Origin of the sequence: Cryomorpha ignava, assembly GCF_010686655.1 — a bacterium.
Classification (GTDB): Bacteria; Bacteroidota; Bacteroidia; order Flavobacteriales_D; family Cryomorphaceae; genus Cryomorpha; species Cryomorpha ignava.
In genome coordinates, this window is sequence record NZ_JAAGVY010000020.1 from 1 (window position 1) to 57,671 (window position 57,671).

The following is a 57,671-nucleotide window of genomic DNA, read 5'->3' on the forward strand; positions in this document are numbered from 1 at the left end:
AGCAGTAAGTTCACTTTGTAGTTCACCTTGTAGTGGGTTAAGTGGACCTGGTCCTTCTACATTATCAATACATCCTGAAGCCATATCACCATTAATAAAGGTGAACGGATCGCCACTAAGCATGGCTGGATAGGTATTAACAGGAGCTCCTCCAACGTTTGGAACTTCTACAAACGCATTTTGCGCTGCACTGGATGTTACCAGATTTCCAGAAGTTGCACCCGCTGCCATACCATTTACACCATCCGGTATGCTTCCAAGAGCGGTAGCAGTTCCGAATTCGATTTTATACAACGTATTTTGTGAACGGTTTGCAAGATACAGCACACCATCTACCCATACAAGATCACCACCAAATACCGGCGCAGCTGCGTAGTAAGATGGATTACCAGAAAGGTCTATGGTTGAGATTATATTTGAACCGGCATCACCAACATAGATTAAACCGTTTCTAAATGCTACTGCAGTAATCTGCGAACCAATAACACCCCCACCGGCAATTGGAGTAGCAACAGGGTCGAATGTTGGAGGAACTACATTATAACCAATGAATTCACTTCCATTTTTGTTTACAAAGTATATCTTGTCATTAACAGCATCATACGTGATGTGCGCTTCAAAGTCAACATTTGTAAGATATGTTAATTCTGCGTTTCCACCTATGAAATCAACTTTGTAAAGGTCTGAACCGACAACGTCTGGTCCGTGGTTTACATAGAAGGTAGCGTAGTTTTGACATACATCGATAAGTTCACCTGTATTACATCCTGACGCCATGTCACCATCACGTAGTGTGTAAGACTCACCATTTAACTCGAGTGTGTAAGAACTCATGTATTGACCATTGTTTCCAAGAGCAGTATCATACAACCCAAGGCTCGTTTGCCCTTGTGCAGAAACCAATAGTTGATCATTGGCGGTAATAGCCATACCTGTAACTTTCACAGGAACGGGTCCGAGATAAACGTCACTAGGAATTGCAACTACGTTTTTATACAAACCATTACCACTACGAGTAGCAAGGTAAAGCGTCCCATCAGATTTAAATGCAAGGTCACCACCTGTAACAGGCGAATAGCTGTCATATGTTGATACTAAGCTCGGAGCAACCACATCAAAAGAGAATATTGCATTTTGATTCTGGCTACCAAACAATAGTTTACCATTTGGATTACCTAATGCTTCTGGAGCAAATACAGCAGCAGTAATCTCACCGAAATCTTCACCAGGCAGACCAATCTGTACTGTTGGTCCCCAAACAGGCAGACCAGTTGTAGTAAGTGTACGGTATGATTGTGTGTGCTTGCTAACAGCATAGATCAAGTTATCTTCTGCGTTAAAGGCAATGTGAACTTCTATGTCACTTGTTGCAATGTATTCCATTGTAGCTACACCACCGCTAAGAGTTACTCCGTAGATATCAGAGATACCATCGGCAGCAGCATGATCTGCAAGGTAGTACGTGTAGTTTTCACAATCTGGTGCTGGAACACACTCACAGTTATTGTTGAGTATACCAATAGCTCCCGGAAGTTCACAGGCACCGCCTATGTTTGCTTCAAGGTCTGGACAATCGAATTCAACAGGAGTACCCATACATTGACAAAATGTGGTAACCATATCGTTTTCAGTCATATCATCACCATCATCACAAGCATCACCGAAGTTAGCTTCAAGATCTGGACAATCGAGCTCACCACATGCTTCAACAATAAGTTCAATGTTGACTGTAGTTGACTCTACCGGATCGCCATTATCCATAGCAACTAGTTGCAGCTGATACGTGCCAGCGGTGGCTCCAAATAATGATATAACTCCGCTTGTTGACTCTCCATTGATAGTAGTAGAAGAAATTACGCTACCGGTATTTTCAGAATCATTGAGACTAACCGTTACTTCCTGACCCGCCTCCGGACCTGTGAATGTAAAGTTAATCGTGCTTGAATCGCCCTCACAAATTGTAACTGATGTAGAAGTAATATTCAATAATAAAGGAGGAATGTTTGAGGTACTATCTGAGTTTACGTTAAAAACAAAGCACTCATTATCTAGCCAATCTACACCACCATCGAGGTCGTATGCACCGGCAAAATTATCTCCCGCCTGGTTAAAACGACCAATTTGAAAAAAGTTAGTACCATCGCCACTATTAACACCTACGGTAGCAGACGTTCCTCCGAAACCTCCGACACCTCCGGAAGCACTTCCGGTAGTCCATTGCATATCACCATAATAGAAAGCAACGTTGTTGCCTACGCCAATTACGGGGTCATTCCCATCGGTAATGATAACCTGAAAAGTATTCAATTTATCATCTTGGTTTGGAAAGTAGCCCACGCCGGGATAATTTACATAAAGTGCACTTGGAGTTACATCATACCATACCACGTCAGATCCTAATCCGCGTGTATCTACATCGCCCCAAAAAGGAGCAACCATAGGGGTAGAAATCGGGAATCCACTGGCGGTAAAACTGGAGAGCGGGCCATTAAATGTAATGTTACCATTATTATTTATGTAAACCGATGTGTACTCAGTACCATACATATTAAAAGTAAATGGCAATTCTATTTCCAAAGATGACCCATCATCGTTTCGTGGTATAAAAGAATAAGTCGCCGTATCATGAGGAATATAACAATCAGTATCTCGATTTCCTGCCACGTGTTTTGACAAAGGGCTTATCGGGCTTTGTACTCCGTTAGCCGGAATAGATTGTATCTGGAATTGATCCAGTTGTCCGGCTAACTTGGCTGTTTGGTAAGCTTCCGTGCCCGGTTGTAGTTGCCCAGGCTGATCAGATTGCTGTGCCACAGCCAGGCTAAATGAACCCAAAAAAAGGCTCATACTTAGAATAAAAAGTTTATTTGATTTCATAAGAATAAGGATTTAGTTATTTGATTAGTCATTTGGTTATAAAAGTACTGCGGTGATAAGGGTATTTAAATAGCGAATTCTCGCTATTTTTACGCTTAACTCCACATATTCTACGACCAAAATAGAATATCAGCCGATATTTCAATTTTCGGCATATTATTTTCACCAAAAAAAACAGAGGTAAGAATGTAGTCAATCTTATTAATAGGCTGTGATTTGGATATAAACCCCAACAGAAAACCCGAGAACTCTGGAATCTAAAGAAAAATCAAAATTGGCAAAAGAAAGGCGATCAATTATTCAGAACAATCATCGGGGCCAGACATCAATAAACTCAGGCACCGCGAGGAGTGCCATAGCTGCCAGAATGAAAATAACCATGAGTTTCCAAACCCATTTCATCCAAACATTGTATGGAATTTTGCCTATGGCGAGTACACCCATGGTAACTCCACTGGTGGGAATAATTAAATTGAGTAATCCATCGCCAAACTGGAAAGCCAGGACGGCGGTTTGTCGGTCTATACTGAGCAAATCGGCCAGAGGAGTCATAATGGGCATAGTAATGGCCGCCTGACCGGATCCCGACGGAATAAAAACATTGATAAATCCTTGAACCACAAACATGATTTGCACACTGATATAATTTGGGAAATCTCCTACTGCATTTGACATGGCATAAAGTACTGTGTCGATAATTTTTCCATCTTCAGCTACGACCAAGACACCACGTGAAAGGCCGATAATTAAAGCCGCAACCAACATATCTTTTGCTCCTATTGTAAAAGCAGAAACGGTTTCCGACGCTTTCATGCGCGTAATTACAGCAGCTATCAAGCCAAGAGCGAGAAAAAGCGCCGAAATTTCATCGATATACCATCCCCAAAAATTAGATCCGTACATAAGCAAGCCAATTGCTATTGCAAAGAGTACGAGTACCACTTTGCGGGCTACATTAAAAGGAACATCTTTCATCGCTTGCGGATCTGAATCAGAATCTGGTTCTGTTTTGAAACCGAATTCAGGATTCTTTTCCAACTTAAAAACGTATGCCATAACAAATGCTATGGCAATAATTGTAAAAATAGCCCATACTACCCAGCGATAACCAGCGCCACTACCTACAGGCAATTCGCTTATTCCCTGCGCTATACCGACTGTAAACGGATTGATTACTGCACCGGCAAAACCCGCCCCGGCACCAATAAATGGAATGGCTATTCCGACAATATTATCGTAGCCCATACTTCGAGCAAGCGGTATGGTGATGAGTATAAAAACCAAATTTTCTTCCGACATTCCAAACGTGCAGCCCGCGAGCGAGAAAAACACCATGAGCAAAGGAATGATCAAATGGCGCATCCCGGGATTGCTTCGCGCATATTTTAAAACAGAGCCAAGACCGGCATCGAGCGACCCTGTAGCCGATAATATTGAAAAAGCTCCTCCTACCAAAAGCACAAATGCGATAATGTGCGCGGCACCTACAAATCCCTTTATAGGAGCAGTGAGCAAACTGCCGAGCCCTTGGGGATTAGATTTTACTGATTCGTATGTACCGGCTACAACTATAGTTTTGTCGTCAACAATTTCGCGAGCGTATTCGCCGGCAGGAATAATCCAGGTAAGCGCGATAAAAAGCAATAAAACCACTGATATGATTACCAGCGCGTCAGGAGATTTTTTAAGCACTTATCGCGTTTTGAGAAATGGTGAAGAAATAGTTTTATGATCTGAATTAAGCATTAAAGTATAAGCACCGCTATTGAGTTTTGACAAATCTATTGATTGAAAATCAATATTGGTCGAGCGGCCACTCATAACAACACGACCGGCGATGTCAACGATCTGCCATTTTCCAGAAAAGGACTCCAAAAACTCAACCTTTAATTCTGTTGAAGCCGGATTTGGATAAAGTCGGAATAATTGGTTTTCTTCTTTCGATAAGCCCAGAATGCAATCTGGGGCAGACTCATTATAGGTTCTGGTAAGCGTTCCATTTTCTGCATACCAATTTTCCCATGTTCCTCCAGACCCGCTTATCCAATCGTTGAGATCAAAAAAGTTTTCACCGGATTCGGTGGCCGGTACGCGATAAACTTTTACCGCTCCAGAATTTCTATTCCAGGTGAGCGGCTGGTTAGATTCAATGATTTCGGGCGCCTGCACTACTTCGCAGTTTGACTGTAAAAAGTAAGCAAACTCATCGCTATACTCCGGATATTCGCCATAAGCGTGCGCCAAGCCATCTGCACCTATTGCTATAGCTACATGCTCATTTGATGCAACACCGTGGGCATATTCCAGATTGTGATCGTTAATTAGTCGCGCCATAAAGGTCAATAACCTCCCGTACCTATCGCGCTCATTAAAATGTGTATCCGTAATTGCATTTTCAAGAAATGGTGCATCTACAAAATCATTCCAGCCAAGGGTTAGATAGTTATCAAAAGGATTAGCAAGCGCTTCATCAGAATCAATCGACCCGTTTTGGGCAGAAAAATATCCTTGAGCCATTACAGCCATTCCCGCAGATGTACCTCCCACGACGCCACCTCTTACATTGAGTAAATTATTGATTGCTTCTTCAACGGGAGTGTCGCGCCAATAATTTACATAATATGACTGGTCGCCACCGGCCATAAAGATTGCTTCTGCGCCATTTAATCTTTCAATTACATAAGGATCATTTGCGGCAGCAGCAGAATTAAACCTTATTGTCTCTACAGAGTTGAGGCTAACGCCGAGTTGATTATACATATAATTATTGTATCCGTCAGATTGTGAGGTTCTGAGAACCACAACATCGCCTCCATTGGCTTTTTCTAAAAACCAGACCATTGCAGGGTCGCTTTCTATACCTCCACCCATAAGACAAATGCCAAAATCTGGCTGCACTTCCAAATCTTGAGCACTCCCGGATAACCAGCTTGTATAAGATTGGGCGAATGAGAAATGTGCAATACCAATAGCGAATAGAGTGGTGAAAATCGTTTTCATACTTAATACCTAAAATCATTATTTCACTTGCGTCGAAGCGAATTCAGACAGCCAAGGTAAAAGATATGGAGTAATTTGAAGCTATTCTTTGATTTGAACCTGCCTTTTTTAACGTTTCATTGGTCGTCCGCCGGGAGAATCTTCCTTTTTCAGTCCAAAAGTAAGGTTGATGCCGACATGAACCCGTACATCTTGTGGATTTTCGAAATATACAAATGATGACTCATCCTGTGGATTGTCATTATCCACCACGACAATTTTTGCAAATCTGGTGAAACGTAGGTTTTCTGCGAGGCAGTAAATTTGAAACGGCCCGGCATTAAGTGATAATCCTGCGCCGAGCGACGGTGAAAAGTGCGCTCGCTTTGTAAAATGTACATCTGCCTGAATGGCCTTCCAGAATTTTTGGTTGTAACCAATACTAAAGCTAAAAGGCACTTCACTATCCAAAATACCGTGATATACACTAAGCCATGCTTTTCCAACAAACTTTTCATTGCTTAGCACCTCATAGCTTGCACCATACCGGAGATATCCATTTAAAGAAGTTGTAAATTGTTCTTCGGTTCTTGTAAAGTTGTAAGCGTCTTCGAGATCATCGAGAAGTGTATCAAGTCGTGCTTGAAAGGCATCGTTAAAATCTGAACCTTCAACAAAGATAAAATCTGTAAGGTCTATACCATTGTATGCAAAGCTCGCATCGTTTGTGCCGTAATTGGCCACATCTGTTTTCCATTTTATAAATCCCAGATCATTTGCAGAAAACTCTACTTGTAATTTTTCAATCGGCCGGTAAACCACGCCAATATCTCCACCAAAACCAGTGTTTTTTAATCCGAGCAAATAAGTTTTTATATCGTCGTGAATATCTTCATCTCCCCCAGATGCTGAGCCATAAATTCCAGAGGTATTTACTATAAAACTTCCCGAAGTTTGCATATTGTATGTTTCCGGATCTGTTCTTAGCTTAAGCGTAGATTGCTCGGTTTCTATTCGCTCCATACCATAAAGATATTTCGCCGTAAGGCCAAAAGACCATTTTTTATTCAACTCATAATTATAGCCTATTCCATACTCGCGAAAGTGAATAGCATCTATACCAAGACCACTCATATTTACAGTATTATCTTCAAATTTATGATCGCCCACATTTCCATAAACTCCGAGGTAGAATATATCTTTGGGAATCGTTAGGCCTATTTGCACCCGTTCGGCTGCACGCGCATGTACATAGTGTTTTCCAAATCTGAAACCGACGTGTATCAGCTCAAACCCCAGATTTTGTCCGGTGTAGGCAAATTCATCAATGCTGCCAAGTATTTTTTCGGCATCGAGGGTTACCTTTCCGTTGGCGTCTGCCACCAAATTATCACCAGGCTTAAACCAATTATTGCCATGATCAAAATAGACCTGGCTCAATCCCGGTAGTCCGATATTTATACGCCCTGCAGGCCTGAGAGCCGGATTGGCATAAACGGATTGGGGCAAAAAATCAAATACACCAACCTGCCCGCTCTGCTGCGAATACAATCCCGAAACTGAAAAAAGCATGACAAAAAACAAAATCGAAATCGCTCTAATCATCGCTGCTTAAGTTTAGGGTAGCCTTAGCTCCGAGTTTAACATCAAAGGCATCGTTAGAAAAGAGCCTGATAGGATGATTTCCATTTCCGGCAGAGTTTCCAAATACAGTAATAATCATTTGAGTGGCATTTTCTAATCCCAGAATTTTCGATTTTGGAATGCGCACATCTGTAATCGTTTTTGTAGTTCCTATAGCGCGTCCATATTCCGGATCGCCTTCAGCTACAACAAGATTTACGGGTGCTGCCGAAAAAACAAGCTGAGGACTTTCAAAAAGTGCATCTATTGGATTAAAGAGCGAATCGGTAAAGACGATTTGCACTCCGGCATCAAAAGGAAATCCGTTTTCTACGATGAGCCTAATGTCCAGCGCTTCTATTTCGCTAATGTTCTCAGTATCTTCCATCAGATTGCCCAAATCTAGCGCGGTGGTATCAACAAGCAGAAAGTTGGCTATTGAACCAAAAAGCGGCACTTGAACCTCAAAGTTCATTTTCAGCTCATCTTCATTGGTTATAAATACATTATCAATACTTTCGGGGTTAATGATCAGACCAAAATCGCCAATGAGTTTATTGGGGCCAAAATACATCAGGTCCGTTACCGTTGGAGTCATTAATTCGTTGTCAATAATGAGTGTAGAAAGTGCGGGAACTCCCATTTGCTGCGAAGCTGCAATGGGCGGAAGCTGATTGATGTTTGCTCCGTCAATAACCATTGTCTCTCCGTTAACATTTTTGCCTGTAAGCTCGTCAATAAAAAGCCCCATTCCAAGACCAAAATCATTTTCGAAATTGAAATTTATACGCGGATCTTCTATTCGTACATTAGCCACATTTGGGTCGTCAAAAAGTGATATCTCTACGGTTTCATCTTCAAAATCTATTCGGCGCGGGGCAATAAACCCACCAGCCCTTTTAATGGAAAAATCAAGCATTCCCAGCTCAATAAATACGGGTTCTGAATTGCCAAGTCCCTCGCTAGAGAGTGTTACCTCGTACTGAATTCTCAATCCATTTGAAATATCATCTGAATTGTGAAACAAAAACCTAATGTTTTCGAGACTTACCTCGTTTGCAATGTTAATGGGTGGTGTATTATCTGTAAAGTCGATTGAAATTGCTTCTGTATTATCGGCATTAAAAATCTTTATAAAACCACTAATGGGAAATGTACCTTCTGAAAATACATTGAGAAATAAGCCGCCGGATGCGAACCTAACAGAGTCGAGCCGGTCTCCTTCATTCGTTTGAAACGCATAGATCTCATCGCTCTGAACTGTAAACGACCCCAGGTCGATTAGTTCATCAAACTCCACTGATGTAAGTTGTATTGTGTCTTTATAGTCGAAACCCTTTGCGTTAAGAAGATCTGCCGCACTCAATGGGTTAATCGTATCGCGATATATCAACGAAATACTACCATTTTCACTCACATCTATTAGTCCGTCTTCGTTGTAATTCTCAATAAGCCGCTCGGCGAGAATAGTCACATTTGCAATAGGAACGCCAAACTGTGGCTGTATTCCATAGTCAAATTCTGTAATTTTAATTTCTTCTTTCACGCACGAAAATAGCCCGGCAAGAAGCAATGAAATTATTAATAGTCGTGTAAGGGACAACATAAATATGTTTTGTAAAGCAAGGTATATTGCAAATTAGTTACGCAGTATCACGCGATTAGGTTGCCTAAAAATATTCTTTTTCATCAATATATCGTATCAACATTCAATTGGTGAACCATTTTTAAGATTTCTTTTTACTGTGTCTGCCTAATCTTTACTTTTCACTTTTTGAATACACCCATGACGAAAAACCCATTCATACTTATATTATTCTTGTTTTGCCATGTGGCATTATTCGGGCAAACCACCGTTCCAGACCTTGGTATAAAAAACAAGCAGGCGGTTTATACTTTATTTAAGAACGCTATTGTACACGCGCAGCCAGGGAAGAGCGATACCCTCAGTTTTTTAATCTATAAAAATGAGATTATTCGGATAGGAGAATTTTCGGAAATAGAAATTCCTGCAAATACAGTTATTCAAGATTGGGAAGGTTTTCACATTTATCCTTCATTTATTGAATTCAATAGTCGTTACGGGCTTCCGCCAATGCAGAATAAGGAAAAAAACAACACGGGTGCGGGTTACTGGAATGAGGCTATTCACCCCGAAGTTAATGCGGCTGATGCCTTTAGCCCCGATGAAAAAATGGCAGCAACGATGCGCCAAATGGGATTTGGATATAGTGTAAGTCAGATAAAAAACGGCATCATGCGGGGCACTTCCCTTCTTGCGCAAACGGGCGACGGATCGGCGCAAGACAATGTAGTAAAATCAGAGGTGGCCATGAATCTCTCTTTCCAAAAAGGAAAATCTAAGGATGAATATCCCAAAAGCCTGATGGGAACTGTTGCGCTATTTAGGCAAACTTATGCCGACTTGGAATGGTATGAGAAATCTTTTGGCGAAGAGGCCAATTTTAGCCTGGAGGCTATGCTGAAATCTGCTTATCTGCCGGCTGTATTTGAAGTGGGCGAAAAGTTTGATATTCCGCGATTGGGCAGAGTGGCCAATGAGTTTAATAAGCGCTTTATACTCATAGGCAGCGGCGACACTTACCAGCTGTACGGATCTGATTTTGACTGGGTAGATGCCATAGTAGCACCACTCAACTTTCCAAATGGGTACGATATGAGCGATCCGGATTTGAGCAGGTTTGTAGATCAAAAAGAACTGCTTCACTGGGAGCGCGCACCATTTAATCCATTTTTCATTCAGCAAAATAATATTCCACTCATCCTTTCGGGAAATGGAATTGAGAAACCGGCAGACTTTTTCGAGAATCTACTTCTTTGCATCAAAAAAGGATTGGACAGAGATTCGGCATTTGCGGCGCTCACCACAACGCCGGCAAGCCTTATAGGAATGGAGAACCGAATTGGAAAAATCGAAACAGGTTTTCTGGCCAATTTTTTCATTACAAAAGGTGATATTTTTTCTGAAAAAGATGCCTTACCCATTGCGCACTGGGTAAACGGAAAGGAGTACATAATTGAAAACCGTGAAAAACATAAACTCGAAGCAGTGTATACGCTTAATGTAAACGATGTATATTTTGAGCTTCAGGTAAAAGGAGAAGAAAAGTACAGCGCCAAGGTGCTTTATATCGCCTCTGAAGATACCACTGAAATGAAAGCAAAACTGGTGCTTCAGTCAAATGAAGTAAGCCTGCAATTTAATGATGATGAAAAAGGATATTACCGCCTGGCGGGAACTATTTTGAGCGACAATAGAATTTGGAATGGCCAAGGATATGATCCTTCCGGAAAGCTAGTGAACTGGAACGCCATTCGCCGAAAGGCAAAAAAGGAAACTGCAAAAAACGACACCACACTGGCAGTGGTTACAGATTCTATTCCACTCCCACCTTCCAGATATTTTCCGCTGGTCGCTTTTGGATTTGACTCTATTCCCAAAGCCGAAACCTTGCTGATAAAAAACGCCACAATCTGGACAAATGACAGCGTTGGTGTTCTAAAAAATGGCGAAATGATGGTTGCTTTTGGGAAGATAGTCGCTGTGGGCAAAAACATTAATCCAGCTGATTTTTTAAGTAAGAAAAATAAGGATAGCTATAGCGTAATTGATGCAGGCGGTAAACACGTAACTGCGGGTATTATTGATGAGCATAGCCATATTGCTATTTCGCGAGGAGTAAATGAGGGCACTCAGGCAAGCACGGCCGAAGTGCGCATAAGCGATGCACTAAATCCTGAAGATATTAATATATACCGTCAACTGGCAGGCGGAGTTACTACCTCGCAGCTGCTGCATGGATCGGCAAACCCGATAGGCGGCCAATCGGCATTGATAAAGCTGCGCTGGGGACAACCCTACGAAGAGATGCTATTTGAAGATGCGCCTTCATTTATAAAATTTGCGCTTGGCGAAAACGTGAAGCAATCAAACTGGGGGTCACAAAACACCACCCGATACCCACAAACACGGATGGGTGTGGAACAATTTTTTTACGAATACTTTTACAGAGCAAAAGAGTACGGACAACTAAAAGAAATAGCTGCTGCCCGAAAACCGGAGAAAAAAAGCAGAAAGAAAAAAGCCCAGGAAGACGATCCAGAACCGTTTAGAACTGATTTTGAACTGGAAGCGCTACTGGAAATTCTAAACGGAGAGCGCTTTATTACCTGCCATTCTTATGTGCAAAGCGAAATAAATATGCTGATGCATGTGGCTGATAGTATGGGATTTAAAGTTAATACATTTACCCACATTTTGGAAGGCTATAAAGTGGCAGATAAAATGAAAGCTCATGGTGCCGCCGCCTCTACCTTTAGCGATTGGTGGGCTTACAAATATGAGGTGAAAGATGCCATTCCTTACAATGCAAGCATATTGAATGAAGTGGGTGTGATAACTGCCATAAATTCTGACGATGCTGAAATGGCGCGAAGGCTAAATCAGGAAGCCGCAAAAAGCATAAAGTATGGCGGAATGACCGAAGAAGATGCACTGAAAATGGTGACGCTAAACCCTGCCAAAATGCTTCATATCGACGAGCGAGTTGGAAGCCTTACTCCTGGAAAAGATGCTGATTTTGTGATCTGGTCTGGCCATCCGCTATCTGTTTATTCAAAAGCTGAAAAAACATTTATTGATGGCATAAAATACTTTGATCGATCTGAACTTACAAATTTGGAAATGCGCGACTTAAAAGAACGAGCGCGCATAGCCGCTCTCATGGAAAAAGCTAAAGGCAAAGGCGAAGATGTAAAGAAACCCAGCCGCAAAATGGAGCGCTATTATCACTGTGATACCGAGAATTAAGTTTTGCCAAATTAGACATCCCACAAAATGAAAAATATAAAATTTATAATTTCCTTTTTAATTTTGATAATGGCTTCGCTTTTGAGCCATGGTCAAAAGAATGAAACCAGCTTTTTATTAACCGAATTGCACATTTTTACCGGTACCGGAACCATCATTGAAAATGGTGCGGTTGGGGTTAAAAATGGACTGATAGATTATGTTGGGGCAACAAATTCTGCCGTAACAAAAAACTATCTGGAGGTGATTTCAAAGAGCGGGATGAATCTCTATCCCGGTTTTATTGCCATGAATACCACAATTGGTCTCACCGAAATTGATGCTGTACGTGCCACCCGCGATTTTAGAGAAACCGGTGATATGAATCCCAATGTAAGAGCCATTTCTGCCTATAATGCTGAAAGCGAAATAGGAGAAACCATTCTTGCAAACGGTATCCTATTTGCCCAAATTGCACCCAGAGGCGGCACCATAAAAGGAAGCTCATCTGTAATAAAACTACAAGGAGATAACTGGGAAGATGCAGCCTATAAAAGCGATGAAGGCATCGTAATGGACTGGCCTAAAATGTTTAAAATAAAAGGCGATGATGATGACCCACAGGGATATGAGCCCGATGAAAACTACGTAAAGAACCTCGCTGCAATCGAAGCGTTTTTCGTTAAATCGGAAGCTTATTCTAAAAACACAATCCCCGTAGAGCGTGACCTGAGAATGGAGGCTATGCGAGGCATTTTTGACGGAAGCAAACGTCTGTATATTTCTGCCGATTTTATTAAGGAAATACGGGAAATTGTAGCCTTTAAGCGGAAGTACAATATCAAAAAACTCTCCATAATAGGTGGATACGACTCATGGATGGCGGCTGATTTGCTAAACGAAAACGAGATAAGTATTTTGCTCCAGCGCGTGAATAGTTTGCCCCAACTGGCCGAAGATGCCTTGGATGCTTCATATACATTACCTACAAAACTGGCAGCCGCCGGTGTAAAATTCTGCTTTACCATGGATGGAAGTATGGAAACCATGCAAAACCGAAATTTGACCTTTAATATAGGAACCGCTATTGGCTACGGGCTAAACCCAAATACCGCTCTAACGGCTGCTACTCTGCACCCAGCAGAAATACTGGGAATAGGTGAAAGAACTGGAAGTATTGAAACTGGAAAAGAGGCCAACTTCGTATTAACAACCGGAGATATATTTGATATGAGAACAGCAAAAATTGCCGGTCTCTATTTAAACGGACGCCTTATAAATCTTGAAACACGTCAGGAAAGACTCTATAAGAAATACAGCCAACGCTATACAGAATAGCGAACAATTTTAAACAAAATAAGTATAATATTGTCATAATAAATAATTCCTTAACCCAAATTTATAATTAGTTACAGAATAATCATTTAGAAAATGGCAAAGCAGAAAGTAGAAGAAAAATGGGTTTTAATGACTGAACTGAATGGAGAGCCTTTACTCCACCATTTTAAGTTGAGCAACTTAGGCAATGTGGTTAAAATTAAAAAAGGAATCGGAGCCGAAACGCCTTTTTCACCCAAAAACATCGGTGGATATAAGTACATTTCGTTTACCACACGAAATGGATCAAGAGAGACCATTTATCTACACCGATTGGTAGCAGAGTTCTTCGTTCCCGCCGATGATGAGAACGATGTGTTTGTTTTACACAAGGATTACGATCGCGAAAACAACCATTTTTCAAATTTGGAATGGGTTACAAGCCAAGAATTTTACAAACACCGCGCAGCAAAAGCAGGTAGAAAACCCAAAACTGCTAAAACAGATACGTATGAGGAAAACTTACCCGAGCAAGCGGAGCGTAAAAAAGCAAAACTTCGCCGCTATGTAGCCGAGTTTTCAGGAATATAATAGTTAGTATCCCAATTTTTCTCTTGTTCTTTCCAGAAGCTCACGTGCTATCACGCGGGCTTTTTCAGCGCCGGCAAGAAGTTTTTCTTCAATTATTTCAGGATTTTGCATTAATGAATTAAAGGCTTCGCGCTCTTTTGCAAACCGCTGTACAATAACATCAAAAAGCTCCTGCTTAGCTGCTCCGTAGCCATATCCACCCTTGATATATTTCTCACGCATATCAGCCGTTTGATCTGGCGCAGCAATTAATTTGTAAATATTAAACACATTGCAGCTATCAGGATCTTTTGATTCATCTACCCCCTTACTGTCTGTAATAATCTTCATTATCGTTTTGCGCAAAGGCTTATCTGCTTCAAAAATATTGATGAAGTTGCCGTATGATTTACTCATTTTTTGACCATCAGTACCTGGAACATACATCGTATTTTCCTGCACCTGCGCCTCTGGAATTACAAAGGTTTCGCCCATCTGGTGGTTGAAAGCGCTGGCGATATCGCGGGTCATTTCAAGGTGTTGGAGTTGGTCTTTTCCCACGGGCACAAAATTGGCGCTGTAAAGCAAAATGTCCGATGCCATTAATACGGGATACGTAAAAAGTCCGGCATTAACATCAGAAAGCCGGTCGCTTTTATCTTTAAAGCTATGCGCATTTGCAAGCATTGGATAGGGCGTAAAACAGCTCAGGTACCAGGTTAATTCAGTAACTTCAGGAATATCGCTTTGGCGGTAAAAGGTGTGCTTATCAGTATCAAAACCAAAAGCCAGCCAAGCGGCAGCTACACCCAAAACATTTTTTCTAATTATTGCAGGGTCTTTTATGGCTGTAAGCGCATGCATATTCGCAATAAATAAAAACGCCTCATTGTTGCCTTCATCAGACATTTTTATAGCCGGGATAATTGCGCCTAAAATATTGCCCAAATGTGGAGTGCCAGTACTTTGAATTCCTGTAAGAATGCGTGCCATTGTATGGATTTAGAGTGCGCGAAGTTAGGGAATTCTGATGGAGTTAGTTACCAACTGTTAGCACCGGGAATTTTTACAACGGTAGTATCAGCGATAATATAATCAGGTAAACTTCCATCATCTCTTATCGCAATTTTATAATGTTTACTCTTCACTTCATCAATTTCAGATTGAGTAGGTATGCGTCCATAAGCTGTATAATCGGTGTAAAACATAAATGCAATATTTCCATTCACGCCAACGTCAGCATTGAAAACAATATAGTTTTGATTTCCCAACAGGTTTTTTGCAGCATTATAGAATTCGATTTGAGCTAACTCCCTTTCCCGTCCAAAATTATCAAGTGGTTTTTTCATAGAGTGATTCTTTTCAATTTTGCTCAAATTAAGACACATAAACCCAAATCCAATTACAGCACATATTCTCAAAATTGAAACTATTCGTGCCTTTTTGGTAAGTGCATCAAGCCATGTAAACAAGCTGTTAATCAGCGTTCCAAAGCCGAGATAAATAATTGGTGAAACCAAAATTGTAAATGAGGTCATTTTGGTCGCCGCCAAAGAATAAAATCCATAAACTATGAGTGTAAAAGAGATAAAAGCAATCCGATGAGTCGCCTCTTTTGTTTTTATCAATAGAAGAATTAATCCACCTACAATCAAAAAAGGTATTAAATCGCCGGAACCATAAATATCATAAATCGCTCTGAAATGAAACCAGATGTCACCGCCGTGACTTTCTACAACATTAAAGAAATGATCTGTATTGAGATTCATTTCAAACGCTGCTTCAACCGGATATTTATAGTGAACGAATATTTGCCAGGGCAGAAATACGGCAAGAGAAATTACCGCGCTTTTTAAGATTGGTTTATACGCATTCGGCGAAAGCCAATTACTTCTATTACTTACCCCAATGGTGAAAAACCAAACGGCATAAATTATTAAACCCACAAGCCATTTTATCAATACAGCGCCACCCGAAAAGATTCCAATCAAAATCAGACAAACACCTTTTTTAGACCGCTGGTATTCAAACCAAGCCCAAAAACTGGCTGTTACATAAAATAGAAAAGCGACATCGTTGTGATCTGTCGTAAACCTTCCGGCTACATGTTCCAGCTGGTAGTATGCCAATCCAAAAAAGAGCGCGCCATAAAATCCAGTTCTTCTGTTTATGGAGAGCTCACCAATTCTATAAATCGCGACTGAAGTAAGCGCATGCAATAAAATACTCGGAATTCTTACCGCAAGCTCATTGGCACCAAACAACTTTATGCTTAATGCCATTTGCCACAAAAATAAGGGTTGCTTGTGAAGCCAAATATAATTCTTTGTCCAGTCGGCAAAATAATACGGCAAAACAGGATCTCTGTATAAAACCGGTTTTAAAGGATTTACGGCCAAATTCTTTGCGACGAGTGCATGGTATTGTTCATCCCATAATACCAGAAATGGATCGAGATTTGCCATAAAAAAGCCCATCACCAATATTCCCAAAAACAAGGTAATTATGGCAGCTCTATTCTTATTTGAATGAAAAAGAATAACCGATAAAAGTAAAATTACTACAGCCGGATAGAGCGGTAAAACTTGGGTATCTGAAAAAAATGAAAACGGCATAGTTCTCTGTTCGGGAAACGAATATCTTGTAAAAATATCAGTATTCAGAATTCAAGTAAGTTTTCTTATCATTTTTCTCTCCCGTTCAAAATGCCGAGAATCTCAAAATTCTTCAAATCTATCAAAGTTGTCACAATCTTTAGCTAAGTCAGCTTTAGAAAAGACGCATGATTTTAATAAGTAAAACTGGTATTCTAATGGAGTGAAAGAGATTTTTCCTTAAAAAAAAAGGTGATCGAATAGACCACCGTTTTAATTTTCAATTCAAAGCGAATTAGCTTTTCAAAAATTCAATCAAAATCTTGTTGAGCTTGTCGGTATGAGTGACGTACAATCCGTGGGGAGCATCATCAAACTTTTCATATCGATTGTTTTTAATTCCTTTGGCTGCCTGATCTGCAGATGTTTTAATCGGCACAATGTTATCAGACTTTCCGTGGACGATTAATGTGGGCACATCAACATTTGCAAGTTCTGGTCTGAAATCAGTGCCTGCCCACGATTTAGCGCTTTCTACCGTGGCGTGTTTTGAAGCCTGCATCGCAAGACCCCAGGTAAAATCAAGCATTCCCTGTGAGACAGTATCCTTATTTTCGCTGGCATTAAAATAATTTTTTCCAAATTCCTTCGCAAAGCCGGGGTAGTCCGTCTGGAGATTTTCCATAATCCCATTTAGATCCTTTTCGGGAACTCCATCCGGATTATCGGCTTTCTTGGCCACCAGTGGAATAATTGAAGAAATAAGAATTGCCTTCGAAATTTTCTTACTTCCGAAATCGGTAAAGTAGCGCACTACTTCTCCTCCACCCATAGAAAATCCGCAAAGTACTACGTCGTTTAAATTTAGCGTGAGGATTAAATCGTTTAAATCGCTTGCAAGCGAGCTATAATCATAAGATGACCAAGGTTTTGACGATTGACCGAAACCGCGTCTATCATAAGAAATGCATCTATAACCCGCATCTATTAACGCAGGAATTTGACGCTCCCAGGTCATGTGACTAAGCGGCCATCCATGAATTAAAATGATTGGCTGACCAATTCCATAATCCTGGTAAAACAATTTTGTTTTTTCTCCTTTTTCGGTGTGATTTGTTTCAATAAATGGCATGATACAAGTGTTTTAGGTTTTAGAGAAGTAACAAGTTATAGTTTGATTTGTTGGTAGTTAATCCGAAATTCGATTTCGATCTTACAAAATATCTTTTTTTGAGTTACGCACTTAAACTTATTAAACAAGTTTTAGTATGATATTTAAAACCCGTCGCCCAAAGTATTTATTATGTATCGGCACTCTCTGCGGCCTTCGCGTATAATCTCTGCGCACTTTGCGGTTAATGAGAAAAAAATCAACTCTTAAGAATTTAATTCTGGTTTGACCAGATTGTGGTTTCAATTTCTAAATAGATATCCTCATTTTTTCATCTAATCATCACCTTCTTTGCTTAGATTTGTACCATGGAAGTTGATGATAAATTAATAGACAAACTGGCAAGTTTATCAAAACTGGAGTTTAAAGCCGACGAAAAAGAGGCTATTAAGAAAGACATGGCTCGCATGCTTTCATTTTTTGAGCAACTCACCGAAATAAATACGGATGGGTTGGAACCATTGATTCACATCAATCCGGAAACGAACGTATATAGGGCAGATAAAATAACCGAAGAACTCAGCCAGGCACAGGCGCTTAAAAACGGACCTAACCACGATTCATTTTATTTTAAAGTACCTAAAGTGGTAGAAAATAAGGATTGATTCGTTTTTAGTGATTAGTTTTTGGTTTTTGGTTTTTGGTTTTTGGAAATCATGGAAGAAACCCAAACATTTGGAAAATATTATTAATCAGAAGTAAATAGAACTGGATTGCTCCCATAAAAAAAGCGCCTCGTTAGGCGCTTTTCTTCTGTGTTGCAAAAAAGCAAGTCTAAATTTTTATAAATAAACCTGCCGCGAAGCTATATACGTCATCTGTATTATCGTTGTCAAATAGTGGTAGTAATCCCACTTGAGTAAAAAGTGTAAACCTTCCGTAACCTACACGCACCAAGGCATCTGCACCCCATCTATTGAAACCCAAATCGCCTTTAATGCTGGCTTTATTATCATTGCCATTTAAATTGTACTTCTGCTTGTACATGTTTTCAATTTTTATTTTACCAATCACCCCCGCACTTACGTGAAAAGATTTTTTGGGATCGAGAGATGTATTAAATTCGAGCATAGCAGGTATGCCGATATACGAAGCACGAAGTTTATTTTTTGTGATGTTTTTATCCCCGGAAGGGACACTAAATAAGCTGTCGCCTGCAAAGGCAAACTCATTTTCGCCACTGTATTTGTAATTGTAGATTTGAAAGGTCAGCCCCATTGTAAAACCAACATAATCGCTTACAATCCTTCCTTTTACCTGTCCCATATTAAATGAGATATAACGTGATTTTCCGTAATTGGGCTCAAGAAATTCGGTACTGCCGGACAAATTAAAATCGTGGTTTCCGCTCAAGATTCCGTTTACACCAATATCAATTCCATTCCACCAGGTAAGCTCGTACTTTTTGCTCTCATTGCTGTCTTCACCATCATCGCCATCTTCCCAATCGCTATCAGATGATTTGTTTTTACTGATAATGGTGATCGATGCATTTTTAAGCTCAATACGGGTTGTATCTCCTTTGGTAGAGTCGGGATTAAAGGTATTGTCAGAACTCACACCAGCCTCTAGCCGGCCGTCTTTCATGATCAATACGGCTTTTTTTCCAGTCTTTAGTGAATCATTTGTCTCAGGTTCCTGAGCAAATGATGCCAGGCCGATGCAGAGTAAAATTATGGTTGCAAAAGTTTTCATAATTGTTGTGTTTGTTTGTTCTGATAATATGACGGACACCCTGTTTTATAAGTTACAGCACTATTTAGATTTTGTGCGCTGCACTTTAAAATTTCCGATTCTCAAAGTGTATGTAAGTGATTTGTCTCCAGAGCTTCCGGCCGATTCAGTGGTATATTCCGCATCTAGCAATTCACTTGCTTTTGATGTGATACGCTTAGCGAGTACCATCGCCATTTCGTCTTTTTCGCTATCGGGAATATTGAGCTTTTGAGCCATCAGATCTTCGGCATATTTGGGAACACTATTAAAGGTTTTTGTCTTACTCATCTGTTCCGTGCTTGTCTGAATGTGATTCTCTTCAATAATTATAGGCTCTTTCGTCAAAGCAGGCTCTTCTATGGTTGCTGCGAGATAATCTGTTTCCTGTGGTTCAATATGCTCAGGTTCCAATTTGATTTTTCTTACAACGGCAGGTTTTTTAGAGGGCTCTGAAGTTTCTGCATAGTTCACTTCATCCGGCTCACGCACTTCCCATTCCTGCAATGGAGGCTCTTCGGTCTCCTGTGTATTTTGCAAACTATCCGGAATTTTAGATTCCACTTTATTTATAGAGTCTACGCTATCAATTTGAATGGTTTTAGGTTTTTCATCCTGGGCAATTGGTGCCTTATCAGCAAATGGAGTATGCGATTGATTCCAGATAAAAACGCCGAGTAAAAGTACAGCTGCAACTGCCGCCGCGCGATACAACCAAATGAGAACCGCACTTTTTTCCTTTTTAAAAAGGCTTTCCTTATCGGGATAAAAAATACCTTTTGGAGCTGTGAGCTTAAGGCTATTGCCAATTTCCAATTCACGAACTCCATTAGGCCGGGCAAGTGCAAATTTTTTCAATGCCGTCTTTTGTTCAGTGTTTAGCAATCCTTCGCCAAGAGCTATAAGGAAGTAATCAAAATTGCTTTCAGAAATGCTTTGATCTAATCCAAACTGATAAAGCGCGTCTTTATTTAGCTGTTCATTTCCCGAAAGGAGAATAACTTTTCCCCAAAGTGCAAATTCATTCTTAAGCTGATTATTCTGAAGTAATGCATTGAGCATTTCTTTTTCAATGAATGTAAGTTGCTTCTCAATGGCGCGTAGAAAAAAAGCGTCACGCAATTTTACATCTTTCTTTAAATCTTCGGTATTCGGTTTTTTTAGTGCCGTCCACTCATGGGTTTGGTTGTGCAAATCAGGAAGTTCAACTATTTCAAAAGATTCAAGTTCTGATTTCAAATCAGGATTCTCATCCAGGAAATTATTTAATTCCACAAGCTGACTTTCTGTAAGATTGCCTTCCGCAAAGTCCAGAAAAAACGCTTCGTAATTATGTATGTTTATTCTTTCCATCAGATAATTGCTTCTATACTTCCTATATAATCTTTTAGCGCCTTGCGTGCCCTGAAAATATAAACCTTCACTTGTGCTTCGGTAAGCGAACATATTTCGCCAATCTCTTCGTAGCTATAACCTTCATAATCTCGCAGCAATACAACCGATTTTTGTACTTCGGGCAGTGTTTCGAGTGCCTGATGCAGCAATTCATTCAGGTCTGAATACTGATCTGAATGTGCCATTCTCTCCGGCTTTACTTCATCAAAACTCCCCTGCTTCTTATCCCGTCGAAACATGTCAATCATGGTGTGATAGCCGGTAGAAAATAAGTAGCTCTTTGCTTTGGCTCCATCTATTTCTTCTACTTTTAGCCACACTTTCGTAAACGCATCTTGCACCAGATCGCGTGCTTTTTCAGTGTCGCGAACATGCTTTAACATAAAACGATACAGGCCGTCGGCATGTTCATCTACGCATTTATTGTAATCATCTACGGTCATAGGCTTGCAATGTGGTTATGGGTATGACGCACGAGGGTACTTATTCGTTACAGGAAGATATGAAATTAGTTGAAAGTCTATCCCCAACCATCTAAACCACAACTAATTCATAATTTGTACTTCGACCACCGGCAGCTTCCTTCTGTAAAACCTTCTTCTCAATTAAATCCTGAATATCTCTCAAGGCGGTATCTTTTGAGCATTTGGTAATCTTAGCCCATTTTGAGGATGTTAACTTCCCATCAAATCCGTCAAGTAGTTTATTCATCATTTTCTTTTGACGTTCATTTAGTATAGTCTTTGCGTTACAGTTCCAGAATTGCGCTTTAATCAGAACATCATTCAAGACTGATTCTGTCGATTTCAATGCCTTTATAAGACAATTTAAAAACCAAACAATCCATGTCGTAATATCCAATTCCCCTTTTTGAGATAGCTCAAGCATTTCGTAATATTTTTTCCGCTCCTTCCTGATTTGCGCTGACATACTGTAAAAGCGTTGCGTAGTATTATCTGACCTTGCCAGAAGCAAGTCCGTAAGCGCTCTGGTAATTCGGCCATTTCCATCATCAAAAGGATGAATCGTTACAAACCACAAATGAGCTGTTGCTGCTTTGATTACCAAATCAATATTTTGAGTAGAATTAAACCATTTTAGAAAAGCCTTCATCTCTTCTTCAACGCGGCTCGAATCGGGTGCTTCAAAATGAATTTTTTCTTTGCCCATTGCGCCGGAGACTACTTGCATCGGGCCTTTTAGATCTTTCCGCCAATCTGCAACCGTTATAGGAATCATACCGCTTCGTCCTGTTGGAAAAAGAGCAGCGTGCCAATCAAATAAACGTTCTTTCGACATAGGATCAAAGCAATTTTGAGTTGAGTCCAGCATCATTTCTACCACGCCATCTACATCCCTATCAGAAGGAACGGAACCGGAAATTTCCATTCCCAATTTTCGGGCTATGGAAGAACGTACCTGATCTGAATTCAAAAATTCACCTTCTATTTCCGTAGATTTTAAAACATCCAGGGTCAACGTTTTCAATAAGGCATCACTTCTTAATTCAAACCCGAGAGATTCCATTTTTCCAAGTAGCTTTCCCTGAAGATTTCTCACTTCACTTAAAGGCATGATAAGCTTGCTGGAATCCCAGTTGAAATTGGGCCAATCTGTCTTTTCGTATATGTATAGCTTTATTCGCCGCATAATTTGCAACAAATATAACCTTGATGCGGCGAATAACCTAATTAATCACCTCAAAATATGCGGCGATTAGATGCCATATTCAGTGCAAATTTGACTTCTTGCAAAGGATTTAAATCGAAAGTAAAGAAATCGAAGTAAAGGCATCAATCCAACTGAAGTACCGCCAAAAAAGCTTCTTGTGGTACTTCCACATTTCCAACCTGGCGCATTCGTTTTTTACCTTTTTTCTGCTTTTCAAGAAGTTTACGCTTCCGCGAAATATCCCCACCATAGCACTTAGCGGTAACATCTTTTCGCAAGGCGCGCACCGTTTCGCGGGCAATAATTTTAGTACCAATTCCTGCCTGAATAGCAATTTCGAATTGCTGACGCGGAATAAGCTCACGCAATTTTAAACAGATTCTCTTGCCCAATTCGTAGGCATTGTCACGGTGAATCAATGCCGACAAAGCATCTACCTGATCGCCATTAAGCATAATATCCAGCTTTACCAGCTTGCTCTCCTTATAACCTATTGGGTGATAATCAAATGAAGCATAGCCTTTTGAAATGGTTTTCAGCTTATCGTAAAAATCAAAAACGATTTCGCCAAGCGGAATTTCAAAGGACAATTCAACCCTGTCAGCTGTAAGGTAAACCTGATTTGTAAGTACCCCACGTTTGTTAATACAAAGCGTCATAACCTGACCCACAAAATCTGATTTCGTAATTATCTGGGCCTTAATAAAAGGCTCTTCAACAGATGCGAGGGTACTCGGATCGGGCAGGTCGCTCGGATTATTCACCACGAGCAGTTCGCCTTTTGTAGTCATGGCTCGGTAACCAACGTTTGGAACGGTGGTAATAACCGTCATATCAAATTCGCGCTCCAGACGTTCCTGAACAATCTCCATGTGGAGCATTCCCAGAAATCCGCAACGAAACCCAAAACCAAGCGCCATCGATGATTCCGGTTCGTAAACCAGCGAAGCATCATTGAGCTGTAGCTTTTCGAGCGAGCCGCGCAGTTCTTCAAACTCGTCGGTATCAACAGGATATATTCCGGCAAAAACCATTGGTTTTACGTCTTCAAATCCTTTAACAACATCCTGGCACGGGCGACTGACCAGCGTAATGGTATCACCCACCTTTACTTCTTTTGCCTGCTTAATTCCCGAAATAATATATCCAACATCACCGGCCGACAGCACCTTTTTGGGAGTCATAGTAAGTTTCAGCGTTCCTATTTCATCGGCATGGTATTTCTTGCCGGTGTTTACAAACTTCACTTCATCGCCTTTGCGAATAGTACCGTGCTTGATTCGAAAATAAGCGATTATTCCGCGAAATGAATTAAAAACCGAATCAAAAATCATGGCTTGCAGAGGAGCTTCCGGATCGCCCTTTGGAGCAGGAATACGATCTATTACCGCTTGTAAAATTTCTTCAACTCCCATTCCGGTTTTACCGCTTGCAGGAATTACATCTTCAGGATTGCACCCGATAAGCTCTACAATTTGATCTGTAACCTCTTCGGCCATTGCGCTATCCAAATCCATTTTATTCAAAATGGGAATAATCTCAAGGTCTTGCTCAAGAGCCAGATAAAGATTAGAAATGGTTTGTGCCTGAATACCCTGTGTGGCATCAACGATCAATAACGCACCTTCACAGGCAGCGATAGAACGAGAAACTTCGTACGAAAAATCAACGTGGCCGGGGGTGTCAATCAAATTCAAAACATACTTTTCGCCATTCACCGTGTAATCCATCTGGATTGCGTGGCTTTTAATGGTGATTCCGCGTTCGCGCTCCAGATCCATATCGTCAAGAGTTTGCTCCTGCAATTCCCTGTCAGAAATGGTACCGGTAAAGTGCAGCAGCCTGTCGGCCAATGTACTCTTACCGTGATCAATGTGCGCGATTATGCAAAAATTTCGGATGTTCTTCATTCAATTTTAAATAAGAGCGCAAAAGTAGCCAAAAATAGGGATAGTTTAGCAGATTCCTGGCAGTATATATTGGTGGTGTTTTCTTTACTAAGTCTCGGTTTATTTTGGAGATAAGTGCGATTAACAGTTCAGTGATTACACTACATTCAACAACCTTACATATCTTCCTTAAACATCGATTATTAGAATTTCGTATCTTTGATAAAAAAGGTGCAATGGAATCTTATAAAATCGAAATTCTAAATCCAAAAGTTAAGAGATTACTTAAAAACCTTGCAGATCTTGAATTAATTAGAGTCTGTCAATAGAGTCAGGTGGCTGGATCATAAAGTTCAATAGCAAGGCGCACGTAGGATTGAAAATCAAGGAGTTGACATTTGTCAATGACTGTTTTCAAGACAAGTGCAACGTAGATAGTGGACTGTATGGACAGACACTAATTAGAATTAAAAAAGAGACGGATAGATCAGAATTTTCTGAATTGTTGAACAAGTTGAGAAATCAAGCTATTGAAGCTCCTTCGCTAGATGAAATTACTAATGAAGTAGAACTGGTGAGAAAAGCTCGACATGAAAAGTAAAAATGTTATTCTGGATACGACTTATTAGTGATCAAGAGCATTAAAAAACAAGAATTCTTACAATTAATGAGCTTAAAGAAATTCTTTAACGGATAAGTACGACCGCATTTTATTACTCCTTTTTTCTAATGTTGTTCGTCAACCCAGAGATCGATGCGGTTAGTTGTAACAATGAAGTTCGCAATCAACTTCTTTCCAAATCACCTCTTGCACGTCATTTATTTCGCCCCACCCGCAAATTCCCAAAAAAACCAAAATTTATTATCTTCGGCACCCTATGATATCTAAAAGCTTATGAAAAATCTTCTACTCTCATTGTTTTCTGGTCTTTTCTTTTCGGCACTTTCAGCCCAGATTATCGTGCCAATCGAAACCACAAATTCTTTTGAACTCACAACTTGCCAAAACCTTCTGATTACCGCAAATCCATATTCAGGATCTACAGTTCAGAGCATTAACGTTTTGATTTCCGACACTTCATCGTACACGGCAATTCTCAACCCCACCTATTTTCCGCAGGAATGGGATCTTGATTCGGCTTCTGAATTGCGTTTTTACGATGGGTTTGAAAGTTCTGCCAATTTGCTCGGCGCATACAATTCTACGACTCATCCTAACGGGTTTTTAATAGACATTGAAACCGACAGCCTACGCGTTGAGTTTGAAACCGCGGATGGAAGTGCAGGAAATGGTTTTGGGTTATACATCCTTTGCAATGAAACTTTCCAAACGCTGCCAACTGCAAAATTTAAACCCCAGCTTTCTGAAAACTGGTATTTTGACGAAGATGAAAATATGTATGCCCTTCGTTCCTGTCTCAATGACAGCATTCATTTGGCTTTAGATCCTGTATTTCTAAATCCGGGTTTAGAAAACCAAAACGCAGATTCCGTTTTAATAAAATGGGCACTCGGCGATCGTTCCTTTAAGCGCGAAAAAGGCCTAACATCCATAAATCATGTTTATACTGAGGGAAGCGGATATTTGGTAACCGTTTATTCGCAAGACACTTTGGGTGCAGAATCTTATTTAAAATTTATGGTTCGAAACTCACCAACTCCTACTTACTCTGTAAATACTGATCAGCCTTTTTGTCTAAATGAACCGTCAGAAGTGGAGGGAGGAATGAATGGAGATGTGGTGGTTGGTGCCGAAGCCGGTTTTGGCGCGACCTCCATTACAGAGTTTTATGGCACTGCAATATATCTTCCAGATGGTGATGGCGAAAATTACACCACAACGATTGAAGTATCTGGTTTCCCTGAAGGAACAACCATTTCTTCTGCGTCAGACATGGCTGCATTGTGCATAAACATGGAACATTCGTATTTGGGCGATCTCGAAATGATGCTAACCTGTCCTGATGGGACTGATATTAATATTTTTAATTCATATGCCGGCGATGGATTGTTCGAAGGTGGATTTGGAGGTGGTGGAACTTATCTTGGAGATGCAAATGATGGGAATGACTTTTTAATTCCAGGCATGGGTTTTGACTATTGCTTTAGCGATGATGCGGAATGGGGAACTTTAGGCGACGAATTTGGATTAGGAAATACAGTTCAAGTTTCAACATTTCAAAACGGGAATGCTATGTCTCCAGGCACTTATCTTCCCGAAGAGAGTTTTGAGAATTTTATTGGCTGTCCCGCAAATGGTGAGTGGATTCTAACTGTCCGTGATAATATATATTTTGACGACGGTTACATTTTTGACTGGAGCCTTGGTTTTAGCGAAGACTTAAGCAATTCGGGCTTTCAAAATGAGCTGGTTGCTGCAATATGGGAACCAAATAGTTGGATATCATCTGTAAATGAAGGATCTGTTGAAATAACCCCGCAAAGCGCCGAAGCACAACAAGTAACTTTTACTGTAACAGATGAAAATGGCTGTAATTTTTCCAGAGATCTCACAATCCAAATTTCGGATACGCTAACAACCCTGAACGACTCTTTAATCTGCAACCTCGCTTATAATCTTCAGTGGCCAACATCACTCGGTGAACTCAATTTTATCTCGGGTCCTTCTTCAGACGTTACGATCTCAAATTCAGGAGAAATATTTGAAATCGAAGTTCCCGAAGCAGGTAATTATACTTTCGAATTAAACTATTTTGATTGCAGCAGCGCAGCACTGGCAAATCTCGTATTTCTCGAAGAAGACAATCCGGCCTGCATTACTGGAATAAACGATATTGACTTCATCAAAGAATTTACTATCGCGCCAAATCCTGCGTCAAATTATGCTGAAGTGAAGTTTGAAATCAAAAAAGCACAAGAGGTGCAAATCACAATAAGCACGCTAGATGGTAAAGTGGTTTCGAAAGAGAAATATCACTTCACGACTGGCGATCAAAATCGACGGGTAAATCTCGATAAGTTTGAGTCAGGCGCGTATCTGATTACGCTTCTTGGCGAGACTTTTAAGGCTTCCGGATTGCTGATAAAACAATAATTTTAAGAAAGTTTGCATTAAAAGAATTCCACTTTTTACATTTGGCAAATCCGGAATTTTCGCCAATCTTTAGAAATTGGAAATACAATAATGATATATTTGCAATACTAAAGGTCAACTAAATTGATCTTTTTACGTCATTCTTTTTAAATAAACCCTTATGAAATCCATCCTGATACTCTTTTTTCTCGGAGTTTCCCTTTCCGTCTTTTCTCAAGGCGATTTTGATAAACGACTTTTGGCTAAGTTTAGTGAGGAAAGAATTGAAGAACTAACTAAAGATCATACAGCAGTAATAGAATATTGGACTTATTACTTAGACAATAGCTATATTATTATTGATGGAGATGCCACAGGCAAGCTTCTGGCTTCTGGCCAATCAATAAGAATTAAGACTTTAAAAGACTTCAATATTTTGAATTATGATTTGCACATGGATAGAAACATAAGGAAAACTTATGACATCAAAGGAACAAATAGCTATTTGATCTTATTGTCAAACAACGAATTCTCGAAAGCTTTTAGTAACCAAAGAAAATAATCCCGTAACATTATGAAGTTATTTTTAAAATCATTCTTTTTCGCTGGATTATTTGTAGTCACAAATATTCAAACAGCGTTCGCGCAACCTATCGAAGTAGCGATCTCTGAAGAAGGAACACATGAAAGTATTAATTGTCAGCAATACCTGATATTAACAGATAGCAACGCTGATAATGGAAATTATGAAGAGAATGAATCCTTCGAAGCCACATTGTGTTTTACATCTATAGAAGGTGATATCGCTCAAGTGCAAATACTTCCAACGAACCCTGCAACAGGAAATGTTTGGGACATTGATGGAAACAGCTCATTGTTTATCTATGAAGGCACTGGTACGTCCGGTACGCTTTTAGGCGAGTTCAATAGTGAATCTGATCCGGAAGGTGTTTTTTTTACCACTGACGTGGCTTGCCTTACATTCGTATTTATCTCTGGTAGCAGTAGTTCGGGCGAAGGATTCTTAGCAGAAATCAAGTGCTTGGAAGACCATCAACCTTTCGATATTGTTGTTGCAGCTATTGATCCTACTGAGTATTCATCTCAAGACTTTGATGGATTAAACTCTGCTGACTCTGTTCTTACCATTTGCTACCAAGATTCGATTTCATTTCAAACTATTCTAAATTTCCCTCTCTCCGACGCTACCGGAAACGGTTATGAACAATCGTTGGAGTCCACCAATATTATATGGAGTTGGGGCGATGGAAGCACGGATCAAGGGCTTGGTTTAGATGTAAATGGACATGTTTATGAACCATTTGGTGGTTTCTTACTCACCATTACTGCCATTGATCAAATGGGACGACAAGAGGTAGTTAGAATAAATGTTCTAGTTGCGCCTAGACCGATATTTACAGGATTATTATTTAAAGACACACTTTGTATTGGCGATACTACACAATTAACAGGTGGTATCTTATTACAAGATACTGTTGGTGTAGTCCGAAATACCGGAGCCATCAATATATACTTAGATTCGACTGATTCCTTAGCACTTCCAGACGTTCCTGGTGGTCAGGTTACAACATATTCTACTGGCATTAATATTTCCAATTTTGCAAATGATCCGGTAATTACTGACCCTGGAGATTTTGTAGAAATTTGCTTAAACATGGAGCATTCATATTTAGGAGATTTAGAAGCATGGTTGACTTGTCCAAATGGCCAAACCGCTGCGCTTTTTCAGGGGTATGGGGGAGCAGGAGTATATCCAGGAAATGGCTTTGGTGGAGGAGGAACCTTTTTGGGAGCGGCCATTGACAGCGACGACCTGCCTGATAGTATGGGAGTGGGCTTTGATTATTGTTTTTCTGACGATTTAGCAACACTTGGAACGATGGCTTTTGAATTGAGTGAAGGCAATACCGTTCCTGCTTCCACCGGGAATGCAATGATTTCAGGAACTTATTTACCAGAAGAAGAATTTCTTTCCTCATTTTTAGGCTGCCCCGTGAATGGACCTTGGACCTTAAACGTTACGGATAATCTGGGGTCAGACAATGGATTTATTTACAGCTGGAATATCGAATTCTCTTCTGATTTTTATATTGATACTGTTTACTACTCACCGACCATTGTAAATGCCTATTGGGAAGAAAATGATGATATTGTCATTAACAATGATACCATCGTGACAGTAGTACCATCATTTCCTGGTAATAATGGATTTACTTTTATTGTAGAAGACAGCTTTGGCTGCATTCATGACACAACATTTAATGTATATGTTCGTCCTTCATTAAATATCAATGATGACTTGGCATGTGATTTAACGCATACACTTACCCCTACCAACGAAAACGATGCAACTTGGACAGTCATTAGTACACCGTCTGAAAATTCTACCGTCGAATGGGACTTCATCTCCGGAGCAACCGCCAATATAACCGTAAATGAGTACGGGCTTTATACTTTTTTCATTAAAGAATCCGAAGAGTATTGCGGATACGAAGACTCTGCGACAATTGACTTCAGACCCGATCCGAAAGTCTTGCCGCTTATTAGTGATACCACCCTTTGTATTGGTGCATCTATCTTTCTCGATGCCGGGCCGCAAGATGCCAACTCAGGGAATTTTGATATTACCTGGATTAGCAGTACCGCCGGAGTTATTAATACCGAAGACTATTCTATTACAGTAGATGAAACAGGGATTTATTCAGTTATCATTGCCGGACATTGTGGTGTGGCAGGCGATACTACTGATGTAATAGCCATAACCATAGAATTTGAAGGGAATACAATATGTGGCCTTCAGTCTGCCGCCAGTGCCAATGTAGCACCGCAGGGCACAGGCTTCTGGAGCGCTGCCGAAAACATCTCTTTTACAAATGCAAATCAAACAGGTACGCAAATCTCTTCAAGCGACTTTGGTACCTATCCAATCACTTATACCGACTACCGCTGCATAGACGACGGTGTAACCCGTGACGTTACTTTTGTAGAGCAACCCGAGGTGCAGGTCGTACCGGCCAATCCCGACTTTTGTGCCGATAAGCAGTCTCTTATTCTCTCGGCAATAGTTTCCGGAAGCCATAATGGATCTTATACTTGGTCGATTAACGGAACTCCAGAACTTGGTGACAATGATTCGCTGTTTTTCCCACCGGATTATTTTACCCCACTTGAAGATTATGTAATAAGAGTTACCGTTCGTGATTTCTACAATGTATGTCAGCTCGCAACGGGCGATGCCAATTTTACGGGAAGGCAGTGCGAATACAACATCCCTAATGTTGTAACGCCAAACGCAGATGGCAAAAACGATAAATTTGAAATAGAATATATTCACTTATTCCCGGGCACTAAGCTTCGCGTTTACGACAGATGGGGAAAAACGGTATTCGAACAGGCAGATTACGATAAGTATCAGGCGAGCACTGGTGGCTGGGATCCGACTGACGTTAATTCCGGAACCTATTTCTTTGAGCTGCTTATACCCTATGCAGAAACTATTGAAACAGGCTATATTCAAGTGCTGAAAGACGGATCAGGAGACTAATTTGCTTCAAAAGAATAAAATTTCAAAAGCCCGGGAACTATTTTCCGGGCTTCTTCTTTATACCATTATATTTGTCGCCATAAAATTTTGCCGTGAAAATAACTGAGCATCTCCAAAACAGTAAAAAAACATTATTCTCTTTTGAAATCCTTCCCCCGCTAAAAGGCAAAAGGATTGATGATATTTTTGAAGGTATTGATCCACTGATGGAATTTAATCCCCCCTTCATTAATGTTACTTACCACCGTGAGGAATATGTCTATAAAAAGTTCCCGAACGACCTGCTCAAAAAGATAAGCATTCGCAAGCGACCGGGAACAGTAGGTATCTGCGCGGCGATAATGAATAAATACGATATCGATGCAGTGCCGCACCTTATTTGCGGAGGCTTTTCGGTAGAAGAAACCGAAAATGCACTTATTGACTTACAGTTTTTGGGCATAGACAATGTGCTCGCGCTGCGCGGGGATGCAATAAACGGTGAAAGTACTTTTAAACCCGAAGAAAATGGTCACCGCTATGCAGTTGATCTAATAACCCAGATATCCGATATGAATAAGGGCAAGCTGCTTCACGAAGAAAGTCAGCATTCTGCAAAGAGCTTATTCTGTATTGGAACAGCCGGTTATCCCGAAAAACATTATGAGTCGATGAGTATGAAAACCGACCTCACCTATCTGAAGCACAAGGTAGATGCCGGTGCGGATTACATTACTACACAGATGTTTTTTGACAACAAAAAGTATTTTGATTTTGTAGATCGTTGCCGCGCTATCGGAATAAATGTGCCAATTATTCCCGGATTAAAACCCATAACCAAGCTCCGCCACATTGCCTTTTTGCCTAAAACATTTTATGTTGATTTTCCGGACGAACTCGCCGATGCATTAGTGAAGTGTAAAACCGACGCCGAAGTAAATAAGGTTGGTATAAAATGGGCCATAAAGCAAAGCCAGGAACTTGTAGACGCCAATGCGCCTTGCATCCACTTTTATACCATGGGCAAATCAGAATCTGTAAAGGCTATTGCAACCGAGGTTTTTGGGAAGTAGTTGGTGGGTTAGAAAAATAATTTATTTCTATTGACCCGATAACAAAGAAGGCTCGACTCCGCTGCATTCACTTTATCGCTTAAACACGATTTATTTCTGTATGCAACGCGTCGAATCGATGTGAATTTTTACGAAAACCACAAATCGAAAAAACGATTATAAACACTTTGTAGTCCCGTAGGGACGACCATTAGTATAGCCTTGAGTTTATTCACTTCGTTCACCCTTCGCACTCCCGTTGATCCGGAGGCCGCTTCGCTTAGTTTAACGCAACGTTTTAAATCGCAAGCAAATTTAAATATCCCACGACTTAGTTTTTAAATCATTGATATTAGCAAAATGTTTGTCACGTGTAAAAAGTGCAATATCATTTTCCATCGAAATCGCTGCTATCCAGATATCATTTTCAGGAATACGTTTGCCGCTGCTTCTTAATTGATTTTTAATTTCTCCGTAATAATTGCCCATTTCTGTTGTGATTGGAAGCACAATAACTTCATTTATCAAAGCATCTATTTGTGTATGGTTAGAATCCGATCTTTCTGACTTTTCAGCACCATAGCGTAATTCACCAATTACAATAGCTGGGACATAAGTTTTACAACGCGCAAGTTCCTTTAACACTTTCGGTTCTCCTTTGAATAGTGCAATGACAATATTAGTATCCAAAAGACACTTACCATTCATCTTTGTCTACTTTTTCACAACTTTCTTTAATTGCTTCTTCCATTGCTTCTAAGTCTTCTATAGATATTGTTCCTGCCAGACTTAAAAGCTTTTCATTAGAAGGCTCATCTTCTGTAGTAAGTGATTTTAGATAATTTAAAGCATTCATTTTTTCGTGTCTTGCCAATGCATGAAAATAAATCAATAATCGTTTTTCCAGTGCTTTATCGGTCATACCCTTATAATTTCACAACTATAAAGATATAGAATTTTTACGATTTATGCTTTAATGGTTTTAATCCACCGAAGTATCAGCTCCGCTGCATTTACTCCTTGCGGTCGTGAGGTCACTTCGTTGGGTTGCAATGCTGCGGAACAAACGGATGATCAGACGACTAATTTCCACTTTTTGCCAAAACCAATAATATCTTTGGTTCTAATTTTTTGAACCATTAAGGAATTAAGAAAATTAAGGTCAAGGCTATAAAAGCTTTCCATAAGGATCGCATGGTGTCGACAGTCATACGGCATTACTTATTTTTGCAGAACAACAAACAAACTTACAACGACCCGGTAAGGTGTCGCATGTTTGTAGCATACACAATTTACTGATTTCCATGCCGACTCGGTACGTGGTCACACTACTTTCACTTCTTATCTAACCAAGGTCTATTTAGTGTCTGTCCATAAAGTCCACTATCGGCGTTGCACTTGAATTGAAAACAGTTATTGACAAATGTCAACTCCTTGATTTTCAATTCTGCATGCGCCTTGCTATTGAACTTTATGATTCAGCCACTTGAGTGTATTGACAGACTCTATTTAGGGTTTACTAAGGTGCAAGGCTATTCCCAACTAAGATGCAACTAAATACCAACTAAGGTGCAACTAAGATCAAATCACATTTTGTCGGCCACACCTGCTTATTCCAGAACAAAGTGTGTCTCATAAAAATCTTTGAAGAATTAAAATGCAAAAAACGTTTTCAGTTCCTTATTTCTTCAAATTGAAATCTGAACTGAAGCTAAAAATTCTCTTAACAGTATGCTACTTTGGCGCCATCCCACGTATAAAATTCTACGACCCCACGCCTCTTCGTAATTCGCAATTAATTTTGCTACCCAATAAAAGCATCCTTCAATTCCTCAATCCGGGAATCTAATTTATTGCGCGTATTCTCAAAATCGTCAATGGATATAAGCTTGGCATTCACGCTGAAATAAAACTTGATTTTGGGTTCTGTACCCGATGGTCGCGCAGTAACTTTGCTTCCATCTGCGAGATAAAACTGTATTACATTCGATTTTGGCTGATGGGTTTTGCCTTTTGCACCTGTTTTAAAATTAATGGTTTCATCAGTTAAATAATCAAGCATTTCTACCACTTCAGAGCCCGCAATTACATGTGGAGTTTCCTCGCGGTAACTGGTCATAATATTCTTAATTTCTTCGGCGCCGTCCTTTCCTTTGCGTACAATAGATACAAGTCCTTCTCTATAAAAGCCAAACTGGACATACATTTTCACCATTTCCTGATAAAAGGAACTATCATTATTTCGCGCCCAGGCAGCTATTTCGCAGAGCATTGCACCTGTAACTACAGCATCTTTATCGCGGACTGCGTCGCCTATCATATATCCGTAGCTCTCTTCGCCTCCGCCTATAAATTTCTCTTTTCCTTCAAGCTCACGAATTTTTGCAGCGATGTATTTAAATCCCGTGAGGGTAACGTAGCAAGTTGTATTATAATGTGCGGCTATAGCGTCAACAAGTTCAGTAGTCACTATTGTGCGACATACAAATCCGTTTTCGGGTAGCTTGCCCATTTCTTTTAGCTGCGAAAGCTGGTAGTAAACCAGCATCGAAACGGTTTCATTCCCATTCAGCAAAACCAGCTCATCATTCAGATCTTTCACTGCAATTCCAACACGGTCAGCATCGGGATCGGTGCCCATCAAAATCTCGGCATTCACCTTCCGCGCAAGCGCAAGCGCCAGATCCAGAGCAGCCTTCTCTTCGGGATTTGGTGAGTGCACCGTCGGAAAATCTCCATCGGGTTTACGCTGCTCTTCTACAATATGCACATTCTCAAAACCCAAATCGGCAAGGAGTTGCGGCACTTGCGTAATACCCGTTCCGTGAATGGATGTGTACACAATCGGCATATCCTTCTCTGAAGCAATGGCTTCTGGATGAATAGATTCCTTTTTCAAAGTATCTCTATACAGCTGATCAATATTATCGCCAATTATCTCAATCAACTCGGCATTTACATCACTTTTTACTTGAGAAGGGTCAGTGATTTTAGCAACTTCTTTTATAATTTCCTTATCCTGTGGGGCAACAATCTGCGCGCCGTCACTCCAATACACCTTATAGCCATTGTACTCTTTTGGGTTATGCGATGCAGTAACCACAATACCGGCAGTACACTTAAAATGCCTTACGGCGAATGAAAGCTCTGGTGTTGGTCGCAATTCTGAAAACAGATAAGCCTTTATACCATTTGCGGCCATCACTTCTGCTGCCTTTCGGGCAAATAGGTGACTATTATTTCGTGGGTCGTGCGCTATGGCAATACTTTTTTCGCCATCAACATTCTTATTAATATAATTGGCCAATCCCTGTGTAGCCATAGCCACCGTATAGTTATTCATTCGGTTGGTTCCCGCGCCCATCAAGCCTCGCAAGCCGCCTGTTCCAAATTCAAGCCCCTTATAAAAGGCATCGTCAAGCGTTTTTTGATCGGTATCAATCAAGTTTTGCACTTCGGTTCTTGTATTCTCGTCAAAGGCATCGCTGGCCCAAAACCGCGCTTTTTCTAATGTTGAAGCATCCATATTTTTATGCGTATTTATCTACGTAATATCTTACTGTTTTTTCTATCCCCGTTTCAAAATTCTCTGCCGCCTTCCAGCCCAGATCGCGGCTTATTTTCGTGGCATCAATTGCATATCGCTTATCGTGCCCCGGGCGGTCTTTCACGAATGTAATTAATTGTTTGTGGCTACCTTCCGAAGAGGGATACAATTCATCCATCAAAGCACATATTTTTTTTGCAATGTACAAATTGGTTCTTTCGTTTTTACCGCCAATATTATATGTCTCTCCGGCTTTTCCCTCTTCAAACGCCAATTCTATTCCACGGCAGTGGTCGGTAACGTAAAGCCAATCGCGTACATTCATTCCATCACCATAAATGGGAATATTATTTCGGTTCACAGCGCTTCTAATAATAGTTGGAATAAGCTTCTCATCGTGCTGATTTGGCCCGTAATTGTTTGAGCAATTGGTGGTTACCACATTCATTCCAAAGGTGTGAAAATAGCTGCGCACAATCATATCGCTGGCGGCTTTACTCGCGCTGTACGGGCTGTTAGGCGCATAGGGAGTCGTTTCCCTAAATAGCCCTTCTGCACCCAATGAACCGTAAACTTCGTCGGTACTTATATGCAGAAATCTATTCTTTTCTTTTCCTGCCTTTACGGCAAATGGGGCATCCATCCAGTATTTACGAGCCACATCAATCAGTGTAAATGTGCCGTTTACATTGGTAGTAATAAATGCTTCTGGACCCGAAATACTATTATCCACATGCGATTCTGCTGCAAAGTGAATCACTCCGTCAAAATCATATTTTTCAAAAAGTTCTTCCACCAAGGAGCGGTTCCGTATATCGCCATTCACGAAAGTGAAATGCGAATGATCTGCAAATGAAGCCATATTGGCATCGCTTCCCGCATAGGTCATGCAGTCTAGGTTTACAATCTTTAAATTGCTCGTATCGGCCAAAGCCATTTCTATATAATTAGAACCGATAAACCCCGCTCCACCGGTTACCAATATCGTATTGCTCATTTCAATTTATTCATTTTGTGCAGGCAGGCTCTTAGGCCATTTCGCCAATAGGGAATATGAATACCAAAAGTATCTTTAATTTTCTGTTTATCCAATACGCTGTAATTCGGTCGTTTAGCTTTGGTAGGGAATTTATCTGTATTTACCGGCTCGATTTCAACTTCCTTGCCTGTCAATTCAAAAATGGCCTGGGCGAAATCGTACCAGCTGCACACGCCCTCATTGCTATAATGAAAAGTGCCGAAATGTGAGATATTCATTTTAACAATATCTACAATCGCTCCCGCCAGATGCTCTACAAAAGTAGGTGCACCTACTTGATCGTAAACCACCTGAAATTTATCTTGTGTAGCTCCCAATTTCAACATAGTATTCAGGAAATTATGGCCCTCGCTTCCGTAAAGCCACGAAGTGCGAATAATGATATGTCGATCTAAAATAGAACGCACAGCTTCTTCGCCGCTTAGCTTTGTTTGACCATAAATACTTTGCGGATTTGTCTCTGCATCCTCTCTAAGTGGCACTGGTAGCACCTCTCCATAAACATAATCGGTGGAAAGATGGATCAAAATGGCCTTTTTCATCCTACACGCTTCGGCAATAGGAGCGAGCGCCGCACCATTAATTCGCTGAGCTATTTCAGATTCATCTTCTGCTTTATCTACAGCGGTGTAAGCCGCGCAGTTTATGAGCACATCAAAATCTTCACGCTCCAGTTTTCCCAAAATCGTCTCAGTCTCGTAGAGATTCAGCGTATCTTTATCTATAAATTTCCAATCACCTTGTTTGGATATTGCTTGAAGAGCCCTACCGAGCTGCCCATCTTTTCCAAGAACTAATATTTTTTCCATCGCGTCAAAAATACTAAGTTGAACGGTGGTATGGCGGTAGATTGTTTAAAATATTGTAAAACACAATTCAATTGGCATCTGCCAATGGGCAATAGGCAATAGGCAATATGTACTTTTCCTGATTACTTGCCCATAAGTACTTACAAAAGTTTTAAACAATCAAGATCTGTCTACTCAAACTGTGTGACTGCGTGAATTCCTTCCGAGAATCCCACGTCACACTTTAAAACCGAGCGAAGCGAACAAAACGCACAAATTCACCACACCTTTGCGCCTTCGCGCCTTTGCGCGACAAACACCAAGCATAAATATTAATAAAGCACACCACTCCGGTGTCAACCTTAGTTGATTATTTCGTAAAATTACGCTCCAAACAAAACAGCACCAATGAAAACGGTTTTCACACTTTTTTTGGCAATAACTACACTTCATGTACTCATTGCCCAAAATCAGGAATTAACAATAAACACTTTTGCCTTTTACGATTCAACAGGAACTGAATTAACCTACAATCAAGTAATTAAAAGTGTGAGCCAAGCCGATGTAATTCTTTTTGGTGAGCTGCACAACGATGCCATGATTCATTATATCCAGCTTAGAATGGTGAAAGACTTAATGAAATTCAATAACATAATATTGGGGAGTGAAATTTTCGAACGCGACGACCAGCTAAAGATCAACGAATACCTTTCAGGCCTTATCCCGGCAAAGAACTTCGAATCGGAAGCACGCCTTTGGCCGAATTATAAAACGGATTATAAACCCATCCTTGACCTGGCCAGAGATTCCGGCATCACATTTATTGCCACAAACGTGCCCCGCAGATACGCGGCTTTGGTAGCTAAATCAGGACTCGACACCCTGAATACCCTCTCGAAAGAAGCCAAACAATATCTTCCCGCACTTCCAATAGACTTTACGCTCGAAACACCAAAATATCAGGAAATGCTTGACATGATGGGCGGTCACGGCTCCAATCCTGAAAGAATAGTGCAGGCACAGGCTTTGAAAGACGCCACCATGGCTGAATCTATAGCAAATAACACCGAAAAAAACACCATCTTGCTGCATATCAACGGCGACTTTCACTCCGCAAATTACGGTGGCATTTATTGGTATCTCAAGAAATTGAAACCTAAATTGAATGTGAAAACGATTAAGGTTTATACGGAAAGCAGCCTTGATTTTAACCAGGAGTTTGCTGGTACTGGCGATATTATTTTGGTTGTGCCTGAAGATTTTACTAAGACGCATTGATTAGGTATTTGACTTTCCGATATAGAAGGTAAAGAATATATCCGAAAAGGTGATTAAGCCGTGAAGCATATCTCAAATTACTGGAGCCACGGCTAGAAGTATTTAAACCAAACAACGAAATACGGAAAAAAACAAAATGAAGTAAAACGTGAAAATCTACCCTTAGGGGTTATTGATGGTGCATTGGGATTGCTGTACTTTTAAGCATTCGATAACCAATCAAAAACGCGACCACGATGCCTAGAACCTCGGAGCAAAAAAGTATTTCATAAATGACCACTCATGGTTATTTCTGAATGGCTACTTTCCGGATATATTTGATAACCAAAACCATAAAGATGAAAAACATTTACCTTCTGCCTACCTGTTTACTCTTTTTCAACTCTTTCGCCGCAGATCAGGCAGCGGCGCAATGTCCGCCAGGCAATTTAACCTTATCTAACCAGGCAGACGTGGATAACTTAGTGAGCGCATATCCCAATTGCACGGAGCTGCCCGGCGATCTGACTATTATCTCTTCATTTAACAACAACATCACAAACCTGACACCACTCAGCCAAATCACAGTCGTGGCCGGGAAAATATCCATCCCACAAATCCTTAACGATTTACCACTTGATGGATTGGAAAATATCCAGTCTGCGAAAAGTTTGATTATCGGTTCCGAATCGAGTTCGCCCCAATTGTGGTATGCAACACTTGCAGCACTTGGAAATATCTCCGGACATCTGGACTCCTTATTTATTGGAAATATGAATACGGAAAATCTTGAAACTAATTTTCCAAACATCACCTCTATCGGTTATTTGCGCATAGCTCGCAATCCTAATATCACATCCATCCCTTCCTTTCCGGCACTGGTAACAGTGCAGGATATTACTGTAAGTAATTGCCAGGCACTTGAGCATTTAATCTTGCCTGAAACTATCGATGTCATAGATTTCCCAGACGAGGTTCCCATATTCCCATTCAATTCCGGAATTTACATTCAAAGTAATCCGGCACTACAAACCATTACGTGTAACGCAAATTTGATTAAGCTACACGATTTCTTGGTAATAGGAAATGATGAATTGGAAACAATCGCTGGATTCCAATCACTGGATTCCATTAGAAACCAATTTGGACTTTCAGGAAAAATACCTACTATTTTCGACAGCTTTCACAACCTTTCCTATATTCGATCAGCTTCACTTACCCTTGATGCTGAAGGCATAACTGAACCGTTTGCGGAGATGTACATCAGCGTGGGCGAAAATGCATCCACTGTTGAAATAGGCAATGGGGGCTTATCTATCGGTGCAAATATGGTTTCAACTCTTTGGATCACAGGACCCGTTATTTCCTCAGTTGGGAACGTTCAACTTTCAGGACCATTTCAAACCTTAAACGGGCTGGGTTACCTTCAGGAATTAGGTGGTCATTACAGTTTTAACTGTCCCAATTTAACGCAATTGCCAAATTCGCCACAACTCTCAGTTATATCCGGAGATCTCGCGTTTTTTGGCAGCCAGAACAGTCTTATAAATTTTGAAGGGTTAAACGGCCTTTCATCAATTCAAGGTGATTTTAGATTTGGAAGTAGCAGTCAGTCAGCAAACTACGCCCTTCAATCATTGAACGGACTTGAAATGCTAACAGAAATAGGTGGCGCTCTTGGATTTAGAAACCTTCCGGCACTCTTTGATGTACAAGCTTTGGAGAACCTCACCACTGTGGGTGGCGAATTGAATCTAAGCAATCTACCCATGCTTGCAAACGATGGGGTGTCCTTGCCAAACTTCACGTCATCAGGTGGAATACGTATTGTAAATACCGCGTTTACTGAAATTCCGGAAATGCCGGTATTTACATCGTTAAACGGAGATTTGTTTATAGACAACAACCCACTGCTTTCAGAAATTGATTTCAACGAAGCATTAGCTTTCTCCGGTCAATTTACGCTTACCAACAATCCCGAAATGAGCTCATGTAATTCGCCTAGTGTGTGCATGTTAATCGACTTATCATCGGCAGACGTCATTGAAAACAATGGAACCAACTGCAACTCGCTGGATGAGGTATTGGCTGGTTGTATTGTTAGTACCAATAATGTGGAACTATCAGATTGGAATTGTTTTCAGAGCCAGCCGGGTGAGTTGACAATAAGTTCTGATCGGGCTTTATCTCAAGCAAGGATTATTTTGTACGACTTGCAAGGAAAGCGACAGTTGGAATTGCAGCTTTATATCAATTCCGGCAACAATACGTTTAGTATTCCAAAACTCGCTTCAGGGGTTTATCTACTACAGATAAATATTGGTAGTCAATCGATGAGTGAAAAGATTTGGTTGCAGTAGTTATTATACAAATCAGAGAAAGTAAAATTATTCTACGTGGTTCGTGGGAGTAAAGGCAGACTCATCATAGTTCTTGTGTTCACATTTCTCTCTTGATTTGTCGTACTGCCTTAGGGTGACAAACCTTTCAAACCCAACACTTCCTCAGCGCTTTCAAAACCAATTCATTCGTATCGCTACACCCCGTCTTTTTAATCATATTTTTACGGTGCTTTTTCACTGTTTCAACACTAATGTTTAGAATTTCGGCGATTTGACTGGAGTCTTTTTTATGGCATAAAAGAGCCAGGATTTCAACTTCACGCGGGCTTAGCGGGTTGGTGCATTCTTCCCAGCCTTTTTCCAAATCAATATTTGAATAAGAAGGCAAGCCATCAAGGCCGATGAAGGACAAACCACTCACAAATCCTTCACCCAGAAAATCCACGTCTGTAAGCGTTAGAAGCGTGCGTTGAAATTGTCCATCTTCACCAATTTGAATGACAACCGCCTGCTCCAGAATGCGCTTTATGGTACCATCTTTGAGAATCAATCGGAAATCATGGCGGAGTTTGTATTTAAAAATGTGTTCTTTGGGAAGAGATTTGAAAAACTTGATCGCCAACAGTTCTCTTTGCTGGAAAATTTCCAAATCTTCGGGATGGAGCATTGAGAAAAAAGCAGCCACGTTAAATTCATCGATCTCCAGTCCGAGGAGCTTTTTAACCCCCTTGCTGCACCATTCAGTCTTTACATCTTGAAGATTGAAAATGAAGTAGCAATAATCGCTGAAATGAAACAGGTCGAGCGCCTTGGCATATAGCCCAAGGTTGACGCTTAAGGCACCCGGTTTCGATACGCCCGCCAGTGCTTTCCATTCTTTAAACAAGGGATAGTAAACGAGTTGATCCGGCAACTGTAGGTGCTTAGATCCATCCATTTTCATAGGATTTCATGATAAGTTCAAGAGTATTTTTGCAACCCGTTTTTTTAAGGATACCCTTTCTGTGGTTTTTGATCGTTTCTTCGCTCACAAAGAGCTTGTCAGCTATTTCCTTACTGCTTAGATTTTCCATCAAATGGCCATGAACATCCTTTTCGCGCCGCGATAATGGAAAAGGGTCTGCAACCTTAATAGAAGGTGGATAATTTGAATCGGGACATTTTTTATCGCTCTTCCCGATAATTGAATAATGACTTGACGAAGAGCTTTTTAGTTGACTGATATCGGTCATGATCACCAAAAAGTTTCGAATATTTTCATTTTCATATTCGAATACTACTCTTTGTTGAAGATATCTCTTATAGAATCCATTCGTACCAACTCTGAAATCAAATCTGGTTTTATAAAAAGGAATCTCTGATGGTGCCAGTCTGCTAAAAAATTCATTCGTTTTCTGTTCGCATTGCAGGTAGAATGCTAAATCGTCCTTATGTATTCGATGCTGAATACTATCAGTTCCAACCTCGATTCTTTGGTTGTGCAAGTATTCTTTTAATCGAATATTTGTGGCCTTCGAATTATTTTGAAATACAGGTAAAATGAAATAAGAAGTTATACCTATTTGAAAATTACTGTTACAAAGGTGTGATAGTTGATCAAAATCTATTAGCGTATTATTCTTGTCCCTTATTCTTAAGAAATCCAGGTGTTTTTGGTTCGGCGCGTCAGGATTATCTATATACTTCATGGCATTAAGTTTTGGTTAAATAGAGTCTAAATATAATTGTAATTTTAATGTTTGACACTTTTCGAGGAGTATTCTTTTCTTTTTGCGGTTAATTCTACTAATCCTTTTAACGGCATCTACTGCTATTTTAAAAAGCAAAAAACCAAATTAAACATTACAACAATCGAAGTTTATACAGAGATCAACCTTGATTGTAACCCAGAATTTGTTGTGACCGCGGATATTATTTTAGTTGTTCCAGAGGGTTTTACGAAGACGCATTAACAGTTTTGAGTTTGAGTCTGTAATTCTTTAGATTTAGCAATTGGCTTATCCGCAAGTCCGGCTCATACACATAGATGTATATCGTAGCTGCGGTATCCGCTTCAAGAGTAAATGAAACTCATTCGTGCATTCGCGGCTTTTTTTTGTACGCGAACCAATTAGGAGTAAGATTTCAAACAAATACAATGTATACTTCCATTAGCGGGCTCTATAATGGTAACGCCTAAAAATATCGCATCTACTCTACTGCTTCGTAAAAGTGGCACGATGGCCACCACGATATAGTCGCTAGCCTTTGCGAAAATTAGTATCTAAAGCCCTATACAATTTTTGAGATTGTATTTGGTACGTCAGCAAATCTCTACTTTTCTATAAAAAAACGTAACCCACAAACATCATTGACGTAAGTACAGGGACTTACAAAAATCTTTAACGAAAGGTTTCTGCGAGTAAAAACAATCCCTTATAACTTAGAAATTAAGTCAAAATGTTGAATTCCCCCTCTAAATTGTTAAAGCTACTTAGTGGCTTCGCAAGTATTTTTGTCTTTTTCGCTTTTCTGCTGACTTTTTCAAATTCAGCGACAGCACAGACCAGTACAGAATTTTGGTTTGCACCACCTGAAGTTTCGCAAGGGCACGCAGGAAGTGTGCCTATTTATTTGCGACTCGCGGCCGGAGCAGTGCCCGCAACGGTAACTATTGAAATGCCTGCAAATGCCGCAGCATTCAATGGCGGTTCGCCTATAGTGGTAAATATACCGGCAAATGGTTCATATACCGAAACGTTATCGGCATTTGTAAATATTCTCGAAACCCGACCCACTGGCGTGGTGCGAAATACAGGTTTGAAAATAACTTCCACTGCCGATATTACAGCGATCTACGAGGTGAGCCCGGGAAACAATCCCGATATTTGGGCACTCAAAGGTCTCAACGGTCTTGGAACGGAATTCTACACACCTTTCCAGAATATTTGGCCCAACGGAGGTTATACCCCCACGCCTTACACGTCGTTTGACATTGTGGCAACCGAAGACAATACAACAATTTTAATTTACCCCACCGCAGATCTTGATGGTGGGCAACCCGCTTTTCAGAGTTTTACCATAACGCTGAACGAAGGGGAAACATATTCAGGGTCGGTTACTGATCCAGCTAATCCAATAAATAATCCAACGGGTTCGCAGATTATTTCGGATAAGCCAATAGCAGTTTCTATAAAAGATGACTCAATTAACCCTACGGGTTATGGAGGCTGTAGAGACTTGAATGGGGATCAACTCGTGCCTGTAAACATTGTTGGAGATGAGTACATCGTAAATAAGGGAGCACTCAATTCTGATGATCTCGCCATGGTTGTCGCCACTCAAAACAATACGGTTATCGAAGTTGACGGAGTAGTAGTTGCTACACTCTTCAATGGTGAAACTTACAGAATTCAAATATCCAATGCCCTAACTTACATAACGGGGTCAAAACCATTTTATCTCATTCACGTTAGCGGTTTCGGATGTGAAACAGGAACTGCCCTTTTGCCACCACTTAATTGTGCGGGATCAGAACAAGTTAGCTTTGTACGATCAACTGGTGAAAGCTTTTTTATCAACCTTTTAGTTCCTGCGGGAAATGAAGATGCCTTCGTTTTAAACGGAAATGCAACAATTATTGACCCAGGCGTATTTAATGTTGTGCCAGGAACTGGCGGATACTGGGTTGGTGCACAAATTCAATTTAATACCACCCAAATACCCGTAGGTACAGCAAATCTTTTGGTAAATACCGAAGAAGTTTTCTCAATGGGACTTATTAATGGTGGCGCAAGTTCTGGTTGCCGATTTGGTTATTTCTCGCAGTTCTCTGCCGAGATTATTGTGGATGCAGGTGTTGACCAAACAGTTTGTGCCAATAGAATAACTCAACTTGCCGGTGACATAACCGGTGGAGCAACAAATGGAGTCTGGACTTCTAATGGAACAGGCTCTTTCTCGCCCGACGAATTTGCCCTAGATGCGATTTACGAACCCACGCCTGCCGATTTAAGTGCCGGATCGGTTACATTAACACTTACTTCTGTCAGCAACTGTTTTCCGGTGGAAGATGAAGTTGAAATAACTTATACACCGGCTCCGATTGTTGATGCCGGCTTAGCGATTACCGCTTGTGAAAATAACACAGTCGTAACGCTAAACGGATATGTTGATGTGGCCTCTGGTGCAATATGGAGTGGTGGTGCAGGTACTTACTCACCCCATTCAGGTGTGCTCTCTGCAACTTATACCCCATCGGCTGCCGAAGTTACAAACGGAAGTGTACAACTTTACTTAACATCTACCGGAAACGGGAATTGTTTTGCTGAAATAGATTCTGTTTTAATAACCTTTGGCCCACCCCCTACAGCAAATGCAGGTGCAGATCAAACGCTTTGTCAAAACAACAATGTAGCCCAACTTAATGGCGCTGTAACAATTGCCGGTGGCGGAGAATGGTCTAGCCCTACAGGCGGATCCTTTTTGCCATCTAATCAATCTCTTACACCCACTTACACACCAAGTAATTCCGACCTTATAACGGGTTCTGTAACAATTACGTTCACCACTACAAATAACAGCGGCTGTTCTGCTGTAGCTGACCAAATGGTTATTACGTATACGGATGCCCCGGAAGTAGATGCAGCCAGTGATAGAACGGTTTGTAAAAACAATGCGGATGTAATTCTTAATGGTTCAGTTGTAAATGCAACTGGTGGAACGTGGACAACAGGTGGCTCTGGAACTTTTGCACCTGATGCGAATACCTTAAATGCAACGTATACCCCAAGCCTTAATGATAAATTGAACGGCTCGGTTTCGCTTACACTTACATCTACCGGAAACGGAGACTGTATTGCAGAAAGTGATGTAATGATCATTTCTTTTACAGATGCACCTACCGTAAATGCAGGTGTTGATGGCTCTGTTTGTTCAAACAATTCTGCTATTACACTTAATGGTTCACTTACCATTGCCACTATTGGAATTTGGTCAACAACGACCGGTGGCTCTTTTAACAACTCAACAAATTTAAACGCAATTTATACGCCTTCAGCAACCGATATTTCAAACGGTTCTGTAACACTTACGCTTGAATCTCTTGACAATGGAACTTGTAGCGCTGTAACTGACGATGTGACTTATACTTTTACAGCTCCTCCGACTGCAAATGCAGGTCTCGACAGAGATATTTGTGAAAACAATGCAGCCATCACACTTAATGGTTCTGTAACTCTCGCTGGTGGCGGTGCCTGGAGCGGTGGTAGCGGAAGCTATAGCCCAGATAATACAACGCTCAATGCGGTGTATACCCCAACTCCAAGTGAAATTTCAAGTGGATCGGTAACCCTAACATTAAGCACAACGGCTAATGGAACGTGCAGCCCCGTAACAGATCAGGTCGTATTCACATTTACAGATGCGCCTACGGCAAATGCAGGAACAAATAAAATAGTTTGTGCAAACAATGCCGCAGTAGATCTTACAGGACTTGTTACAATAGCATCAGGCGGAACCTGGAGCGGTGGATTGGGAACTTATTCTCCCAATGCAAACTCATTAACTACTACCTATTCACCAACTACAACAGAAATTAATTCAGGTTCACTTACCCTAACGTTGACCACAACTGGTAATGGGACGTGTTCTGCTGAAACTGATGATGTACTAATTACTTTTACTCCGGCTCCAACTGCGGAAGCCGGAATTCCAATATCTGTGTGTTCTAACAACGCGCAGGTTAGTCTTGGTGGATCCGTAACAGTAGCGGGTGGTGGAACATGGAGTGGCGGCGCCGGAACTTATAGTCCGAATGCCAACTCTCTTATCGCACTTTACAATCCTACCGCTGCCGAAATAGCAAGTGGTTCTCTAATTCTCACACTTACTACAACCGGAAACGGAACGTGTACACAAGTACAAGATGTTGTGAGCATTTCGTTTACACCGGCACCTACCGCAAATGCAGGAGCAGATGTAACCGTTTGTAACAACAATGCCGTGGTAGATCTCAATGGATCAATCATCGGTGCCTCTGGTGGAACCTGGAGTGGTGGAAGCGGAAGCTTTAACCCCAACAATACTACACTCGGCGCCTCTTACACGCCGAGTAACGCCGAACTTTCAAATGGAACGGTAACCCTTACACTTACTACTTCCGGAAACGGGAATTGTAATGCGGTAACAGACCAAATAACTATTACCATTACACCACCACCTACTGTAAATGCAGGAGCTGATGATGTGTATTGTGCTAACAACCCGGCTATCTCTCTCAATGGAGCAGTAACCGTAGCATCTGGTGCAACATGGAGTGGTGGTAGTGGTTCTTTTAACCCAAATGCTTCTGCTCTTAATGCAACGTACACTCCAAGTCAAAGTGAGATTAATAATGGCTCTTTAATACTGACATTAACTTCTACCGGAAACTCAAACTGTGTGGCCGTTACAGATCAGGTAACTTATACCTTCAGCCCGGCACCAACAGTGGAAGCTGGCATTAACCAATCTCTTTGTGCCAATAATTCAGTAGCCTCATTAAGCGGCGTTGTAACTATTGCCACAGGTGGAACATGGAGTGGTGGTATTGGTTCTTTTGCTAATGCGAATGCACTTAACACTACATATACTCCAAATGCTACTGAAATTACAGCAGGATCTGTAAAGCTTTACCTCACGTCAACAAGCAATGGCGATTGTAATGCTGTTACAGATAGCCTCACCCTTTCTTTTACCCCAGCACCTACTGCTAATGCAAATGCAGATAGAACAGTTTGTGCCAATGCTCCTGATGTAACGCTTAATGGCGCTGTAACAGTAGCCACAGGTGGAACATGGAGCGGCGGAACGGGTTCGTTTTCAACAAATGCAAACGACTTAAGTGCTACCTACACTCCAAGCGCAGCCGAAATAACTGCCGGAACTGTAACACTAACATTGACAACTACCGGAAATGCAAATTGTAATCAGGTAACAGATCAAATGATCATTACCATTACACCGGCTCCAATTGTTAACGCTGGCGCGGATGCTGAATTTTGTGCAAACAATTCTGCTATCACTTTGGGTGGTTCGGTAACTACTGCAACAGGTGGTACCTGGAGTGGTGGTAGCGGGTCTTTCGCACCCAATGCAAATGACCTAGGTGCGGTGTACACTCCAAACCAGTCTGAACTTAATGCAGGCACACTTACACTTACATTGACTTCTACAGGAAATGGCTCATGTGTTGTTGTAACAGATGATGTAACTTATACCTTCAGTCCGGCACCAACTGCCGATGCAGGTACAGATCAATCGCTTTGTTCAAACAATGCCGTGGCTTCTCTTACGGGAGTAATCACGGTTGCCACAGGTGGAACATGGACTAGCAATGGTACAGGGGCGTTTGGAAATGCAAGCGCACTTACCACTTCTTACACTCCATCACCAGCCGATATTACTTCGGGAACTGTAACGCTGACTCTGACAACAACCGGAAACGACGATTGTAATGCGGTGACAGATGCTGTGGTTCTCACATTTACTCCCGCTCCTACGGCAAATGCAGGAACAGATAGAACTGTTTGTGCCAATGACTCAGAAGTAACGCTTAGCGGATTAATATCTACTGCAACCGGCGGAACATGGAGTGGTGGTTCAGGAACGTTTACACCTGATGCCAACACCTTAAACGCAACTTATACTCCAAGTGCTGCCGATATTACTGCAGGTCTGGTAACACTAACACTCACTACCACCGGAAACGGAACATGTAATCAAGTAACAGACCAAATGGCTATTACCATTACACCTGCCCCGACTGTAAATGCAGGAATCGACGAAGAGTTTTGTGCTAACAATGCTGCAATTGCTCTTGGTGGATCTATTACAACTGCTTCAGGAGCAACGTGGAGTGGTGGAAATGGAACGTTTGCACCAAATGCAAATGACTTGAATGCCGTTTATTCGCCAAGTCAAGCCGAAATCAACGCCGGTACCTTAACATTGACATTGACTTCTACCGGAAATGGATCATGTGTACCCGTTACAGATAATGTAACATACACATTCAGTCCGGCACCAACGGTAAATGCAGGTGCAGATCAAATTCTTTGTGCAAACAATGCCGAAGCTGCGATAACCGGAGTTATAACCATCGCTACAGGTGGAACGTGGAGTGGCGGAGCAGGAAACTTCTCGCCAAGTGCAAACTCATTGAGCGCCTTCTACACCCCGACTCCTGAAGAGATTACGGCAGGAACGGTAACTTTAAAATTAACTTCAACTGGAAATAGCGACTGCAACGCAGTAGCAGACAGCTTAAAAATAACATTTACTCCAGCTCCAATTGCAAACGCAGGTCTTGACAGAACTGTTTGTGCTAATGCTGCTGATGTAACGCTTAACGGAAGTATCTCGGTAGCTACCGGCGGAACGTGGACTGGTGGATCGGGAACTTTTGCTCCTGATGCAAACACACTAAACGCTGTTTACGCACCGAGTGCAGATGATATTACAAACGGTACAGTAACGCTTACCCTTACTACCACCGGAAACGGGACTTGTATTCAGGTAACCAACCAAATGGTTATTACCATTACCCCTGAACCTACGGTGGAAGCCGGAACAGGAACAGAATATTGTTCTAACAATGCAGCTATCTCTCTAAATGGAGCAGTAACGACTGCCACCGGTGGAATCTGGAGCGGCGGAAATGGGACGTATGCGCCCAATGCAAATACACTAAATGCTGTTTATTCACCAAGCCAGGCCGAGATAAATTCAGGTTCAATTACACTGACTTTAACTTCCAGTGGAAATGGATCTTGTGTATCAGTAAATGATGCTGTAACATTTACATTCGGACCTGCGCCAACAGCAAATGCTGGAGCAAACCAATCTCTTTGTGCCAACAATGCAGTAGTAGAACTTACAGGTTCTGTTACCGTTGCAACTGGTGGAACCTGGAGCGGTGGTGCCGGAACTTTCTTGAATGCAAACGCATTAAATACGTTCTATACGCCAACAGCTGCCGAAATTACTGCTGGAACGGTGACGCTTACGCTCACTACAACTGGAAATGACGATTGTAGCGCGGTATCTGACGATATTGTAATAAACTTTACGCCAGCCCCAACTTCAAATGCCGGTACAGATAAAACGGTTTGTGCAAACGATCCGGAAGTGAATCTGAATGGATCAGTATCTATTGCCACAGGTGGAACCTGGAGCGGTGGGTCTGGAACATTTACGCCTGATGCAAATGCACTTAACGCAATTTATACACCGAGCGCAGCAGATATCTCTGCTGGTACAGTAACCTTAGCACTTACTACTACAGGAAATGCAAATTGTAATCAGGTAATAGATCAAATGGTTATTACCATTACACCTGCACCAGTAGTAGATGCAGGAATAGGTTCAGAGCTTTGTGCAAACAATGCTGTAATAAGCCTTAATGGTTCAGTAACAGGAGCTACAGGCGGAACGTGGAGCGGTGGTACTGGTACGTTTTCACCAAATGCAAATACACTTAATGCCAGCTACACACCAAGCCAGGGCGAGATCAATTCAACATCGCTTACCTTGACTTTAACTTCTACAGGAAATGGCCTTTGCCTTTCGGTAAATGATGCGGTAACCTATACTTTTAGCCCTGCACCTACTGTCAACGCCGGTATAGATCAAACACTTTGTGCAAACAATTCGGTAGCCACTTTGAGTGGTGCCGTAACGGTTGCCACAGGTGGAACGTGGACAGGTGGAGCCGGTACATTTGCGAATGCAAACGCACTATCAACATCTTACACGCCAACAGCGGGCGAAATTGCTGTCGGAAGTGTTACGCTTACGCTTACCACAACCGGTAATGACGATTGTAATGCGGTGGCAGATAGCCTGAAGCTTACATTTACACCTGCTCCAGTCGCAAACGCGGGGACAGACAAAACGGTTTGTGCTAACAATGTAGAAGTAAACTTAAATGGAAACGTTTCAGTTGCTACTGGTGGAATATGGTCTGGTGGTAACGGAACTTTCGACCCGAGCAATACTGCGCTAAGTGCGGTTTACACCCCATCTGCTGCCGAAATTGCAGCCGGTCAGGTTACGCTTACACTTACTACTTCCGGAAATGGAAATTGTGTGCCCGAATCTGATAATGTGCTGATTACCATAAACCCGGAGCCTATTGTAAACGCGGGTACTGACTTAACAATTTGTTCTAACAATGCCACATTCAATTTAAATGGAAGTGTAACCAATGCAGCTGGCGGACAATGGTCTGGTGGATTGGGTGTTTACTCGGGTGGTAATACCAACTTGAGTGCAACATACACGCCTACACTTCCCGAAATTGTAGCAGGATCGGTAACTTTTACGCTTACTTCTACCGGAAACGCGGGATGTATAGCAGTAACAGACCAAATGGTTGTAACATTTACACCATCGCCTACAGTTAATGCAGGTACAGACATTACGCTTTGTGCATCTGCTCCAGTAGCAACTCTCAATGGTAACTTTACAGTATCTGGTGGAGCGCAATGGAGTGGTGGAAATGGCACATATTCGCCAAATGCACTTGCAATGAACGCTACTTACACGCCAACTGCTGCAGAATTAGCAAGTGGAAGTGTTACGCTTACTCTAACAACTATCAGCAATGGTAACTGTTTGGCTGAAAGTGATGTGGTGGTAATTAATTACGACCCACAACCTACAGTTAATGCAGGTGCCAATTTGGTGTCATGCGCCAATAATTCTGGTGTTGCACTCAATGGTTCATTTACTAACGCAAGTGGTGTAGAATGGAGTGGTGGTATGGGCTTTTACGATCCAAGTAATGAAGATCCATCTGCGAACTACACGCCAAGCAATGCCGAGATAATAAATGGTGGTGTAACGCTTACTCTTACTTCTGTTGGTTCTGGAGCTTGTGCTGATGTAACAGATAATGTAACAATTACAATAAACCCGGCACCTATAGTAGCCGCCGGCGACGACAAAACTATTTGTGCAAACAATAATTTGGTTCAACTTAACGGAACTATCCAGTTTGCCGGTGGCGGTCAATGGTCTGGTGGATCGGGAACTTTCTCGCCTAGCGCCAATGCACTATCCGCAACGTATCAGCCAAGTGCAGCCGACTTATCAGCAGGGCTGGTAACGCTCACACTTTCGAGCACAGGAATTGGAACTTGTAATGTGGTGACCGACCAATTGGTAATAACATTTACACCAGCACCTATTGCAGATGCCGGTACAGATATTACTGCTTGTGAAAACAATGCCACGGTTCAACTTAGTGGTTCGTTTACTGTAGCCGAAGGTGCAAACTGGAGCGGTGGTACAGGATCATTTAATCCAAATGCGAGCACCATGAACGCGCAGTACACGCCATCGCAATCAGAATTGAATAATGGATCGGTAACGCTTACGCTTACTACATTCGGTAATGGAAATTGCTTGCAAGCAAGCGACCAGGTAGTAATAAACTTTACACCTGCTCCGGAAGTTGATGCTGGCGAAGACTACTTTGTTTGTGTAGATGAATTAATTGTACCACTAGAAGGCCAAGTGTCTGGCCCAACTAATACTGGTATTTGGACTACATCCGGAACTGGTGTGTTCGTGCCAAATGCATCTGTACTTAACGGTACTTACCAAGTTTCTTCTGCCGATTCATTGGCAGGTGTGATAACGCTGACACTTACATCTTCTTCTAATGGTTTATGTACTCCGGTAACCGATGAGATTTTAGTATATATTTCTCCGGCAGGAACTGCAAATGCAGGAGCCGATCAAGCGATTTGTAAAAACAATCCCAATATAGCCGTAACAGGTGTAATTGGTGGAGCTGCGACTAGCGGAACATGGTTAACAAGTGGTACTGGAGTGTTTACACCAAATGCAAATCAGCCATTGGTTAATTATATACCGAGTACAGCAGATCTTGCCGCAGGAAATGTGACGCTTACTTTTGCAGTAAATTCATGTAACCAGGCTACAGATGATGTGATAATCACTTTCACTCCATCGCCAGTAGTTGCAGCAGGAGCCGATATTACAGTTTGTTCATCTGAAAGCGATGTACAACTATTAGGCTCTGTAAGTGGTGCTTCTGCAACGGGTCTTTGGACATCGAGCGGAAGCGGAAACTTTATTCCAAATGCCAACACACTCAATGCTACATATGAATTCTCTGCTGATGATGCAGATGATCAGATAATTACACTTATTCTGAAAGCTACCGATATTGGAAATTGTATAAACGTTAGCGATACGCTTACGCTAAACATATTTCCGGAAGGAACGGCAAATGCTGGTGCTGACGTAATAGCTTGTGATAACAATCCGGAAGTACAACTTGCGGGTGTTCTTACAGGTGCCGATCAGGCCTTGTGGACTACCAGTGGAACAGGAACTTTTGCGCCAAATGCACAAACACTTAATGCGACTTACGTGCCAAGCGCAGGCGACCTTGTAAACGGATCAGTAAACCTGATTCTGGCTGGTGTGAATAGCTGTAACAATGCTACCGACTTTATGAACATCTCATTTACGGATGGCCCGGAAGTGCAAGCCGGCCCAGACCAGGCTGCTTGTGGCGATGTGTTCCCATTCCAGGTAACTGGTACCTTTGCTAACTCTACCGGAGCGCAATGGAGTACTTCAGGAACCGGTACTTTCCAGAATGCGAACAATCCGAACACATTCTATGTAGCCAGCCAAAATGATATAGACCAAGGTGGCGTATTCCTTATGCTTACATCTACCGGAAACGGAAATTGTTTCCCTGTTACTGATTCACTTCTTATCTCAATAAGCAGCGGTGTAACCGTTGAAGCGGGCGAAGACAGATCAGCTTGTGTAGATGCAGGTACAATACAACTTTATGGTAATATTAGTAACGGCTCTACTACGGGTACCTGGACAACATCGGGTAACGGAACATTTAGCCCCAATGCAAATGCTATAAATGCGGTTTACAACTTTACTCAGCAAGATATAGATGCAGGCAGCCTTACGCTTACACTAACTTCTACTAACAATGGAATTTGTAATCCGGCAAGCGACAACTTTGAACTTACCTTTGGTACGGCAGCTTATGTATTTGCCGGTTCAAATATAAATGAATGTGTAACAATTGACTTAGTTGAACTGCACGGTATTGTGAGCAGCGAAACCAATACAGGCGTATGGTCAACTGCCGGCGATGGTACATTCTTCCCGAACATAGTAGCGCTTGACGCCTTCTATGAACCGGGGCCAAACGACCTCTCAAATGGTGATGTAGAAATTACACTTACTTCTACTAATTCGGCACTTTGTTCTGAAACCAATTCTACGCTAACGGTTAACTTCCAGTCACTACCAGTTGCAGATGCCGCAGCAAATCAGGTGATATGTGGTGATATTGAGGCGGTACAAATGCTCGGAAATGTGCAAGGAGCAACCGGTGGAATATGGAGTACGGCAGGTAGCGGTACATTCTTCCCGAATGACTCTGTACTGACAGCACTTTACACGCCTTCATCGGCCGATAGCCTAAATGGCTCGGTAACGCTGACGCTTACAACTTACGGCAACGGCGCATGTGGAGGTGATATGGATCAAATGCAAATCCTCTTCTCGGGAGCTGTTACAGCCATAGCGGGATCAGATCAAAATGTCTGTATAGACGAAGATGTGGTCTCTCTTGCGGGAGCAGTAGAAGGTAGCGATGCCTACCAATGGGGTACGATGGGTACAGGTAGTTTTGTGCCTTCGTCTGCCAATCTTACAACAAATTATGAACCATCTGAAGCGGATAAAGCACTAGGAAGTGTAACGCTTTACTTGCAGGCTGCAGGTACAGGTAACTGTCCGTCAGATACTGATTCGCTTAATGTTACTTTCGATGCCCTTCCGGTAATAGTTACTCAGGCAAATGTAGAGTCTTGTGTTACGAGCGACGAAGTGGCACTTGCATCAGATGTTTCGGGAGCAGCTTCTGTACTTTGGCAGTCTAATGGCGGTGGTACTTTTAGTCCGAATGCAAACGTACAAGATGTGGTTTATCTGCCAACGGCAGGAGAAATTGCATCTGGCAATACAATGGTAACAATATCTGCCATTTCAGGAAACGCTTGTGGGACTCTTACTGAATCAGTAACAATAAGCTTCCGCCAAACAGCGGTAGTAAATGCCGGAGCAGATATGGTGGCTTGTGAAACAGATGGCGCAATTACACTTTCCGGTGCTGTGAGTGGAGCCGGTTATGAAGGCCAATGGAGCACAAATGCTTTTGGAAGCTTTAGCCCAGTTGCCACGCAACTTGATGCCGACTATACTTTTGGAAACAACGATATATTGATTGGATCGGCCAGATTAATTCTGACTTCAACCAATAACGGAGCTTGTCCTGCAGTAAGCGACACAGTAGAAGTAGCTATCAACAGACAAGCTACTGCAAATGCAGGTGCTGACGATTTTGTATGTAAATCTTCCGGAATGGTGGCAATGAATGGTACAGCTCAATTTGCTGAATCTACCATGTGGACTACGCTCGGTGATGGTGTATTCTTGCCTTCCGGCGAAGAGCTTGATACAGAGTATGTAATTGGTAATGCAGATGGCAATAGCGGATCGGTTAATCTGATTCTTACAGCCACAGCCCTGGCCGGTTGTGCAGATAAGAGCGATACTGTAACCGTAAACATTAGCAACCCGCTTGCGGCAGGCTTTAGCCAGGGCAATGCTTGTGCAGAGTCTACCATTCAATTTGTTGACGAAACTGAAGTCTTTGCCGGATCTATTTCGAGCTGGAGATGGGATTTTGGTAATGGAAACATATCCAATCAGCAGAATCCGCAGTTTGTTTACAGCACTCCCGGTTCGCGTAGTGTAGAGCTGGTGGTATCAAGCACACTGGGATGTAACGACACTATAGTACAACTGGTAAATGTGGTAGAAGGACCTAAAGCGAGCTTTGAAATCAGCGACAATCCCGCCCCAATCAATTTTGATGTGCGGTTTACAGATACGTCTGTGGGCGCTCAATCGTGGGACTGGGCATTTGGCGATGTGATTGGATTTTCAAATATCCAAAATCCAACCCATGAGTACATTACTGATGGAAACTACGATGTAACACTGGTTGTAACCGGCGAATCGGGATGTACAGATACTTCAAGAACAACCATTGTGATAGAAGGATTTCTGGTATTGCCGCCAAGGCTTCCAAATACCTTCTCGCCAAATGGCGACGGAATCAACGATGTGTACTTGGTACGCGGTGGTCCGTTTACAGAACTTGAATTTACAGTCTATGACGGCTGGGGTAGTAAAATCTTTAAAACGACCGACCAGAATATTGGTTGGGACGGAACAGAAGGTGGAAAGCAATCGCCCGTAGGTGTATATGTTTACACAGTTCGCGCGACTAACCTAACCGGAGATGATTTTGACTACTCTGGTAAAATCAACTTAATACGATAATCTTGATTAATACAATAGTGATGAAAAAGAATCTAAACATTATTCCAACACTGCTTATTGGATTGGTCATGACCTTTACAGTAAGCCAAAAAATAAGCGCTCAGGATGCGCAAATATCACAATTTGATGCAGCTCCTGTAATGTTTAACCCTGCAAATACTGGTATGCTCAAATTTACCGATATGCGTATTGCGGCACTTTACCGCACCCAGTGGAGCTCACTATCAACGAGTTTCAACACCTTCGCCATGTCGTTTGATATGGCGGCAAGTGATCGAATTGGACTGGGGGCTGTATTTGTAAATACGGATGAAGCAAATATTATAAATACTTCAAACTTTCTGCTTTCGGGAGCGTATCAGGTTACAGATCCAAACCAAACGAAGTACATGATTACAACAGGTGTTCAACTCGGACTTCTTTACAAACGGGTTAATACCAACGGTATGATTTTCGACAGCCAGTTTGATGGTCGAAACTTTGATGGTGATTTACCAAGTATGGAGAGTTTTACAAGAACTTCGCGCTTTATGGTTGATGCCAATATGGGTGTAAGTTATAAATCTACCGACAGAACCAAAAAAATAAATCCATTTGCAGATGCAGCGGTATTTCACATTACCACACCAAACGAATCGTTTATTGGCGAGCAGAAGTCAAAACTACCAATGCGCTGGATGGGAAATGTTGGTGCGCGCATTGAGGTAAACAGAGATGTCTTGATAGAACCTTCGGTTATTTACAACCGTCAGCGGGAGTCGAGTCAGTTTCAGCCAAATTTGCTGGCTTACTACACAGTATCGGGTACCCCGTATCAGGTAATAGGTGGATTTAGCTATAGAACAGAAGACGCAGTAATTATTCATGCGGGAGTACGACATAACTCTAATATTTTTAGAATATCGTATGACATCAACACTTCCGGCTTGAGTGATTATTCGAATAATCGGGGAGCATTAGAGTTTACCGTAATCTACCGCCCTGGACGCAGATCATCGAGAGCAATTTATTAGAAAAA

At 41.5% G+C, this 57,671-nt stretch carries 32 protein-coding genes; 12 read left to right on the forward strand and 20 right to left on the reverse strand.

Annotated features, from left to right (window positions below; translation table 11 throughout):
* The 5 genes from G3O08_RS11385 to G3O08_RS11405 all read right to left on the reverse strand — a co-directional run.
* A partial coding sequence (locus tag G3O08_RS11385; protein ID WP_204336856.1) for a nidogen-like domain-containing protein occupies positions 1–2,877 on the reverse strand: 2,877 nt, incomplete at its 3' end.
* A gap of 309 nt (positions 2,878–3,186) precedes the next feature.
* Positions 3,187–4,569: a YfcC family protein gene (locus G3O08_RS11390; RefSeq protein WP_163285499.1), complete on the reverse strand. Its 1,383-nt coding sequence runs from the start codon at positions 4,567–4,569 to the stop codon at positions 3,187–3,189.
* Complete coding sequence (locus G3O08_RS11395) at positions 4,570–5,877, reverse strand: T9SS type A sorting domain-containing protein (RefSeq protein WP_163285500.1); 1,308 nt, start codon at positions 5,875–5,877, stop codon at positions 4,570–4,572. It lies immediately after the preceding gene.
* Positions 5,878–5,985: 108 nt separating this feature from the next.
* The gene (locus G3O08_RS11400; protein ID WP_163285501.1) at positions 5,986–7,461 is read right to left on the reverse strand and encodes a DUF5723 family protein; all 1,476 of its coding nucleotides are present in this window, start codon (positions 7,459–7,461) and stop codon (positions 5,986–5,988) included.
* Positions 7,454–9,085 (reverse strand): hypothetical protein, encoded by a 1,632-nt coding sequence (locus G3O08_RS11405; RefSeq protein ID WP_163285502.1) that lies wholly within the window; start codon positions 9,083–9,085, stop codon positions 7,454–7,456. Before G3O08_RS11405 ends, G3O08_RS11400 begins: the two co-directional genes overlap by 8 nt.
* A 180-nt stretch (positions 9,086–9,265) precedes the next feature.
* Here G3O08_RS11405 and G3O08_RS11410 point away from each other — a divergent pair, with 180 nt between their 5' ends.
* The 3 genes from G3O08_RS11410 (at position 9,266) to G3O08_RS11420 (ending at position 14,197) form a co-directional block, all read left to right on the forward strand.
* Positions 9,266–12,310 carry an amidohydrolase family protein gene (locus tag G3O08_RS11410; RefSeq protein WP_163285503.1) on the forward strand — a complete coding sequence of 1,015 codons (3,045 nt, stop codon included), beginning with the start codon at positions 9,266–9,268 and terminating at the stop codon, positions 12,308–12,310.
* Positions 12,311–12,337: 27 nt separating this feature from the next.
* Positions 12,338–13,627: an amidohydrolase family protein gene (locus G3O08_RS11415; protein WP_163285504.1), complete on the forward strand. Its 1,290-nt coding sequence runs from the start codon at positions 12,338–12,340 to the stop codon at positions 13,625–13,627.
* A 93-nt stretch (positions 13,628–13,720) separates the two neighbouring features.
* Entirely contained in the window at positions 13,721–14,197 is a 477-nt protein-coding gene (locus tag G3O08_RS11420; protein ID WP_163285505.1) for an HNH endonuclease, read from the forward strand.
* Between the two features lie 3 nt (positions 14,198–14,200).
* Here G3O08_RS11420 and trpS read toward each other — a convergent pair whose 3' ends face one another.
* From trpS to G3O08_RS11435, 3 genes are all read right to left on the reverse strand, one after another.
* Positions 14,201–15,169 (reverse strand): tryptophan--tRNA ligase, encoded by a 969-nt coding sequence (gene trpS / locus G3O08_RS11425; protein WP_163285506.1) that lies wholly within the window; start codon positions 15,167–15,169, stop codon positions 14,201–14,203.
* A 47-nt stretch (positions 15,170–15,216) separates the two neighbouring features.
* Positions 15,217–16,791: an ArnT family glycosyltransferase gene (locus G3O08_RS11430; protein WP_163285507.1), complete on the reverse strand. Its 1,575-nt coding sequence runs from the start codon at positions 16,789–16,791 to the stop codon at positions 15,217–15,219.
* Positions 16,792–17,065: 274 nt separating this feature from the next.
* Positions 17,066–17,902, reverse strand: coding sequence for an alpha/beta fold hydrolase (locus tag G3O08_RS11435; protein WP_163285508.1), 837 nt, complete (start codon positions 17,900–17,902; stop codon positions 17,066–17,068).
* A gap of 347 nt (positions 17,903–18,249) precedes the next feature.
* Here G3O08_RS11435 and gatC point away from each other — a divergent pair, with 347 nt between their 5' ends.
* A complete protein-coding gene (gene gatC, locus G3O08_RS11440; RefSeq protein WP_163285509.1) occupies positions 18,250–18,546 on the forward strand; it encodes an Asp-tRNA(Asn)/Glu-tRNA(Gln) amidotransferase subunit GatC in 297 nt (98 codons plus the stop codon).
* 169 nt (positions 18,547–18,715) lie between these two features.
* Here gatC and G3O08_RS11445 read toward each other — a convergent pair whose 3' ends face one another.
* The 5 genes from G3O08_RS11445 to lepA form a co-directional block, all read right to left on the reverse strand.
* Positions 18,716–19,636, reverse strand: a complete 921-nt coding sequence (locus G3O08_RS11445; protein ID WP_163285510.1) for an outer membrane beta-barrel protein — start codon at positions 19,634–19,636, stop codon at positions 18,716–18,718.
* Between the two features lie 60 nt (positions 19,637–19,696).
* Positions 19,697–21,007 (reverse strand): hypothetical protein, encoded by a 1,311-nt coding sequence (locus tag G3O08_RS11450; RefSeq protein ID WP_163285511.1) that lies wholly within the window; start codon positions 21,005–21,007, stop codon positions 19,697–19,699.
* The gene (locus G3O08_RS11455; protein ID WP_163285512.1) at positions 21,007–21,492 is read right to left on the reverse strand and encodes an RNA polymerase sigma factor; all 486 of its coding nucleotides are present in this window, start codon (positions 21,490–21,492) and stop codon (positions 21,007–21,009) included. The genes G3O08_RS11450 and G3O08_RS11455 overlap by 1 nt, the downstream gene beginning before the upstream one ends.
* Positions 21,493–21,583: 91 nt before the next feature.
* Entirely contained in the window at positions 21,584–22,699 is a 1,116-nt protein-coding gene (locus G3O08_RS11460) for a Fic family protein (protein WP_204336857.1), read from the reverse strand.
* A 143-nt stretch (positions 22,700–22,842) separates the two neighbouring features.
* Positions 22,843–24,630, reverse strand: a complete 1,788-nt coding sequence (gene lepA, locus G3O08_RS11465; RefSeq protein ID WP_163285513.1) for a translation elongation factor 4 — start codon at positions 24,628–24,630, stop codon at positions 22,843–22,845.
* A gap of 874 nt (positions 24,631–25,504) precedes the next feature.
* Here lepA and G3O08_RS11470 point away from each other — a divergent pair.
* The 4 genes from G3O08_RS11470 to metF all read left to right on the forward strand — a co-directional run bounded on the left by G3O08_RS11470 (position 25,505) and on the right by metF (position 32,260).
* Complete coding sequence (locus tag G3O08_RS11470) at positions 25,505–27,664, forward strand: T9SS type A sorting domain-containing protein (protein ID WP_163285514.1); 2,160 nt, start codon at positions 25,505–25,507, stop codon at positions 27,662–27,664.
* A 160-nt stretch (positions 27,665–27,824) separates the two neighbouring features.
* Complete coding sequence (locus G3O08_RS11475) at positions 27,825–28,205, forward strand: hypothetical protein (RefSeq protein ID WP_163285515.1); 381 nt, start codon at positions 27,825–27,827, stop codon at positions 28,203–28,205.
* Positions 28,206–28,217: 12 nt separating this feature from the next.
* Positions 28,218–31,208, forward strand: a complete 2,991-nt coding sequence (locus tag G3O08_RS11480) for a gliding motility-associated C-terminal domain-containing protein (RefSeq protein ID WP_163285516.1) — start codon at positions 28,218–28,220, stop codon at positions 31,206–31,208.
* Positions 31,209–31,300: 92 nt separating this feature from the next.
* Positions 31,301–32,260 carry a methylenetetrahydrofolate reductase [NAD(P)H] gene (metF, locus tag G3O08_RS11485; RefSeq protein WP_163285517.1) on the forward strand — a complete coding sequence of 320 codons (960 nt, stop codon included), beginning with the start codon at positions 31,301–31,303 and terminating at the stop codon, positions 32,258–32,260.
* A 294-nt stretch (positions 32,261–32,554) separates the two neighbouring features.
* On the opposite strand, the gene G3O08_RS11490 is transcribed toward metF, so the two are convergent.
* The 5 genes from G3O08_RS11490 to rfbD all read right to left on the reverse strand — a co-directional run bounded on the left by G3O08_RS11490 (position 32,555) and on the right by rfbD (position 37,634).
* Positions 32,555–32,947, reverse strand: a complete 393-nt coding sequence (locus tag G3O08_RS11490) for a type II toxin-antitoxin system VapC family toxin (protein WP_163285518.1) — start codon at positions 32,945–32,947, stop codon at positions 32,555–32,557.
* Positions 32,937–33,161 (reverse strand): hypothetical protein, encoded by a 225-nt coding sequence (locus G3O08_RS11495; protein WP_163285519.1) that lies wholly within the window; start codon positions 33,159–33,161, stop codon positions 32,937–32,939. Before G3O08_RS11495 ends, G3O08_RS11490 begins: the two co-directional genes overlap by 11 nt.
* An 882-nt stretch (positions 33,162–34,043) precedes the next feature.
* Positions 34,044–35,765 (reverse strand): phospho-sugar mutase, encoded by a 1,722-nt coding sequence (locus tag G3O08_RS11500; protein ID WP_163285520.1) that lies wholly within the window; start codon positions 35,763–35,765, stop codon positions 34,044–34,046.
* Between the two features lie 4 nt (positions 35,766–35,769).
* Complete coding sequence (rfbB, locus tag G3O08_RS11505) at positions 35,770–36,783, reverse strand: dTDP-glucose 4,6-dehydratase (RefSeq protein ID WP_163285521.1); 1,014 nt, start codon at positions 36,781–36,783, stop codon at positions 35,770–35,772.
* Positions 36,780–37,634 carry a dTDP-4-dehydrorhamnose reductase gene (gene rfbD, locus G3O08_RS11510; protein WP_163285522.1) on the reverse strand — a complete coding sequence of 285 codons (855 nt, stop codon included), beginning with the start codon at positions 37,632–37,634 and terminating at the stop codon, positions 36,780–36,782. Before rfbD ends, rfbB begins: the two co-directional genes overlap by 4 nt.
* Positions 37,635–38,021: 387 nt before the next feature.
* Between rfbD and G3O08_RS11515 the strand changes: the two genes are divergently transcribed.
* Complete coding sequence (locus G3O08_RS11515; protein WP_163285523.1) at positions 38,022–38,891, forward strand: ChaN family lipoprotein; 870 nt, start codon at positions 38,022–38,024, stop codon at positions 38,889–38,891.
* Between the two features lie 338 nt (positions 38,892–39,229).
* Positions 39,230–41,230: a T9SS type A sorting domain-containing protein gene (locus G3O08_RS11520; protein WP_163285524.1), complete on the forward strand. Its 2,001-nt coding sequence runs from the start codon at positions 39,230–39,232 to the stop codon at positions 41,228–41,230.
* A 127-nt stretch (positions 41,231–41,357) separates the two neighbouring features.
* Here G3O08_RS11520 and G3O08_RS11525 read toward each other — a convergent pair whose 3' ends face one another.
* Entirely contained in the window at positions 41,358–42,149 is a 792-nt protein-coding gene (locus G3O08_RS11525; protein ID WP_163285525.1) for a LuxR C-terminal-related transcriptional regulator, read from the reverse strand.
* Positions 42,136–42,900 (reverse strand): helix-turn-helix domain-containing protein, encoded by a 765-nt coding sequence (locus tag G3O08_RS11530; RefSeq protein ID WP_163285526.1) that lies wholly within the window; start codon positions 42,898–42,900, stop codon positions 42,136–42,138. The genes G3O08_RS11525 and G3O08_RS11530 overlap by 14 nt, the downstream gene beginning before the upstream one ends.
* A gap of 751 nt (positions 42,901–43,651) precedes the next feature.
* Between G3O08_RS11530 and G3O08_RS11535 the strand changes: the two genes are divergently transcribed.
* Entirely contained in the window at positions 43,652–56,653 is a 13,002-nt protein-coding gene (locus tag G3O08_RS11535; protein WP_163285527.1) for a PKD domain-containing protein, read from the forward strand.
* A 20-nt stretch (positions 56,654–56,673) separates the two neighbouring features.
* A complete protein-coding gene (locus tag G3O08_RS11540; protein WP_163285528.1) occupies positions 56,674–57,666 on the forward strand; it encodes a PorP/SprF family type IX secretion system membrane protein in 993 nt (330 codons plus the stop codon).
* Positions 57,667–57,671 lie beyond the last annotated feature (5 nt).

What these genes read in the sequence shown, in the direction of transcription:
- G3O08_RS11395 (WP_163285500.1), bottom strand. Translation starts at nt 5,877, where the DNA reads ATGAAAACGATTTTCACCACTCTATTCGCTATTGGTATTGCACATTTC.
- G3O08_RS11400 (WP_163285501.1), bottom strand. Translation starts at nt 7,461, where the DNA reads ATGATTAGAGCGATTTCGATTTTGTTTTTTGTCATGCTTTTTTCAGTT.
- G3O08_RS11405 (WP_163285502.1), bottom strand. Translation starts at nt 9,085, where the DNA reads ATGTTGTCCCTTACACGACTATTAATAATTTCATTGCTTCTTGCCGGG.
- G3O08_RS11410 (WP_163285503.1), top strand. Translation starts at nt 9,266, where the DNA reads ATGACGAAAAACCCATTCATACTTATATTATTCTTGTTTTGCCATGTG.
- G3O08_RS11415 (WP_163285504.1), top strand. Translation starts at nt 12,338, where the DNA reads ATGAAAAATATAAAATTTATAATTTCCTTTTTAATTTTGATAATGGCT.
- G3O08_RS11420 (WP_163285505.1), top strand. Translation starts at nt 13,721, where the DNA reads ATGGCAAAGCAGAAAGTAGAAGAAAAATGGGTTTTAATGACTGAACTG.
- trpS (WP_163285506.1), bottom strand. Translation starts at nt 15,169, where the DNA reads ATGGCACGCATTCTTACAGGAATTCAAAGTACTGGCACTCCACATTTG.
- G3O08_RS11430 (WP_163285507.1), bottom strand. Translation starts at nt 16,791, where the DNA reads ATGCCGTTTTCATTTTTTTCAGATACCCAAGTTTTACCGCTCTATCCG.
- G3O08_RS11435 (WP_163285508.1), bottom strand. Translation starts at nt 17,902, where the DNA reads ATGCCATTTATTGAAACAAATCACACCGAAAAAGGAGAAAAAACAAAA.
- gatC (WP_163285509.1), top strand. Translation starts at nt 18,250, where the DNA reads ATGGAAGTTGATGATAAATTAATAGACAAACTGGCAAGTTTATCAAAA.
- G3O08_RS11445 (WP_163285510.1), bottom strand. Translation starts at nt 19,636, where the DNA reads ATGAAAACTTTTGCAACCATAATTTTACTCTGCATCGGCCTGGCATCA.
- G3O08_RS11450 (WP_163285511.1), bottom strand. Translation starts at nt 21,007, where the DNA reads ATGGAAAGAATAAACATACATAATTACGAAGCGTTTTTTCTGGACTTT.
- G3O08_RS11455 (WP_163285512.1), bottom strand. Translation starts at nt 21,492, where the DNA reads ATGACCGTAGATGATTACAATAAATGCGTAGATGAACATGCCGACGGC.
- G3O08_RS11460 (WP_204336857.1), bottom strand. Translation starts at nt 22,699, where the DNA reads ATGCGGCGAATAAAGCTATACATATACGAAAAGACAGATTGGCCCAAT.
- lepA (WP_163285513.1), bottom strand. Translation starts at nt 24,630, where the DNA reads ATGAAGAACATCCGAAATTTTTGCATAATCGCGCACATTGATCACGGT.
- G3O08_RS11470 (WP_163285514.1), top strand. Translation starts at nt 25,505, where the DNA reads ATGAAAAATCTTCTACTCTCATTGTTTTCTGGTCTTTTCTTTTCGGCA.
- G3O08_RS11475 (WP_163285515.1), top strand. Translation starts at nt 27,825, where the DNA reads ATGAAATCCATCCTGATACTCTTTTTTCTCGGAGTTTCCCTTTCCGTC.
- G3O08_RS11480 (WP_163285516.1), top strand. Translation starts at nt 28,218, where the DNA reads ATGAAGTTATTTTTAAAATCATTCTTTTTCGCTGGATTATTTGTAGTC.
- G3O08_RS11490 (WP_163285518.1), bottom strand. Translation starts at nt 32,947, where the DNA reads ATGAATGGTAAGTGTCTTTTGGATACTAATATTGTCATTGCACTATTC.
- G3O08_RS11495 (WP_163285519.1), bottom strand. Translation starts at nt 33,161, where the DNA reads ATGACCGATAAAGCACTGGAAAAACGATTATTGATTTATTTTCATGCA.
- G3O08_RS11500 (WP_163285520.1), bottom strand. Translation starts at nt 35,765, where the DNA reads ATGGATGCTTCAACATTAGAAAAAGCGCGGTTTTGGGCCAGCGATGCC.
- rfbB (WP_163285521.1), bottom strand. Translation starts at nt 36,783, where the DNA reads ATGAGCAATACGATATTGGTAACCGGTGGAGCGGGGTTTATCGGTTCT.
- rfbD (WP_163285522.1), bottom strand. Translation starts at nt 37,634, where the DNA reads ATGGAAAAAATATTAGTTCTTGGAAAAGATGGGCAGCTCGGTAGGGCT.
- G3O08_RS11515 (WP_163285523.1), top strand. Translation starts at nt 38,022, where the DNA reads ATGAAAACGGTTTTCACACTTTTTTTGGCAATAACTACACTTCATGTA.
- G3O08_RS11520 (WP_163285524.1), top strand. Translation starts at nt 39,230, where the DNA reads ATGAAAAACATTTACCTTCTGCCTACCTGTTTACTCTTTTTCAACTCT.
- G3O08_RS11525 (WP_163285525.1), bottom strand. Translation starts at nt 42,149, where the DNA reads ATGGATGGATCTAAGCACCTACAGTTGCCGGATCAACTCGTTTACTAT.
- G3O08_RS11530 (WP_163285526.1), bottom strand. Translation starts at nt 42,900, where the DNA reads ATGAAGTATATAGATAATCCTGACGCGCCGAACCAAAAACACCTGGAT.
- G3O08_RS11535 (WP_163285527.1), top strand. Translation starts at nt 43,652, where the DNA reads ATGTTGAATTCCCCCTCTAAATTGTTAAAGCTACTTAGTGGCTTCGCA.
- G3O08_RS11540 (WP_163285528.1), top strand. Translation starts at nt 56,674, where the DNA reads ATGAAAAAGAATCTAAACATTATTCCAACACTGCTTATTGGATTGGTC.